The 57,671-nt window shown below is 37.3% G+C and carries 59 protein-coding genes, 1 tRNA gene and 2 pseudogenes (2 of these 62 only partly in view); 34 read left to right on the top strand and 28 right to left on the bottom strand.

The window, feature by feature from the left end:
• Positions 1-472, top strand: the final stretch of a protein-coding gene (locus tag AO058_RS05050) for a tetratricopeptide repeat-containing sensor histidine kinase (RefSeq protein WP_198036137.1). 1,412 nt of this gene lie to the left of the window's left edge; the window shows 472 of its 1,884 coding nt (coding positions 1,413-1,884); its start codon lies off the left edge, out of view; it ends in the stop codon at positions 470-472.
• A complete protein-coding gene (locus tag AO058_RS05045) occupies positions 465-1,142 on the top strand; it encodes a response regulator (protein WP_075325533.1) in 678 nt (225 codons plus the stop codon). The genes AO058_RS05050 and AO058_RS05045 overlap by 8 nt, the downstream gene beginning before the upstream one ends.
• A gap of 77 nt (positions 1,143-1,219) precedes the next feature.
• Here the strand turns inward: AO058_RS05045 and AO058_RS05040 are convergent.
• Both AO058_RS05040 and rseP read right to left on the bottom strand, forming a co-directional pair.
• Positions 1,220-1,293: transfer RNA gene (locus AO058_RS05040), tRNA-Asn, on the bottom strand.
• A gap of 109 nt (positions 1,294-1,402) precedes the next feature.
• Positions 1,403-2,719, bottom strand: coding sequence for an RIP metalloprotease RseP (gene rseP / locus AO058_RS05035; RefSeq protein WP_075325532.1), 1,317 nt, complete (start codon positions 2,717-2,719; stop codon positions 1,403-1,405).
• A 223-nt stretch (positions 2,720-2,942) separates the two neighbouring features.
• Here rseP and AO058_RS05030 point away from each other — a divergent pair, with 223 nt between their 5' ends.
• The 4 genes from AO058_RS05030 (at position 2,943) to AO058_RS18480 (ending at position 6,267) form a co-directional block, all read left to right on the top strand.
• Positions 2,943-3,614: an SCO family protein gene (locus tag AO058_RS05030; RefSeq protein ID WP_075325531.1), complete on the top strand. Its 672-nt coding sequence runs from the start codon at positions 2,943-2,945 to the stop codon at positions 3,612-3,614.
• Between the two features lie 133 nt (positions 3,615-3,747).
• Positions 3,748-3,978 (top strand): FeoA family protein, encoded by a 231-nt coding sequence (locus AO058_RS05025; RefSeq protein ID WP_075325530.1) that lies wholly within the window; start codon positions 3,748-3,750, stop codon positions 3,976-3,978.
• A 1-nt stretch (position 3,979) separates the two neighbouring features.
• Positions 3,980-6,082 carry a ferrous iron transport protein B gene (gene feoB, locus AO058_RS05020; protein WP_075325529.1) on the top strand — a complete coding sequence of 701 codons (2,103 nt, stop codon included), beginning with the start codon at positions 3,980-3,982 and terminating at the stop codon, positions 6,080-6,082.
• 35 nt (positions 6,083-6,117) lie between these two features.
• Positions 6,118-6,267, top strand: a complete 150-nt coding sequence (locus AO058_RS18480) for a hypothetical protein (RefSeq protein WP_177195687.1) — start codon at positions 6,118-6,120, stop codon at positions 6,265-6,267.
• Here AO058_RS18480 and AO058_RS05015 read toward each other — a convergent pair.
• From AO058_RS05015 to AO058_RS05005, 3 genes are all read right to left on the bottom strand, one after another.
• On the bottom strand, positions 6,264-6,725 hold the full coding sequence (locus AO058_RS05015; protein ID WP_143083639.1) for a hypothetical protein: 462 nt from the start codon (positions 6,723-6,725) through the stop codon (positions 6,264-6,266). The two genes, AO058_RS18480 and AO058_RS05015, sit on opposite strands and share 4 nt — an antisense overlap.
• A gap of 70 nt (positions 6,726-6,795) precedes the next feature.
• Entirely contained in the window at positions 6,796-7,617 is an 822-nt protein-coding gene (locus AO058_RS05010) for a ZIP family metal transporter (RefSeq protein WP_075325527.1), read from the bottom strand.
• Positions 7,618-8,274, bottom strand: coding sequence for a metal-dependent transcriptional regulator (locus AO058_RS05005; protein WP_075325526.1), 657 nt, complete (start codon positions 8,272-8,274; stop codon positions 7,618-7,620).
• Positions 8,275-8,430: 156 nt separating this feature from the next.
• Between AO058_RS05005 and AO058_RS05000 the strand changes: the two genes are divergently transcribed.
• Positions 8,431-10,701: a TonB-dependent receptor gene (locus AO058_RS05000; RefSeq protein ID WP_075325525.1), complete on the top strand. Its 2,271-nt coding sequence runs from the start codon at positions 8,431-8,433 to the stop codon at positions 10,699-10,701.
• Here the strand turns inward: AO058_RS05000 and AO058_RS04995 are convergent.
• Positions 10,698-11,432 carry a TerB family tellurite resistance protein gene (locus tag AO058_RS04995; RefSeq protein ID WP_075325524.1) on the bottom strand — a complete coding sequence of 245 codons (735 nt, stop codon included), beginning with the start codon at positions 11,430-11,432 and terminating at the stop codon, positions 10,698-10,700. The two genes, AO058_RS05000 and AO058_RS04995, sit on opposite strands and share 4 nt — an antisense overlap.
• Positions 11,433-11,650: 218 nt before the next feature.
• On the opposite strand from AO058_RS04995, the gene AO058_RS04990 reads away from it, so the two are divergent.
• From AO058_RS04990 to AO058_RS04980, 3 genes are all read left to right on the top strand, one after another.
• Positions 11,651-12,061, top strand: a complete 411-nt coding sequence (locus tag AO058_RS04990) for a BrxA/BrxB family bacilliredoxin (RefSeq protein WP_075325523.1) — start codon at positions 11,651-11,653, stop codon at positions 12,059-12,061.
• 220 nt (positions 12,062-12,281) lie between these two features.
• The gene (locus AO058_RS04985) at positions 12,282-13,013 is read left to right on the top strand and encodes a lysophospholipid acyltransferase family protein (protein WP_075325522.1); all 732 of its coding nucleotides are present in this window, start codon (positions 12,282-12,284) and stop codon (positions 13,011-13,013) included.
• A 173-nt stretch (positions 13,014-13,186) separates the two neighbouring features.
• Complete coding sequence (locus AO058_RS04980) at positions 13,187-13,840, top strand: HD domain-containing protein (protein WP_075325521.1); 654 nt, start codon at positions 13,187-13,189, stop codon at positions 13,838-13,840.
• 50 nt (positions 13,841-13,890) lie between these two features.
• On the opposite strand, the gene AO058_RS04975 is transcribed toward AO058_RS04980, so the two are convergent.
• The 3 genes from AO058_RS04975 to AO058_RS04965 all read right to left on the bottom strand — a co-directional run bounded on the left by AO058_RS04975 (position 13,891) and on the right by AO058_RS04965 (position 18,777).
• Positions 13,891-16,188, bottom strand: a complete 2,298-nt coding sequence (locus AO058_RS04975; protein ID WP_075325520.1) for a S9 family peptidase — start codon at positions 16,186-16,188, stop codon at positions 13,891-13,893.
• Positions 16,189-16,433: 245 nt separating this feature from the next.
• On the bottom strand, positions 16,434-16,751 hold the full coding sequence (locus AO058_RS04970) for a hypothetical protein (RefSeq protein ID WP_075325519.1): 318 nt from the start codon (positions 16,749-16,751) through the stop codon (positions 16,434-16,436).
• A 310-nt stretch (positions 16,752-17,061) separates the two neighbouring features.
• Positions 17,062-18,777 carry a helix-turn-helix domain-containing protein gene (locus tag AO058_RS04965; RefSeq protein WP_075325518.1) on the bottom strand — a complete coding sequence of 572 codons (1,716 nt, stop codon included), beginning with the start codon at positions 18,775-18,777 and terminating at the stop codon, positions 17,062-17,064.
• A 100-nt stretch (positions 18,778-18,877) separates the two neighbouring features.
• Between AO058_RS04965 and tnpA the strand changes: the two genes are divergently transcribed.
• Genes tnpA through tnpC form a run of 3 tightly spaced genes read left to right on the top strand, consistent with a single transcriptional unit; the run spans position 18,878 to position 21,228 of the window.
• Complete coding sequence (gene tnpA, locus AO058_RS04960) at positions 18,878-19,162, top strand: IS66 family insertion sequence element accessory protein TnpA (protein ID WP_075325517.1); 285 nt, start codon at positions 18,878-18,880, stop codon at positions 19,160-19,162.
• A 3-nt stretch (positions 19,163-19,165) separates the two neighbouring features.
• Positions 19,166-19,540, top strand: a complete 375-nt coding sequence (gene tnpB, locus AO058_RS04955) for an IS66 family insertion sequence element accessory protein TnpB (protein WP_075325516.1) — start codon at positions 19,166-19,168, stop codon at positions 19,538-19,540.
• 38 nt (positions 19,541-19,578) lie between these two features.
• A complete protein-coding gene (tnpC, locus tag AO058_RS04950; protein WP_075325515.1) occupies positions 19,579-21,228 on the top strand; it encodes an IS66 family transposase in 1,650 nt (549 codons plus the stop codon).
• Positions 21,229-21,346: 118 nt separating this feature from the next.
• Here the strand turns inward: tnpC and AO058_RS04945 are convergent, their stop codons facing one another.
• The 11 genes from AO058_RS04945 to AO058_RS04895 form a co-directional block, all read right to left on the bottom strand.
• Entirely contained in the window at positions 21,347-22,129 is a 783-nt protein-coding gene (locus AO058_RS04945; RefSeq protein ID WP_075325514.1) for an Fpg/Nei family DNA glycosylase, read from the bottom strand.
• 102 nt (positions 22,130-22,231) lie between these two features.
• Positions 22,232-23,308: a PA0069 family radical SAM protein gene (locus AO058_RS04940; protein ID WP_075325513.1), complete on the bottom strand. Its 1,077-nt coding sequence runs from the start codon at positions 23,306-23,308 to the stop codon at positions 22,232-22,234.
• A gap of 90 nt (positions 23,309-23,398) precedes the next feature.
• On the bottom strand, positions 23,399-24,181 hold the full coding sequence (locus AO058_RS04935; RefSeq protein WP_075325512.1) for an enoyl-CoA hydratase/isomerase family protein: 783 nt from the start codon (positions 24,179-24,181) through the stop codon (positions 23,399-23,401).
• A gap of 26 nt (positions 24,182-24,207) precedes the next feature.
• A complete protein-coding gene (locus AO058_RS04930; RefSeq protein ID WP_075325511.1) occupies positions 24,208-25,662 on the bottom strand; it encodes a sensor histidine kinase in 1,455 nt (484 codons plus the stop codon).
• Positions 25,663-25,701: 39 nt separating this feature from the next.
• Complete coding sequence (locus AO058_RS04925) at positions 25,702-26,250, bottom strand: CopD family protein (protein ID WP_075327884.1); 549 nt, start codon at positions 26,248-26,250, stop codon at positions 25,702-25,704.
• A gap of 6 nt (positions 26,251-26,256) precedes the next feature.
• Positions 26,257-26,544: a type II toxin-antitoxin system RelE/ParE family toxin gene (locus AO058_RS04920; RefSeq protein ID WP_075325510.1), complete on the bottom strand. Its 288-nt coding sequence runs from the start codon at positions 26,542-26,544 to the stop codon at positions 26,257-26,259.
• On the bottom strand, positions 26,534-26,803 hold the full coding sequence (locus tag AO058_RS04915; protein WP_075325509.1) for a hypothetical protein: 270 nt from the start codon (positions 26,801-26,803) through the stop codon (positions 26,534-26,536). The genes AO058_RS04920 and AO058_RS04915 overlap by 11 nt, the downstream gene beginning before the upstream one ends.
• A 58-nt stretch (positions 26,804-26,861) precedes the next feature.
• Positions 26,862-28,214 carry an MATE family efflux transporter gene (locus AO058_RS04910; RefSeq protein WP_075325508.1) on the bottom strand — a complete coding sequence of 451 codons (1,353 nt, stop codon included), beginning with the start codon at positions 28,212-28,214 and terminating at the stop codon, positions 26,862-26,864.
• The gene (gene hemH, locus AO058_RS04905; protein ID WP_075325507.1) at positions 28,214-29,248 is read right to left on the bottom strand and encodes a ferrochelatase; all 1,035 of its coding nucleotides are present in this window, start codon (positions 29,246-29,248) and stop codon (positions 28,214-28,216) included. Before hemH ends, AO058_RS04910 begins: the two co-directional genes overlap by 1 nt.
• Before the next feature lie 88 nt (positions 29,249-29,336).
• Positions 29,337-30,092 (bottom strand): ThuA domain-containing protein, encoded by a 756-nt coding sequence (locus AO058_RS04900; protein WP_075325506.1) that lies wholly within the window; start codon positions 30,090-30,092, stop codon positions 29,337-29,339.
• A 4-nt stretch (positions 30,093-30,096) separates the two neighbouring features.
• Positions 30,097-30,996, bottom strand: a complete 900-nt coding sequence (locus AO058_RS04895; RefSeq protein ID WP_075325505.1) for an AraC family transcriptional regulator — start codon at positions 30,994-30,996, stop codon at positions 30,097-30,099.
• Between the two features lie 200 nt (positions 30,997-31,196).
• Here AO058_RS04895 and hemA point away from each other — a divergent pair, with 200 nt between their 5' ends.
• From hemA to AO058_RS04825, 14 genes and pseudogenes are all read left to right on the top strand, one after another.
• Positions 31,197-32,453 carry a glutamyl-tRNA reductase gene (gene hemA / locus AO058_RS04890; protein WP_075325504.1) on the top strand — a complete coding sequence of 419 codons (1,257 nt, stop codon included), beginning with the start codon at positions 31,197-31,199 and terminating at the stop codon, positions 32,451-32,453.
• The gene (gene hemC, locus AO058_RS04885; protein WP_075325503.1) at positions 32,450-33,370 is read left to right on the top strand and encodes a hydroxymethylbilane synthase; all 921 of its coding nucleotides are present in this window, start codon (positions 32,450-32,452) and stop codon (positions 33,368-33,370) included. Before hemA ends, hemC begins: the two co-directional genes overlap by 4 nt.
• Positions 33,371-33,392: 22 nt before the next feature.
• Positions 33,393-34,040 (top strand): uroporphyrinogen-III synthase, encoded by a 648-nt coding sequence (locus tag AO058_RS04880; RefSeq protein ID WP_075325502.1) that lies wholly within the window; start codon positions 33,393-33,395, stop codon positions 34,038-34,040.
• Positions 34,037-35,065, top strand: a complete 1,029-nt coding sequence (hemE, locus tag AO058_RS04875) for a uroporphyrinogen decarboxylase (RefSeq protein ID WP_075325501.1) — start codon at positions 34,037-34,039, stop codon at positions 35,063-35,065. The genes AO058_RS04880 and hemE overlap by 4 nt, the downstream gene beginning before the upstream one ends.
• Positions 35,066-35,091: 26 nt before the next feature.
• On the top strand, positions 35,092-35,550 hold the full coding sequence (locus AO058_RS04870; RefSeq protein ID WP_143083640.1) for a DUF6973 domain-containing protein: 459 nt from the start codon (positions 35,092-35,094) through the stop codon (positions 35,548-35,550).
• Positions 35,551-35,552: 2 nt separating this feature from the next.
• Entirely contained in the window at positions 35,553-36,455 is a 903-nt protein-coding gene (gene hemF / locus AO058_RS04865; protein ID WP_075325499.1) for an oxygen-dependent coproporphyrinogen oxidase, read from the top strand.
• A 37-nt stretch (positions 36,456-36,492) separates the two neighbouring features.
• Positions 36,493-37,482 carry a porphobilinogen synthase gene (gene hemB / locus AO058_RS04860; protein ID WP_075325498.1) on the top strand — a complete coding sequence of 330 codons (990 nt, stop codon included), beginning with the start codon at positions 36,493-36,495 and terminating at the stop codon, positions 37,480-37,482.
• Positions 37,483-37,536: 54 nt separating this feature from the next.
• On the top strand, positions 37,537-37,890 hold the full coding sequence (locus tag AO058_RS04855; RefSeq protein ID WP_075325497.1) for a hypothetical protein: 354 nt from the start codon (positions 37,537-37,539) through the stop codon (positions 37,888-37,890).
• A gap of 73 nt (positions 37,891-37,963) precedes the next feature.
• A complete protein-coding gene (locus AO058_RS04850; RefSeq protein WP_075325496.1) occupies positions 37,964-38,437 on the top strand; it encodes a hypothetical protein in 474 nt (157 codons plus the stop codon).
• 129 nt (positions 38,438-38,566) lie between these two features.
• Positions 38,567-39,697 (top strand): CNNM domain-containing protein, encoded by a 1,131-nt coding sequence (locus AO058_RS04845; protein WP_075325495.1) that lies wholly within the window; start codon positions 38,567-38,569, stop codon positions 39,695-39,697.
• A complete protein-coding gene (locus tag AO058_RS04840; RefSeq protein WP_075325494.1) occupies positions 39,639-40,124 on the top strand; it encodes a methylated-DNA--[protein]-cysteine S-methyltransferase in 486 nt (161 codons plus the stop codon). Before AO058_RS04845 ends, AO058_RS04840 begins: the two co-directional genes overlap by 59 nt.
• Before the next feature lie 12 nt (positions 40,125-40,136).
• Complete coding sequence (locus AO058_RS04835; protein ID WP_075325493.1) at positions 40,137-41,291, top strand: serine hydrolase domain-containing protein; 1,155 nt, start codon at positions 40,137-40,139, stop codon at positions 41,289-41,291.
• Positions 41,275-41,988, top strand: a pseudogene (locus AO058_RS04830) (3'-5' exonuclease). Before AO058_RS04835 ends, AO058_RS04830 begins: the two are co-directional and overlap by 17 nt.
• Before the next feature lie 113 nt (positions 41,989-42,101).
• Positions 42,102-42,461 (top strand): DUF6616 family protein, encoded by a 360-nt coding sequence (locus tag AO058_RS04825; protein WP_075325492.1) that lies wholly within the window; start codon positions 42,102-42,104, stop codon positions 42,459-42,461.
• 58 nt (positions 42,462-42,519) lie between these two features.
• Here AO058_RS04825 and AO058_RS04820 read toward each other — a convergent pair whose 3' ends face one another.
• The 6 genes from AO058_RS04820 to trhO form a co-directional block, all read right to left on the bottom strand.
• Positions 42,520-43,173 (bottom strand): CoA transferase subunit B, encoded by a 654-nt coding sequence (locus tag AO058_RS04820; protein WP_075325491.1) that lies wholly within the window; start codon positions 43,171-43,173, stop codon positions 42,520-42,522.
• A gap of 193 nt (positions 43,174-43,366) precedes the next feature.
• A complete protein-coding gene (locus AO058_RS04815; RefSeq protein ID WP_075325490.1) occupies positions 43,367-44,068 on the bottom strand; it encodes a CoA transferase subunit A in 702 nt (233 codons plus the stop codon).
• Positions 44,069-44,175: 107 nt separating this feature from the next.
• Positions 44,176-46,488, bottom strand: a complete 2,313-nt coding sequence (locus tag AO058_RS04810; protein WP_075325489.1) for a penicillin-binding protein 1A — start codon at positions 46,486-46,488, stop codon at positions 44,176-44,178.
• An 11-nt stretch (positions 46,489-46,499) separates the two neighbouring features.
• A complete protein-coding gene (locus AO058_RS04805; RefSeq protein WP_075325488.1) occupies positions 46,500-46,991 on the bottom strand; it encodes a gliding motility lipoprotein GldH in 492 nt (163 codons plus the stop codon).
• Positions 46,984-48,144, bottom strand: coding sequence for a PSP1 domain-containing protein (locus AO058_RS04800; RefSeq protein WP_075325487.1), 1,161 nt, complete (start codon positions 48,142-48,144; stop codon positions 46,984-46,986). Before AO058_RS04800 ends, AO058_RS04805 begins: the two co-directional genes overlap by 8 nt.
• A gap of 207 nt (positions 48,145-48,351) precedes the next feature.
• The gene (gene trhO / locus AO058_RS04795; protein ID WP_075325486.1) at positions 48,352-49,383 is read right to left on the bottom strand and encodes an oxygen-dependent tRNA uridine(34) hydroxylase TrhO; all 1,032 of its coding nucleotides are present in this window, start codon (positions 49,381-49,383) and stop codon (positions 48,352-48,354) included.
• A gap of 433 nt (positions 49,384-49,816) precedes the next feature.
• Between trhO and recA the strand changes: the two genes are divergently transcribed.
• From recA to AO058_RS04775, 4 genes are all read left to right on the top strand, one after another.
• The gene (gene recA, locus AO058_RS04790) at positions 49,817-50,833 is read left to right on the top strand and encodes a recombinase RecA (protein WP_075325485.1); all 1,017 of its coding nucleotides are present in this window, start codon (positions 49,817-49,819) and stop codon (positions 50,831-50,833) included.
• Positions 50,834-50,993: 160 nt separating this feature from the next.
• Complete coding sequence (locus AO058_RS04785; protein WP_075325484.1) at positions 50,994-51,473, top strand: hypothetical protein; 480 nt, start codon at positions 50,994-50,996, stop codon at positions 51,471-51,473.
• Positions 51,474-51,485: 12 nt separating this feature from the next.
• Positions 51,486-52,028: an RNA polymerase sigma factor gene (locus AO058_RS04780; RefSeq protein ID WP_075325483.1), complete on the top strand. Its 543-nt coding sequence runs from the start codon at positions 51,486-51,488 to the stop codon at positions 52,026-52,028.
• A complete protein-coding gene (locus AO058_RS04775) occupies positions 52,025-53,485 on the top strand; it encodes a hypothetical protein (protein WP_075325482.1) in 1,461 nt (486 codons plus the stop codon). The genes AO058_RS04780 and AO058_RS04775 overlap by 4 nt, the downstream gene beginning before the upstream one ends.
• 33 nt (positions 53,486-53,518) lie before the next feature.
• Here AO058_RS04775 and AO058_RS04770 read toward each other — a convergent pair whose 3' ends face one another.
• Positions 53,519-54,199 carry a lysophospholipid acyltransferase family protein gene (locus AO058_RS04770; RefSeq protein ID WP_335740075.1) on the bottom strand — a complete coding sequence of 227 codons (681 nt, stop codon included), beginning with the start codon at positions 54,197-54,199 and terminating at the stop codon, positions 53,519-53,521.
• A gap of 152 nt (positions 54,200-54,351) precedes the next feature.
• Here AO058_RS04770 and trpS point away from each other — a divergent pair, with 152 nt between their 5' ends.
• Positions 54,352-55,320 (top strand): tryptophan--tRNA ligase, encoded by a 969-nt coding sequence (trpS, locus tag AO058_RS04765; RefSeq protein ID WP_075325480.1) that lies wholly within the window; start codon positions 54,352-54,354, stop codon positions 55,318-55,320.
• Here trpS and dprA read toward each other — a convergent pair.
• A pseudogene (gene dprA, locus AO058_RS04760) lies at positions 55,317-56,418 on the bottom strand (DNA-processing protein DprA). The gene trpS and the pseudogene dprA overlap by 4 nt on opposite strands.
• A gap of 98 nt (positions 56,419-56,516) precedes the next feature.
• Here dprA and AO058_RS04755 point away from each other — a divergent pair.
• Complete coding sequence (locus tag AO058_RS04755; protein ID WP_075325479.1) at positions 56,517-57,446, top strand: SPOR domain-containing protein; 930 nt, start codon at positions 56,517-56,519, stop codon at positions 57,444-57,446.
• Positions 57,447-57,503: 57 nt separating this feature from the next.
• Positions 57,504-57,671, top strand: partial view of an acyl-CoA thioesterase gene (locus AO058_RS04750; RefSeq protein WP_075325478.1) — the beginning only. Its footprint extends 345 nt past the window's final position; 168 of the gene's 513 nt are visible here — the first part of the coding sequence; the start codon lies at positions 57,504-57,506; its stop codon lies off the right edge, out of view.

Here is a 57,671-nt window from a genome sequence, read left to right as displayed (position 1 = left end):
AGATAAATTACAACTTACCGAAGAAGAGATTAGACAAATTTCGCATAACCTTATTAGAGAAGTTTCTGGCTCTCATCTTAATTTCGCAAAACTCTTAAAACAGCTTGTAGCCGACTACCAAAACCTGACTTCAGCAAAAATTGAATTTTCTTTTGATGAAAATATTGATGGGGAATTAATTGATGAAAATATTCAAATTAATTATTATCGTATTTTACAGGAAGCTTTACAAAATGTGGTTAAACACGCTGAAGCTACGCTAGTAAACATAAAAATAACCCGGGAACAGGACGTGCTTGTAATGGAAATTAAGGATAACGGAAAAGGTTTTGACAAACGAAAAAAAGTTAAAGGTATTGGTTTAAAAAATATGCGGGACCGAATGGAAAAAATTGATGGTATGTTTACATTTAAAACTTCAGCGATGGGTACAGATCTCTTATTTAGAGTTAAAATTTATAAAAATGGATAAATCGGTTTCCGTATTAATTATAGACGATCATCCAATTATTGCCAATGCCTACGAGTCTGCCTTAGAAAGTTTTGTAAACCAGAATGCCTCGTACAATTTTAAAATTACCAGCGTTTATAGCCTGGACGAAGCGCAGTTATTGCTTGATAACACCAATTTTATAGAAGATCTTGATCTGGTTTTTTTAGATATGCGTTTACCGGCGAGCACCGATGGAAAGCTTGTCTCTGGAGAAGATTTTGGAAAGGTGCTTAGATTAAAGAAACCCAACATTAGAATTATAGTTTCTACTACTTTTAATGATAATTACCGGTTACACAATATCCTCCAGTCATTAAATCCCGAAGGTTTTTTAGTGAAAAATGATATTAATCCTAAAGAATTATTAAGCGCTATAGAAAATGTTCTTGCAGGTTCTCCTTATTACAGCAAAACGGTTTTAAACCTCCTTAGAAAACAAGTGGGAAGCGATATTTATTTAGATGAAGTAGATCGTAAAATGCTTTATGAACTTTCTATTGGCGCGAAACTAAAAGATCTAACAGATCTTCTCCCATTATCTATTGCTGGGATTGAAAAACGCAGGAGAAATCTAAAAAAAATGTTTGGTATTTCAGGAGCCGAAGATCGGGAGCTTGTAAAAATCGCCAGAGAAAAGGGTTTTTTATAGTCTGGGCTAAACCTTAATCACATAACAGGCTAAAACAAAAAAACCAGCCTTTTTCAAGACTGGTTTCTTCTGTTTTGCTCCCCCTCTTGGGCTCGAACCAAGGACCCTCTGATTAACAGTCAGATGCTCTAACCAACTGAGCTAAGGAGGAGTGTTTCGCTCTTTTGCGGTTGCAAATATAAACCAAATTTTAAATCACCGCAAAACAAAAATTGAATTTTTTTCAGGTTTTTTTCGAGAAAAAATTCAATCTAATTCTATCACTCAAATAACCAACGGTATACATCATTCCCATTGGCATAAAGTACCAGTGCGATTAAGATAAAAAAGCCAACCATTTGGGCAACTTCCATAAATTTATCGTTAGGTTTCCTGCCGGTTACCATTTCATATAAGAGGAACATCACATGCCCGCCATCTAAAGCCGGTATTGGCAAGATGTTCATAAATGCAAGAATTATAGAAATTAAGGCTGTAGTATGCCAAAATCCCTTCCAGTTCCAGGTATCGGGAAATAAACCGCCAATGGCACCAAATCCACCTAATTGTGTGGCTCCTTTTTGAGTAAAGACATATTTAAACTGGGCCACATAGTCGTGTAAAGTCCAATAACCATAGTCAAAACCTTCTTTTATACTTTCAGCTAAACCATATTTTTGTTGTTTAATTTCAAAGTTACGTTTAACCGAAAAACCAAGAATGCCTTCCTCATCTGGCGCTATCATCACACTCTTAATTTCATCACCTCGCTTAAACACGAGTTCCATTTCCTTTTCCTTATTTTCCAGGCTTATTTGCTTTATTTCATGCCAGTAACCAATCTCCTGTTCATTTAATGCTATTAAGCTGTCTCCTTTTTGAAGTCCGGCAATTTCGGCAGCCTGCTGGGGCATCACACTATCCAATACCGCATTCTGAATAGGAATAAAAGGTATCATAATGCCTTTCTCCCACATTTGCTCCCCTATATCTTCAGGAACTTCAATAATTTCTTCTTCGCCATTTTGGTGTAAAACGGTAATACTATTTACATCGCGCATAAATAAATACCGATTTACATCGTCGCTATTTTGAAGGTCTTCCCCGTTTATTTGCAAAACGCGGTCGCCATCTTCAAACCCGTATTGTTTAAATTCTTCAGCAATTGCAAAACCTTCAGGCATTTCATCTGGACCCACATAATTCTTACCCCAAACAAACATGATCATCATATAAATAAGAAAACCAAGTACCAGGTTTACGGTAACTCCTCCCAGCATAATTATAAGACGCTGCCAGGCAGGTTTACTTCTAAATTCCCAGGGTTCTGGCGGTTTTGCCATTTGCTCCCTGTCCATGCTTTCGTCTATCATTCCTGAAATTTTCACATAACCTCCTAAAGGCAACCAGCCAATACCGTAAACGGTACCGCCAATTTTCTTCTTGAACAATGCGAATTTCACATCAAAAAAGAGAAAGAATTTTTCTACTCTGGTTTTAAATATTTTAGCGGGAATAAAATGCCCAAGTTCGTGTAAGACTATAAGTAAAGACAAGCTTAACAGTAACTGTATGGCTTTAACTATAAATGGATCCATGCGTAATGCTTCAAATTTTAAATCGCACAAAAGTAAACTTTTATAATCTCCTAAAAAAGTTTAAAGCCCTCCTGTTTTAGACATCTGAAATTTTAAGTTTTAAACTGCGACTAATTGATTGTTAGCACTTAATTTTGCAGTAAACAATTGTCTAATTTTCGAGACAAACCTCGGAGCATTAAAATCTCGATTATCGAGTAATTTTGCCTGAAAATCTAAAAGTATGCGTGATCTTTTTGCCTGGCTCAAGAAATTTGCCATCGTCCTGTTTATACTTTCGGTAATTATAATCTATAGTATTTACACGCTCTTAAATCCCAAAGAACGTTTGCCTGTTTTTCAGCCCGATATGGTAAATGCCGAATTGGTAGATTCTACCGTTCAATATGTTCGTAAATACCACACCGTAAAAGATTTTAAACTCATTAATCAAAACGGCGATACTATTACTGAAGATTTTTATGAAGATAAAATTTATGTAGCCGATTTCTTCTTTACAACCTGCCTAACCATTTGCCCAGTGATGACTGATCATATGCTGAAAATTCAGGAGAAAATTAAAGACGATCCTGAAGTTTTATTACTTTCCCATACTGTTTTCCCAAAAACAGATTCGGTACCGGTTTTAAAAGAATATGCTATAGAAAAAGGGGTGCTTGATGAAAAATGGAATCTTGTTACTGGGGATAAGAAACATATTTACGACCTCGCCCGCAAATCTTACCTCGCTTCAAAAAGCAATGGTGATGGCGGACCGTATGATATGATTCATACCGAAAATTTTGTGCTGGTAGATAAAGAAAAACGCATTCGAGGTTTTTATGACGGAACGGATGCCGAAGCTATAGAAGACCTTTTACACGATATAAAAGTGTTAAAAGCTGAATATAAATAACTCCGAAAGTTTAACTGCAGCCAGAAGCACTTTAAGCCATAATTAAAGGCTAAACCGACTTTTTTATCTGAAATTTTTTCCTGCTGAAATTTTACCTTACTTTTGTCTTGTTTAAAATCAATCTAAATAAAAAGTGAAACTAACCCTGGCCGATTTAAAACGTGGTGAACGCGGAATTATCAAAGATTTTTCTGAAGAAAATATTCCGCTTAAATTACTCGAAATGGGTTGTTTGCCGGGCAATGAAGTTCAAATGCTGCAAATGGCTCCTTTTAGGGATCCAATGTACCTTAACATAAACGGCAGCCACCTGGCCATTAGAAAAGAAATCGCTTTACTTATAGAAATTGACCTTATAAGCTAACATGGCTAAACAAATAAATGTCGCTCTCATAGGAAACCCCAATACCGGGAAAACCTCTGTTTTTAATCAGCTCACCGGGCTTAACCAAAAAGTGGGAAATTATCCCGGAATTACGGTTGAAAAAAAAGAGGGAATCTGCAAACTTCCCCGCGGACTTAAAGCTCATATTTTAGATCTTCCGGGAACTTACAGTCTTAACGCTTCGTCTTTAGATGAAAACGTGGTCATAGAATTATTGCTGAATAAAAGCGATAAAGATTATCCCGATGTTGCTGTTGTTGTTAGCGATGTAGAGAATTTAAAACGAAATCTGCTTCTTTTCACCCAAATTAAAGACCTTGGGATTCCAACAATCCTGGTAATTAATATGGCCGACAGGATGGAGCGTAAAGGAATTTCTCTGGATGTAGATTTACTTGAAGAGCGTTTAAAAACAAAAGTTACCCTGGTCAGCGCCCGAAAAAATACCGGGATTGATGAGCTTAAAGAAGCAATAATCAATTATCGCCATATTTCAGACGAGCCTTGCGTAAATGCCTCAATTATTGCCCCAGAATATTTTGACAGACTGCGCAAAGCATTCCCCAACCAATCACTTTATAAACTTTGGTTAGTAATTACTCAAGATGTAAACTTCGGTAATATTAATAGAAATGAGATAAGTAGTTCTGAACTTTTTGAGACCAAATCTCACACCGAATTAAAGAAACTTCAGCATAAAGAAACCATTTTAAGGTACCAGTTTATAAATGGTGTGCTAAAGGAAACTATGAAGGTAGACGCGAGTTCTGCCAAAGATTTACGTTCTCGGTTAGATCGTGTTCTTACGCACAAAGTTTGGGGTTACGCCATATTTTTTGGAATTCTTTTATTAATTTTCCAGGCAATTTATAGCTGGTCCAGCTACCCAATGGATCTCATTGATGAAACTTTCGCTTTTTTAAGCGAATGGATAAAAACCACCCTACCGGCTGGAGCTTTTACAAATCTTATTGCTGAAGGAATTATACCAGGCCTCGGCGGAATTGTAATTTTTATTCCCCAAATTGCTTTCCTGTTTTTCTTTATTTCAATTTTAGAAGAAACCGGTTATATGAGTCGGGTGGTATTTTTAATGGACCGAATAATGCGAAAATTCGGACTTAGCGGAAAAAGCGTTGTCCCCCTGGTTTCAGGAACCGCCTGCGCAATTCCGGCAGTGATGGCTACACGTAATATTGAAAGTTGGAAAGAGCGTTTAATCACCATTTTAGTGGTGCCTTTTACCACCTGTTCAGCACGATTACCGGTTTATTTAATAATAATCGCCCTGGTAATTCCAGATCGCGCCGTATGGGGTTTTAACCTGCAGGGATTAACCTTAATGCTGCTGTATCTTTTAGGATTTGGTGTGGCCATTGGTTCTGCCTGGATTTTGAATTTAATTCTGAATATAAAAAACCGAAGCCATTTTGTAATTGAAATGCCCAATTACAAGTTACCAATGGGAAAAAACATTGCCATAAATGTGGTTGAAAAAACCAAATCTTTCGTCTTTGGAGCAGGGAAAATAATCCTCGCAATTTCAATTATTTTATGGGTTTTAGCCAGTTATGGGCCGGGAGATAATTTTAATAACGCGAGTGAAATTGTGAGCGAGCAATATGACGAGCAAAGCAATATCACAGAAGATGAGCTTGACGAAGAAATTGCCTCATTCAAATTAAAAAATTCCTATATCGGGATTATGGGAAGAGGTATTGAACCGGTTGTAGCGCCTTTGGGTTATGACTGGAAAATTGGAATTGCGATAATAAGTTCTTTTGCCGCTCGTGAAGTGTTTGTAGGAACTTTGGCTACAATTTACAGTGTAGGTAGCGATGAAGAAGAAACCATTAAAAACCGGATGGCCGCAGAGATCAACCCAATTTTAGGTGGGCCGCTATTTACTTTTGCCAGCGGGGTTAGCTTGTTGCTTTTCTATGCTTTTGCAATGCAATGTATGAGTACTCTGGCCATTGTGAAAAAAGAAACTAATACCTGGAAATGGCCTGTTTTGCAGTTGGTGGTAATGACCTTATTCGCCTACTTTGTAGCTTTAGCGGCTTTTCAATTATTAAAATAAGTGTAAGTTAAATATTATAAAACGACTTAAATATTATGGAATTAATACAGGAAATTCTCGTTTTTATAACCTTCGCGATCGCATTAGGATATATCCTAACAAAATTTATATGGAAACCTGCATTCTTAAAGAAGAAATCTGAAAAGACCAAAGCTTGCGGAGTTTCGGGTTGTGGTTGTGATTAGCGCTTTACTGTTTCAGTTATTTTAAACTGAAGTTGATAATCTGAAGCTTTTATCTTTCTTGAAGTTTTTGGATATGGAGAAAGCGACAGGAATTCTATATCTAATTCTTCCTCAAAAAAAATAGCCAGGCTGGTTTTAAAGGAATTTACATTTGCTCCCAGGCTAATAGTTTCTTTTCCCAAAGATTTTTCACCTTTAAATATTTCTACCAGAATTTTTGCCTCCCCGGCTCTCACACAGGTTACATCGCTGGGACATCTTGAATCTACCAACACTTCTTTAAAATGGATTGTTCTTTCATTAAAATTAAAAGATTCTCCCAACTTAGTTTCAGCAAAATATGTTTCAATTTCGGCCTCATCTTGCGCTGATGCAGAAATAGCAAAAAGAAAAAGACTGAAAACCAACAAAGCTGGTTTTAAAAGATGAAAAACGCTGTTAGCGTAAGTCAATTTCATATTTTTGGGGTTTACTTGCATAGTTCTTTATTATAAAGACTACACTTCAACTTAAATGTTGCAAGAGATTTTAACCTAAACCAACATCCAGGGTCATCATCACCATAAAGCCTACAATAAAGCCCATAGTTGCAATATCGGTAAAATTCCCCTTTTGAGATTCCGGAACAACTTCTTCTACCACCACAAAGATCATCGCACCGGCGGCAAAAGAAAGTGCATAGGGTAAAATAGGCTCAAAAGTCATCACCGCCCAGGCACCAAGCACCGCGGCAAAAGGCTCTACAATAGCCGAAAGTTGACCAAAATTAAAACTTTTCCAACGGCTCATTCCCTGCCCACGAAGCGGCATGGCAACCGCAAAACCTTCAGGAAAGTTTTGTAAACCAATTCCTATGGCAAGAGCCACAGCACCACCAATACTGGCCCCTTCCAGACCCGCACCCGCAGCTCCAAAAAGCACCCCTACGGCCAATCCTTCAGGAATATTATGCAAAGTAATGGCAAGGGTAAGTAGAACAGATTTATGCCAGGGGGTTTTAATTCCTTCAGTCTCACTCATTTTAAAGTTTACGTGCAGGTGAGGCAGTACTTTATCAAGTCCGAATAGAAAAAGTGCTCCCAGTCCAAATCCCACAAGCGGCGGAACTGTTTTTTCAAAACCTTCTCCGGGGCTCATTTCTATCCCCGGCGCCAATAAACTCCAAAAACTGGCAGCCACCATAACACCACCGGTAAACCCAAGCATCCCGTCAAATAATTTTCTATTCATGTTTTTAAATAGAAAAACCAAAGAAGCTCCCGCAGCGGTAAGTAACCAGGTGAAAATTGTAGCCAGTAATGCTGCCATTACCGGGTCTAATTGTTCAAAATAAGCGATTAATTCTTCCATCTATTGGATTTTTATATATAGATTATTTGATATTAATTGTGAAATTCTCAATTCTCTTTCTTCTATTAGAATTAGCATAGACCCATCAAAAGCTTCCTTTTCAAGCACTTTTATATCTTTCCCCAAGGCAATATTATTCTTGTCTAAAAACCTTAAAAATTCAGATGAAGAATCTTTTACGCCTACACAAATTCCCTTTTCTGCTTTCCCCAATTCAGAAAGCAGCATTTTATTAGCTACACTAAAGTTTCCTTCAGCATCAGGAATTGGATCTCCGTGAGGATCGCGTTTAGGAAAACCGAGAAATTTATCTAATTCGTGGGTAAGTTTTTCAGATTTAATATGTTCCAGTTGTTCGGCTATATCGTGTACTTCATCCCAATTAAAATTGAGTTTTTCTACCAGAAAATATTCCCATAAGCGGTGTTTTCTAATTACCTGGATAGCGGTCTTGTCTCCTAATTCACTTAGTTTTACTCCCTGGTATTTCTTATAGATCACCAGTTCCTTTTCCGATAGTTTTTTAATCATATCAGTCACCGAGGAAGCCTTGGTATCCATTTCTTCCGCCAGTGCATTGGTGCTTACACCAGCCTGGTATTTTCTTTCTAAATGAAAGATTGCTTTAAGATAATTTTCTTCTGAAAAACTAAACATACTTCAAATTTGCTCGATAATCGCGATTTAAAACCAATAGCACCTCGTTAGCTTACTCCGAGGCAGTTTTCATTTCCCAAAAATACATTTTTAAAATTAAAAACCTATTTTTAGACTTATCTAAATATATTTTATAGTTTTGGCAAAAATAAGAAAATGAAAACATTAGCAATAATATTTTTGACACTAATCAGTTTTTCTGGCTTTGCCCAGCACGGAAAACTTTCGGGGGAAATTACTTCAGAAGGCAGTACTGTGGCTTTTGCAAATGTTTATATCAAAGCTTCCGCCCTTGGTACTACGGCCGATAAAGACGGTAAATTCCTATTGAAAAATATTCCGGCAGGGAATCATAGTATTGAGGTTAGCGCTATTGGTTTTAAAAAGTTTAGCCGTGATATTCTAATAAATGAAGGACAAAGCAAAACGCTTAATGTACAACTGGAGAAATCTTCTGAAGAACTTAATGAGGTCTTGATTGTAGATACACAAACCGGGCTTACACGCCGCACGCCTTATAATGTGTCCAGTATAGATATGCAGGGCATTGAAAGCAAAGGAAACCCTAACGGGATGATGGGAAGTTTACGAGAAGTTCCCGGTGTTTATGGAGCAGAATTCGGCCAGGGTATAGTGAAACCTTTTATCCGCGGACTTGGATTTTCCAGGGTGGTTACTATTTACCAGGGAAATAAGCTGGAAAATCATCAATGGGGCGCAGATCACGGCCTGGGAATTAACGATCTCGGCATTAAAAAAGTAGAAGTTATTAAAGGTCCTGCTTCAGTTTTATATGGTTCCGGTGCTTTGGGCGGCGTTCTACTCACTCGGGATGACGAATTTTACAAAGAATCCCCAAGGTTTTCCGGAAATATTGGTGCCACTTTTAATAATGTTTCCAACGGAATTCGCACCTATGCTTCTCTAGGGAAATCTTTTGAATATGGGATTTTTATAGCTACCGATCTTGCTTATGAGAATCACGCAGATTATAAAAACGGGAATGGAAGATTAATTGGAAACAGCCGATTCAATACAAAGACACTTAGACTACACACCGGAATAGAAAAAGAAAACTTTCAGAATAAATTATCATTTTCTTTTAATGATCAAAATTTAGGAATTATCCTGGATGAAGAAATGGAGGATTCAAAAAGCCTCGCCACCGGTCGAAATGACAGGGATATGCAATTGCCGTTTCAGGAGGTAAAAGACTATTTGCTTTCTTATAATCAAACTACGCAACACGAGAATTTTGAGACCTCTCTACACCTTTCACACCACTCAAATAATAGAAAGGAAGTGGAGCAGGATTTTGATCTTGTAGATCTTGGATTGCAGCAAAACCACAGCTTCTACAATGCAAGAATAACTTTTCCTAACGGAAAAATAAAGCATAGCCTGGGAACACAGGGAAGTTTTGTAAAAACCCAGAACATTAAAAATTCGCAGGAATTTCTAATTCCTGATGCCGAAATCTTTGAAAACGGAATCTACTACCTGGCGAGTTTAGATATTGACAGTTGGTTTCTCCAGGGCGCCTTTCGTTACGATTATAGAAATGTTACCGCAGATGCCAGTTCAGAAGAACTAATTGCAGACGACTATATCCTTCCCGGGAATCCTCAAAATCGAAAACTTACCAGGACATTTAACGGATTTACCGGTTCTATTGGCGCCACTAAAAAATTTAACGCCAAGAATCAACTAAAGTTTAATTTTTCCACCGGTTTTAGAGCTCCAGATCTGGCTGAATTATTCTCTAACGGTCCACATCCCGGCACCAGCCGATTTGAAAAGGGAAACGATCAATTTGGCAGGGAACAAAGCATACAGGCAGATTTAAGTTATACTTACCGCAACAACAGGTTTGAAAGTACTTTTTCAGCATTTGGTAGCCGGGTAAACAATTATATTTATTTCACCGCTACCGATGAAACATTGCCAGATGAAAACATGGAAATTTGGTCTTATCTCCAAACCGATGCTAACTTATACGGATTTGAATTTGAGATAAAACATACCTGGCTTGACCAGCAACGCCTGGAAACAAAATTTTCAGGAGCTATTGTAAGGGCAGAAGATCTTAAAAACGATAGAAATTTAAGTTTTATCCCACCGGATAATTTTAACCTGGAAGTTGGTTATTTCGGCTTAAATGATAGATCATTCTATGCTTTTTCAAAATTAAGAATGGTAAGCGACCAAAACAGGGCAGGTTTCAATGAAGAAACTACAGCCGGTTATTCATTGCTTAATTTAGGAATAAGTAAGAAATTTAATTTAGGAAACGATGAGCTGGAGACGGGAATTACAGTTTATAACGCCTTAAATAAAAACTATGTAGACCATATGTCAATTTTAAGAGCGTTTAACGTGAGTAGCCCAGGCAGGAATTTTATGCTGAATTTGAAATATAAATTTTAAATTCCGCGTTCTTTTTGAATTTGTTCGTAAGCTTCCTGCACTTTATTAAATTTTTCCTGCGCTCCTTTTCTATAAGCTTCGTCCATATGGCCTAATTTATCGGGATGATATTTTTTAACCATATTTCTGTATGCTTTTTTAACCTCAGCATCAGTAGCCGATTTTTCAATTTCAAGGATTTTATAAGCATTATCGGCAGATTTAAAGAACATAGCTTTTAAGCTTTCAAAATCCATTCGGCCAATTCTAAGATAGCCGGCAATTTCCTGGATTACGCGAGCTTCAGCTTCACTAACACGGCCATCGGCTTGCGCTATTCCGAAGAGAAAGTGAATTATTTGCAAACGTGCAGGATACTTTGTTCTGGCAGCCAAATATTGTGAAATTCTTGATGCTGAAATTTCACGATTTTTAATTAATTCATTAAAAGTTCTAAATGTTGCATTGGCACGTTCTTTCCCATAGGCCTGCACAAAATAGGAGCGTACATAATCCATTTCAGACTGTGAAACCTGTCCATCTGCCTTAATTACCAGGGAACATAGGGAGAGTAAATTTAGTTCAAAATCCCCGGGAGATACAGTTTGATCTTGCTGCCCGAACATTTGCTTAAAGGCTCCACCACTTCCCTTGGTCCAGTTATCTATTAACGTTCCTATTATAAAACCTAAAATGGCTCCCGGAAACCGGAAATACATATAGCCAATCACGGCTGCAATCCATTTAAACATGAAGAAAATTTTAAATAAGCGGCAAAGATACCATTTTACTCATTAAATGAGATTTATTTGCTTAAAGCCTTCACTCAAAATTCAAATCAATTCTAAGTACAAACGAGCTTAGATTCATCAATTTAGCCTATTAGCACATAATTAATTGAAATATGGGCAGCTGAAGTTAATTTGGTATCTTTGTAACTTACTAAAGTTTAATACAAAAAAACAAATATATGTATCCAGCAGATTTAGTAAAACCTATGCGTGAAGACCTTACCAGCATTGGTTTTGAAGAATTACACAGTGTAGAAGATGTAGAGAACGCAATGAAGAAAGATGGAACTACCCTGGTAGTTGTAAATTCAGTTTGTGGATGTGCTGCGGCCAATGCAAGACCAGGCGCCAGAATTTCTTTACAAAATGCAAAAAAACCTGATAATCTGGTAACAGTTTTTGCAGGTGTAGATAAAGAAGCTACCGAAAAGGCTCGTAGTTTAATGGTTCCTTTTCCTCCATCTTCACCTTCTATGGCACTTTTTAAAGATGGTGAATTAGTACACATGTTAGAGCGTCACCACATTGAAGGCCGCCCGGCTGAAATGATTGCTGAAAACCTTATTGGAGCTTATAACGAGTTTTGTTAAGCAGCGATCTAGTATAATAAATTATTGAAAAAAGGTCTGAAAGAGCTTTAAGAACGTCATTCTGAAATAAATTCAGGATCTAACTTATAATTAGGTTAGAAGCTGAAACAAGTTCAGCTTGACGAAAAGTGATCTTTCAGACCTTTTTTATTTCCCTTTCCCCCATTAGTATTTGTAGGTTTTCGGCTTAAATACTTAATTTAGCCGCATAATCTAAGTGATGAAAAAAATACTTTCATACCCCTTATCGGTTTTATTCTATTTTTTCTTTTTTTTAAACCTACTGGTTTTTCATCCCATCCAATGGTTGTGCTTAAAACTTGGTGGCTACCAGCCGCATAAAAAAAGTGTAGATATCTTTAATTTCTTTTTAATGCGTTGCTTAAATATTCTGGGCACACGTTTTACTATAGAAAACCCCCACGATATTCCAATAGAAAAACCCTGCATTTTCGTCGCTAACCACCAGGGAATGTATGATATTCCCCCAATAATCTGGTATTTAAGAAAACACCATCCAAAATTTGTAAGCAAAAAAGAATTGGGAAAAGGAATTCCAAGTATCTCTTTTAATTTACGGCACGGAGGTTCGGTATTGATAGACAGAAAAAATCCCAGGGAATCGCTTATTAAAATGGCGAAATTTGCCAAATACCTCAACAAGACAAACCGTTCTGCGGTAATTTTTCCAGAAGGAACCCGCAGCCGAAACGGGGCACCAAAAAAGTTTGCCAAAAGCGGAATGCAAATGCTTTTTAAACAAATGCCAGAAGCTTTAATAGTTCCCATAACCATCAATAATTCCTGGAAACTCTTTAAATACGGTAATTTCCCTATGGAACCGGGCGTCCATATTAAACTGAAAGTTCACGAACCTATTGCCGTAACATCAGACGATCCCGAAGGTTTGGTTGCCAAAGTAGAACGAACTATTATTGCTGATATTAAATAAATATAAAAAATAACCGCCTGTAGGTATATTAAAGCGTCATCCTGAATTTATTTCAGAGCCTGCTCCGAAATTTATTCGGAGATCTAAGATCTTAGATTGTAATAACACCTTAGAAGCTGAAACGAGTTCAGCTTGACGAAGCGACACTTCCAAAAATATTCTTTGATTTAAATATGAATAAACCCCAGATATTAAAAAACACTGAAGCCTTCGTAAAAGAAACCCTTAAAAATGCTGAAGGCGGTCACGACTGGTTTCATATTCAGCGGGTTTGGAATAATGCGAAACTGATTGCAAAAAATGAAAATGCGGATCTTTTTATCGTAGAATTAGGCGCTTTGCTTCACGATATAGCCGATTCAAAATTTCATAATGGCGATGAAAGTGTGGGTCCAAAAGTGGCTTCAGAATTTCTTCAGAAACAAGAGGTTTCAGGTGAAATTATTAATCACGTAGTGAAGATTATAGAAAATGTATCTTTTAAAGGCGGAAATATTCAGCAGGAATTTAATTCTATAGAGTTGGAAATAGTTCAGGATGCCGACAGATTAGATGCGCTGGGTGCAATAGGTATTGCCAGAACCTTTAATTACGGCGGCTTTAAAGGCCGTGCCCTTTATGATCCTGAAATTGAACCCGATTTAAATATGACCAAAGAAGAATACAAAGCTTCTACCGCACCAACAATTAATCATTTTTACGAAAAGTTGCTTTTACTAAAAGACCGAATGAATACTAAAACAGGAAAGGAGATTGCCAAAAGGCGCCATGAATTTATGGAACTTTATCTGGAGCAATTTTATGCAGAGTGGGAAGGCTCAAAATAATAAAGGCCAGTGCAAATTGGACCAGCCTTTTAATTTAACTGTACGAATAACTAGCCTTTAACCGGCTCTGCTTGTTCTACTTTAAGATGTTCTGCAAAAAAGCCCATCATAACTTTATACAGGTCCAATCGGTTTTCTTCTTTACCGAAGCCATGTCCTTCATCATATTTCACCATATAAGGGACCTCTACACCTTTTTCTCTAAGGGTTTCCACAATTTGATCAGCCTCGTTTATATTTACACGAGGATCGTTGGCTCCCTGCACCACTAACAAAGGATTCTTTATTTTATCTACATGCAATGCCGGAGAAATTTCGTCCATAATTTCTTTTTCTTCCGGAATACCTGGATTGTACCATATTTTATACAATAACTCGCGGTATTTTTCCCAGTAGGGTGGAATAGTTTCCATAAAGGTGTTTAAGTTGCTAACTCCAACATAATCTACACCACAGGCATATTTATCGGGTGTTTTCGTCATTCCGCGCAATACAGCATAACCACCGTGACTACCGCCATAAATCGCCACACGGTCTTTGTCTACCCAACCTTGTTCTACCACATAATCTATCCCGTCTTCTACATCGTCCATGGCTTTACGACCTATCTGCCCAAAGCCGGCTTTTAAAAACTTCTTCCCATAGCCCCCGGAAATTCTGAAATTAACGTGTAAAGTTGCATACCCACGACTTGCAAACAATTGTGCTTCAGGGTTAAAACCCCAGCTATCACGAATTCCTTGCGGCCCGCCGTGCGGATTTACAATCAAAGGTACACGTAATCCTTCTTTATATTCGTTGGGTAGTGTAATATATCCATGAAGCGTTAACCCATCCCGACTTGTAAAGCTAATAGGCTTCATGCTTGCCATATCTTCAGCTTTTAACTGTGGCAACAATTTATATAATAAGGTCACACTATCTTTCTCTACATCGTATAGATAGTATTCACCCACAATTTTATCGCTGGTAACCGCAACCATATATTGCGACTCATCATCGGTTTTTCCAACAGTGAAAAACTGCTTATCGTCAAATTCTTTTTGTAAACGTTTATAGATTTTCTTATAAGTCTCACTTACCGGAACAACCACTGTTTTTTCTCCTGTATAGCTAAAATAATCTATTTCATAATTGCGTTTTCTGGAAAGCGAGATACCCGAAACATCAAAAGTATCATTACTGAAAACAGTTTTTATCTTTTTGTCCTTCTTTAAATCGTAAAGTTGAATCTCTATTTTATCATCTTCAAGATTAGAAACCACATAAGCATCGTTTGGATTTTCAGTATTCGGGTTGAAAGAAGAAATGCCAAAGGTATCACCAAACTCGGTAAGTTTCACCCGTTTAAATTCGCCGTCAATCTTATAAAGCAGCTCTGTATTTACACCATCCACAATTCTTGTAATAGCTCGCAAGTTGCCTTTACGATCAAAATTGTATCCAGCAACCGGTGGGTCCCCATCTTGTACAGTGTACAATTTGGTAACCTCGCCCGTATTTATATTAAGACGATACGGCTCTTCCTGTTGCAAATTGTCCTTATTCATCTGCACAATCACGTGGTTTTCGTCTTCTTTTAAAGACTCTATTATATTAACCCTTACTCCCTCAAAAGGTGTAAGCTCCTTACCATTTTCGCCAGTAACATCTACCCCGAATACGTGATAGTTTTCATTACCTCCTTTATCCTGAAGGTATAAAATACGTTCATTGTTTGCCCAGGAAAAGCCACGAATTAAGTCTTCCTCTTGTTTTTTCAGAAGGGTTTCTTTTTGGGTTGCAGTTTCCTTTAAATACAGGTCGCGCTCACCGGTTTTTCTTCGCTTCATATATGCTATGTATTTTCCGTCTGGAGATAGCTGAAACGAAAAGGCTTCGGGGGTTGTAAAATAGTCTTCTACTGAGTATTTGTAATCTCCAGTTTCTTTCGCAGCGAGTTTATCTAATTCAGCATCGGTAGATGGCAATGCAATGTTTCCTGGTTTTTTCTTCACAGTTTTTTTCAATATTAGCGGGTATTCTTTGCCCATTTGGTTGTAAGTTCCTTCAATACCATCATCGGTTAATGTGCCTGTATAGGTCATTTGCATTTTAGCCGATTTAATGGTTACGGTATCGTCTTGCAAAACTACCGAATCCAGTTCGATTCCTGAAGCTCCCTGGGCAGGAACATCCAGAGTAGCTTCATATCCATCTTCAGCCGATGAAATATTAAAAATTAACTCCAGTTGCGTACCCTGTACATCTAGATTACCACTATAGGAGCCGTCTAGTTTTTGAGCTTGTACCGATGCCACTAAGAACAGCACTGCTAATATAAATGAGTGTTTTACGAGTGTTTTCATGTTATTTGGTTTAGAATATTAGTTGTACGATTAGATAAATTGTAACACCTATTAAGATGCCGATAGCAAATTTTATAAGTTTAATGCGTTTTGCAGTGTTATTTTTCACGATTAATGATTTTGTAAATGAATATATTGGGTGACAAATATGTAGGCTATAAGGCAAAGGCTATAAGCCATAAAATTGATTGCTTGTTTGAAGTATTCATTGCAGTAGTTTTTAGTTTATCTTGAGTGTTTGTAGATTACAGGATATTTCCATCTTTAATTTTTACAGTTTTAGTTCTGCCTTTTGACTTAAAATTAAAAGTGATAAAATCCACCGATTTAAAATTTTGAACGTCTTTTTTCAGAATACGGTTTAATCGGTTTGCTTCCTTTTCTGCAGAAGAAGAATAAGAGGGATTTATTAATGTGATGCCTAATTTTGAATTACTGAAAACGTCTAGTTTATTGAATTGAATTCCAATGGCGCGATCTTCTACTATTACACTTTCACAATTACAGTTTTGCTGAAGACTCTTTTCAATAGAATTCACTAAACTCCCATTGGATTTGACCATTTTCCCAATTCCAAAACCAAAGGAAATACCTATAATAAACCCCAGGATTATTTTTAATACTAATCCTTTCTTTCGTTTTTTCTCATTCTGTATTTTCGTAATAACGCTTTTATATGGTTAACTTCTGAAACCAAATTTGCATCACAAAAACTCATTAAAAAAGAAAAGGCAACCCAGTTTTAGAAAATTAGGGCACAAGAAGAATTACGTTAAACACTGCAAAGAAAAGGATTAAAAAGAAAATAGATTACTTTAAAAAGTTGAAATTATACTAAACCTATATTTATAAATTTAGGGTGCCAACGGCATTTTAAGTGATATTCTTAATTTCCTTAATGTAAAAAGAAGGGTTAAGACCCGTGTCTTTTTTGAAATATTTAGTGAAAGAATCTGCCGATTTATACCCCACTTCTTCGGAGATGGATTGAATAGAATACGATCTAAAAATCGCATCGTTCTTTAACCTTGTAATGGCATAATTTATACGAAGGTCGTTAATGTAAGTATTAAAATTCTTTCCATAATAGTTGTTAATCACTTTAGAAAGATAAGAGGTATTTGTTCCAATTTTTCTGGCTACATTATAGGAATTGCATTCTTGTTTTAAAAAATATTCTTGTTTTTCCAGTTTTTTGAGACCCTCAAGTATTTGTTGTTTTGTTTCTTCCGGCACTTCGATGATATTTTTTTCTTCCAGCTCTTCGCCTTTTGTATCAATAATATCTCCAGGAGATTGGGCTGCCTCAATTTTTGCCAGTAATGTTTCAAATTTCACTTCGTCTGACTTCTTATTTCGGTAAAATTTCAGCAATAGAAAGAGGAGCCCTAAAATAATCATAGAACCTCCCAATAATAAAGAATTTAGGTTTGCTTGATTTTCTTCTTTTTCAGAAACCAAAGCGTCAAAATCTTTTTTAAATGCGGCCCTTTCTTTTTTTATAAAGCTTTCTCTCGCGTTTTCCTTAAGTTGGCTAAATTCAGCTTGCGTGCTGAGATATTTTTCAAAATAATAACTTGCCCTCTCAAAATTGCCTGTATTTTTATAAGCTTCAGCCAACTTATCGTAATAATCTCCCATAAATCCTTCTTCTACCGCAGTTACCTGATAATCGTCCAGAGCTTTCTGTAATATTCCAATAGCCTCAGGATAGTTTTTTTCGCCAACTTCTATTTTACCCAAAGCATAGGCTTTGTTTAGTTGTATTAAATCATATTCGCTGGGACAAACAGCGTATGCTTTTTCATAGTTTTGTCGGGCGTCTTTAAACCTTTTTTCTTTGTATGCTATTTCAGCATCTATAGTATATTTATAAGCTGCATAGCAAGTATCCAGTTCTTTTTCTTTAAACTTTTTAATGTTGGTACTATATAACTTTGCTGAATCCAGTTGATTTAATTTTAAATGCGAAATAGCCAAACTGCTGTATATTGAAATAATACTGCTATTCTTTTTTATTTGATTAAAATTAGAATCAAGAGGTTTGTTTTGATAATATGCCAATGATTTTTTATAAGTGTTTATTGCTTTTCCCGTATTGCCACTAAAATCCTGAACAGCAGCTATTTTATTAAGTGCTGTTTCTCTATACATTTCATTATTATGGGCCTTGGCAAGTTGTAATAATTTACTATAATAGAAAAGTTGCTTATCAACTGTAGTTACCGCTTTTTGCAAGTCTCCAAGTAATGAAAGCGACCTCATCTCAAGCTTTGGAAGGTTGTTATTTTTGGCAAATTCTAAGGTTTTTTCAGCTTGCTCATTGGCTTCCTTATACAACCGGAACCTAACATAAATTAGAGCAATAGATTCCATCCCTAACCATTCTTCGGTTTTGTTCTTCTCCCTTTTTCCTTTTAAAATATATGCTTCGGCAGCCTTGATTGCTTTAGGCCTATCAGAAAATTTATATTTATGAATGGAGTCTCTAATAGCATCAAAAGGTAATTGAGATAGCTTCTCTTCGGTTTTTGAAAATGAAGAAAACACAAATGTGACCGTAAAAAAAAGCAAAAGGTAATATCTCATAAATAGTGAGTAGCCAGAAAGCTATTTTTGTAAGTATCCGGTTGGCTAAGTACATCTGGTGTAAACTTAAGATAAATTCTAGCTTGCCTCCAAAAAAGAGATGGATAAGCAAGCCTATATGTTTGAGTTAATTCAGGAATGGGAAGTTAGTGGTTTAAGTAAAAAAGATTTTTGTCACAATCATGGAATCATTCGGAGTAATTTTTATTACTGGATCAAAAAATGGAAGAACAGCAAATCGGAAGCTCCGGATGGATTTGTAGAGATCATCCCGGGTAAAACGGATTCCTTCCACGCCCAATATCGACTAAAATATCCGAATGGAGTGCAGTTAGAAGTTTCAGGGATCGGCTTGAACCAATTAGCGGCTCTGGTAAACCTGTAATCCATGTTCAGTTTAAGTTCCTCCAATCGATATTACCTCTATAACCAGGCCTGCGATATGAGAAAGGGTTTCCATGGCCTATCGGGATTGGTTACCGCTAAAATGGGAAAGGATCCCATCAGTGGCGATGTTTTTATATTCATCAACCGCAGGGCTACCCATATCAAACTCCTGCACTGGGAATCCGGGGGTTTTGTAATTTATTATAAACGTCTTGAGAAAGGAACATTCTCGCTTCCTAAAGTGCTTGAGTCAGGTAGTGTTAGTTGGAGTCAGCTGGTGCTGATGATCGAGGGAATTAAGGCAGAAAAGTTGCGTCACCTTAGTCGGTATAATCCTCCCGAAACCCTTGATTTTACTGATAAAAACACAAAATAATTGTTGTAAAAAAGCAGGGAAATCCGTACTTTTATGCTATGGAAAAATCCCTGAAAACCCTTTCAAAACAACAGCTGTTGGCCCTTTTAGAAGAGCAATCAGCGCAGGCGACATTCCATAAAAAAGAGCTTCAAAAATCTCAGCAGGAATTAGAGCTTCAAAAAGAGAATTTAAAACAAAAAGATAAAGAATTAAAGCAAAAAGATAAGGAACTTGCCCGGGCTGATGAGCATCTTCGCAGCTATTTGAGTAAGTCCGGAGTTCTAGAGGAAAAAGTGGCCTACCTGGAGAGCCAGCTGGAGATGTTCCGAAGGATGCAGTTCGGTCAGAAACGCGAGCGTTTTGGAGATAAGGATCAGCTAGCTTTGCCTTTTGAGGTTACTGCCCAGGATCTTGAAAAACGAGAAGAAGCCTTTACAGAAAAGATTACCTACCAGCGTAAGAAAAAAAATGCCAATCATAAAGGGCGTCAGCCGCTTCCAGATCATCTTCCGGTAGAGGAAGTGAAGATCTATCCCCAGGGAGATATCTCCCAGATGAAATGTATCGGCCAGGAAGAGACCGATGAATTGGAATATGAGCCTGCACGTTTTTTTATTCACAGATATATCCGGTATAAATACGCTCACAAATCTGGAGAAGGTGTGATCATAGGAAAACTTCCCGAGCGGGTGATCGATAAAGGTATTCCCGGGTCAGGACTGATAACTTCTCTATTAGTTGATAAATACTGTGACCATTTGCCGCTTCACCGGCAGCTCGAACGTTTTAAAAGAGAAAAAGTCCCCATTGCTGCTTCTACTATGAATGGCTGGTGTGCCAGGGGGCTCGATCGTATTGTTCCGCTCTTTGAAGAACTCATAGCCGATGTAAAATCTCAAGGATACTTACAGGTAGATGAAACAACAATAAAAGTGCTGGATGAGACAAAAAAAGGAAAAACTCATCTGGGATATTATTGGGTATATCACAGTCCCATCGATGGTAATGTAGTCTTTGACTATCAGCCTGGCCGTGGGCAAGAGGCACCTGAAGCTATGCTCGATAATTTTAAAGGCTATCTTCAGACAGATGGGTATGTGGTCTATGATCATTATGCCAAAAAAGAAGGGGTAACCCATTTGGGGTGCTGGGCACACGCCCGCCGTTATTATGAAAAATCGCTGGACAATGATCCCAAAAGGGCAACACACGCCTTAAAGGAGATCCAGAAATTATATGCTATTGAAAGAAAAATCAAAGAGGCAAATCTTAGTCCGGATCAAATTAAAGAGGTAAGGCTTAAGGAAGCGTTACCGGTAATTAATGAGTTTGGGAAATGGATGACCAAGCAGCTTGCTCGCACGCTGCCTAAAAGCCTGATAGGAAAAGCTCTTGCCTATAGCGTCTTCAGGTGGGATGCACTATGTGCTTATCTCTATGACGGGAATTTACTTATTGATAATAATCTCATAGAAAATAAAATTCGTCCAGTTGCCCTGGGAAGGAAAAATTACTTATTTGCCGGATCTCATAAGGCTGCTCAGAGAGCTGCAGCAATTTATTCCTTCTTTGCTATTTGTAAAAAACACGAGGTGAATCCCTATGAGTGGTTAAAATATACCTTAGAGAATATCATGACTATAAAGTACAAGGATATTAAGAACCTCTATCCACAAAATTATAAAAAATTACAGCTGAGTAAATAAACAAATACAGCTTAAAAGATTATTTTAGAATTACAAGGGGCACTTAGCCGACTGGATACTTTTGTAACACTATGCTAAACATACCAAATAAATCTTTTAGGGAAGTTAAATACCAGACTTATTTCTCCCTTTGACAAGTGGGACAAAAATAAGTGGTTCTCCCAGAAACTTTAATTTGTTCTATTTTACCGTTATTCCTGGGACAATCGGCACCTTTTTTACGAACGGTAGTGATATAGCTTTCGGGTAGTTTTTGCCCTTCTTCCCTGACTTTTTTAACTACCTCCAGTACTTCTTCAATTTTATTGTAAATCTTTAATTTATCTTTTTCAGAGAGCTCGTTAACTTTCGTGACCGGATGAATTTTAACCTGAAATAATATTTCATCGGCATATAAATTCCCAATTCCGGCGATGAGTTTTTGATTCATTAGCAGAGCTTTTATCGTACCGGTTTTACCCTTTAAAATTTCGAAGAACTGTTCTTTTGTAAGGGCAAGTGCATCAACTCCCAGATCGTTCTCTTTCTGAAATTCAGCTAAATTTTCAGCTAAATAAAGTTTTCCAAATTTACGCGGACAGGTAAAAGAAACCCGGGAATGATCTTCAAAAGTAAGCGTGAGTTGTGCATATTTAGGTATTTCTTCGTGTTGATAATACTCCAGTTTGCCGGTCATCCCAAAATGTACCACCAAAACTCCTTTATTTTTTAAATTCAGGAAAAGATATTTTCCTAAACGTTCACTCCCAATAAATTGATTGTCTTTTAGGGTTTCCTCAAATTCATTTTTATCCGACTGGTATATTTTCTTATCGCCGGTCTCTACTTTTACGATCTTCTTATGCAGAATAGTAGCATCGGCATATTTTTTCTGATAGGCAACTTCGGGTAGTTCTGGCATATTCTCTGTTCTCTGTTCTCTGTTCTCTGTTCTCTGTTCTCTAAAATATTAATGATTTCAGCTTTAGGCTTATAAATTCATCTTAAATTTCACGAGAGTCATTCAAAAAAGCTTCATTTGTCCGTCTTTGTATTGCTCGTGTAAATCGCAATTTAAAACCGGCCTTTCTCTTCCCTTTAAATATTTTGCTTTAGCAATTTTGAATTGCTGTGCTACCTGGCTTGCAAATTCACCTTCGCCTTTCATTCTCGTTCCAAACCTGCTATCGTTTAAACTTCCACCGTGAACACTTTCTATTTGATGCAAAACTTTATCGGCCCTGTCTGGCATCGCCTTCCTAATCCAATCGGTAAAAATGCCTCCAATAGCTCCGTTTAATCTAACAATTGTATAGCCAACACCCAACGCACCCCTCTCAGCTACTTCTTTCACCAGCGGCATAATTTCGTGGGAATTTATTGAGGGAATTATTGGCGCCATCATCACGCTCACCGGAATACCCGCTACAGAAAGCTTTTCTATAGTTTCCAGTCGTTTTTTTATACTAGCCGTTCTGGGTTCCAAAATTCTTCGGGTTTCTTCCTCGAGGGAAGTGACCGATAAGCTAACCTGAACCAAATTATCTGCCGCCAGGTCTTTTAATATATCTATATCCCGCTGTATCAGGGCGTTTTTGGTGATAATACCAACCGGATGTTTATACTTTAAAAAAGTTTGAAGCAGCTGCCTCGTAATTTTTAGTTTTTTTTCGATTGGCTGATAACAATCTGTATTACCAGATAGCACAATAGGGGTAGCTTCCCAATTTTTGCTACTAATCTTCTTTTGCAGCAGTTCTACCGCATTTCTTTTTACCAGGATCTTTTGTTCAAAATCAAGTCCCGCACTATAGCCCCAATATTCATGAGAATTACGGGCGTAACAATAAATACAACCGTGTTCACAGCCCTGATAAGGATTTAACGAAAATCCCATCCCAACATCTGGGCTGGTCACTTTATTTACAATAGTTTTTGGAAAAGTATCTATTAAGACCGTTTTAGAATTTTGCACCTCATCGCCTTCAGTAGCGCAATGGTTGAGAAAATCATCACGAAACTCATGATCGTGTGCGTCAAATCGGTTATGCACATTTAGCTGCGCACCTCTTCCGTAGATAAAATCTTTATTATTGGACATATTACAAATTTATGGAATATATCCTATTTATAAAATAAAAAATAAGCTTTAACATCCAAAAATTAAATTCTGAATGCTAAAGCTTTTATTTTAGTTACCCGGGAAATCGGCTTTACGTTTGTTTAAAAATGCCGAAGTGCCTTCTTCAAAATCTTCGGTACCAAAAGAGTTTCCAAATTCACTAATTTCCACTTCATAACCATTTACGCCATCTTCGTAATTTGAATTTATAGCTCGAATTGCGGCGCTTATAGCCACTAAGGAATTCTTCATAATTTTTCCTGCAATCTTTTCGGTAAATTCTATCAGTTCTTCGGGCTCACAAACGTGATTCACAAGATTATACTGAAGCGCCTGGTTGGCATCTATCATTCCCGCGGTCATAATCATTTCCATCGCGCGACCTTTTCCTACTAATTGCGGAAGTCTCTGCGTGCCGCCGTAACCGGGAATCACCCCAAGTGAAGTCTCAGGAAGTCCCATTTTGGCATTATCACTGGCTATTCTAAAATGTGCTGCCATTGCTAATTCGAGTCCGCCACCAAGGGCAAAACCGTTTACCGCGGCAATAACCGGTTTTGGAAAATTTGCTACAAAATCGAATAATTTCGCCTGACCTTCAGCTGCAAGTTCGCGACCTTCTTCAGGAGAGAAATCGGCAAATTCACTAATATCGGCACCGGCAACAAAAGCTTTTTCTCCCGTTCCGGTTAGAATAATCACTTTTGCTTCTTCATCTTCTTTTGCTTCAGTAAAAGCCTGGTGCAATTCTTCAATGGTATCGCGGTTTAAAGCGTTTAATTTTTTAGGACGGTTAATTGTAATTTGTAAAATACCGTCGTTATTTTCGGTTAAAATATTTTCGAATTCCATATTTAAAATTTTTGGTTCGTTCTTTATTATTTAGGAAAACGCAACTTAAACGTAGTGCCCCTTCCTGGCTTAGAAGTAAAGTTAATACTTCCATTATAAGTTTCCACAATATTCTTTACCATAGCAAGGCCAAGCCCCATTCCGCTGGATTTAGTAGTAAATTTAGGTTCAAAAACTTTCTCTATATTTTCTTCGGAAATACCCGCACCGTTATCTGAAATGATCACGCAAACATTCTTTTCTTCCTCGTGAATACTTACCATTATACGTGGATTTTCCTGCTTATCCATTGCCTGGATGGCATTTTTTACCAAATTGGTAATTACCCTAATGAGTTGCGTTCTATCAAATTTTGCGAGAATTTCTTCTTTTTCGCTGGAAAACTGAATATAATCTTCATTAAAAATATCCAGTGCAAGTTTTACAATTTTTGGAACATTCAGCATTTCGTTTTGCTGAGCGGGCATTTTAGCAAAATTCGAAAAAGCTTCAGCAATAGAACTCATCGTATCTATTTGATTAATAAGCGTGGTAGAATATTCGGCTACTTTTGCTTCAATTTCGGGATCGTTTTTATCAAAATTCCGTTCAAAACTTTGTACGCTTAAGCGCATTGGAGTTAACGGATTTTTAATTTCATGAGCTACCTGTTTGGCCATCTCCCGCCACGCCTGTTCCCTTTCGCCGGCGGCCAGTTTAACCGCGCTTTCTTCCAACTCGTCTATCATACTATTATACGCTGTCACGAGCGTATAAATCTCTTCGGAAGCGTTATTTATATCTATTTTCTGGTTGCGTTTATCCAGGCGGGTTTCGGTAATTTTATCTGAAATAATTTTAAGGGATTTCGTGATATATTTTGAAAGAAAATAAGACATAATAATCGCCAAGGCAAGCATAAACAGATACACTTCCAGCATCCTTATAAGGAAATTATTCAAATCTCGGTTTAAAACCGTATCATCCTGAACATAGGGAAGATAGAGTATCGCCAGGGGTTTAAATTTCTTATCTAAAATATAAGTATATGAAGATTGAAATTTTTGACCGTTAATTTCGGTTTTCTCAATATACCGTTTGCTTTCTGAGCGTTCCAGTTTTCTAAGAATGTCTTTGTCCAGCTGATTATCTGTAGTATCCCTGAAAAAAGACTGATCTGATTTTATTAAAAGCCGACCCTGAAAATCATAAATATTAATTTGCATCTCGTGCACCTGGGCCATTTCGTGAATCTTATTCCGCTCCCCAAAGATCATATCAATATTCTCGGTATTGATTAGGTAGGTTGTACTGGCGAGAATAAATTTTATATTTTCCCTAATAGCCTGCTCCTTTCTTTCCAGGCGTTCGCGGTGGTAGTTTTCGGCTTCCAGCTTATATTGATAAACTGTGATCCCAACAATTAAAATTGAAGCTCCCAACACCAATAAAATCATGGAGATAAATATGCGGGTACTTAAAGAAAGTTTTGAAAGCTTCATAAACAATTATTAGCGCAAATTAATCAATTATCACACCAATTAGGCATCGGGGTTTTTAGTTCTAATTCGCTTATACATTTTAATTCCCAGCATAAGCATGCCCGCCAATAAAAATATTCCTAAAACTCCGTAGATCCAGTTTAGAGCATCTTTTATAATCACTAAAAAAATAACCGCAAAAAGAATTAAAGTAGAACCCTCGTTCCATAATCTCATTTGATTGGAAGTCCACTTTACAACATCTTGTTGAAGTTCCTTAAAAATAAGATGACATTTAATATGGTAGGCATAAAGTAACACAACGAAACCCAATTTTACCAACATCCAATCTTGCGAAAGCCATCCCGGTGCTAAATAAAGTAAAAGAAAAGCAAATAAACTCGCTAAAATAGCCGAAGGCCAGGTAATTATAAACCACAACCTTTTAGTCATTAGTTTAAACTGGTTGGCAAGAATACTTTTATCAGGTTCAGGTTTTTGAGTAGCTTCTATATGGTAAATAAATAAACGCGGAATATAAAAAAGCCCGGCAAACCATGTGATTACAAAAATAAGGTGCAAAGCTTTTATGTACTGGTAATATTCTATCACAGATTAAGGTTTTTTAGTTGGGTTTTGATGGGTGTTGAAGACAGACTGAATTAAAATTTGATCTTTAAAAATCCTGTAAATAATGAGAAATGGAAATTTTTTTAAAGGTACCTGCCTATAACCTTTCTTAATTTCACTAAATAAATAAGGATCAAAACGTAAAAGATTATATATTAAGTTAATATCCTTTAAAAGCTCTTTTCCCGCTTTCAGATTCCTGGATGAATACCATTTTAAAGCATCACTTATTTCTAAACTAGCCCTGGGTAAAATCCTTATCTTATAATCCATATTTTTCTTTCAACTCATGCTCAACTTTCTCCCATTTTTCAGATTGTATCTCTTCATTTTGATAGGCTATGAAATCTTTTTCCAATTGCTCATAAATTCGATCTGGAACAACGGAATTTGTAGTAGTTAATTCATATTCTTCCCCCGGTTCAAGAGCATTTACTCTCTGCAATAATTCTTCAACTTGCTTCAACAAAGCAATATCGTTACAGGCAATAATCTTCTGAATCAATTCTATTTTTAAAGCATTTGTATCCATGGTATTTCCAGCTTTCTAACAAAGATAGGGATTTATGAATTTTTCTTCGGCAGAAATATCAGGAGGTTTTAGGCTTTAATTTTAATCTCATTTCCCGGTTTAAAAAATAGGCAGTAACCAGCGTTGAAAGTAAATCGGCTATAGGAAAGGAGATCCACACCCCTATTTCACCAAAATAATTAGGTAAAATTAAAATTAACGGAATAAAAAAGAAACCCTGCCTGGACAAAGTAAGCAACAATGCCGGTACGGCTTTACCCACGGCTTGAAAATAAGCAGCACCAATAAGCTGAATTGCAACAATAGGAGTCGCTGCAAAAACCCAACGCATCGCAGCGGGAGTTTCAGCAATTATCGTTGGATTTTTAGTGAAAATGCGAACAATTTCTTCAGAAAAAAACATTATCCCCCCAAATACCAGCAAACCCAAACCACAAGCATATAAGATAGCAGTATTTATACTTTTGCGAACCCTTTGATATTTTTCAGCACCATAATTAAATCCGGCAATTGGCAAAAATCCCTGCGTAACCCCCAATACCGGAAAGAGCGCAAACATGAGCATTCGGGCTATAATTGCATAAATCGCCACAGCATCTTCCCCGCCCAGGTCGAACAAAATATTATTCATAAGCAGGTAGATTACACTTACTACCGCCTGCCGGGATAAGGTAACAAAGCCAAGGGAACCAATTTCTCTAAGAATGCGTTTATTAAGACCAAAATCTGGTAAACTAATTTTAAGTTCAGAATTTTTGGAAAGGAAAAACCAAAAAACATAGCCAAAACAAAAAAGATAAGAAGCCGTGGTAGCCCAGGCCGCACCCCACATACCTAGCTCCATTTGATTTATAAAAATATAATCTAGAACTAAGTTTGCCACAGAGGGAATTATCATGGCAATCATGGCGAATTTTGGTTTCCCTTCGGCCCGAATTACCGTATTGCCCATCATACAAAGCGCCAGGAAAGGCACTCCATAAAGTACAATGGTATAGTAAACTTTTGCCGGTTCAAAAATATCGCCTTTTCCGCCAAAAGCAGGAATAAGCGAATCCACAAAAAGAAGACCTATAATTACTAACCCAATAGTAAGAATTAGCGTAAGACTTATCTGGTTTCCAAAAGTTTTAAGTGCCTTTTTACGATCATCGGCACCCAGCGCTCTTGATATTATGGAAGAACCACCAATGCCTATGGCCATTCCCAGCGCGGCGATAAAAAACGAAACCGGAAGCACTACATTTATCGCTGCAATAGCGGTAGAACCAATCCAGTTTCCTACAAAAATGGTATCGATTAAAATATTGAGCGACATAACCAGAATTCCTACCGAAGCCGGTGCCGCTTGCTGTACAAGTAATTTACCTATTGGTTTTTCTCCGAGGTTTCGAGAATTCACCGAGGCCATTACGCTTCAACAGGCTTTTGATGCGCCCACTCATCTACCCAACGAGAAAGTACATTTACCCAATCGCCCCTATCGTTAAGACAGGGAACTACTGTAAATTCTTCCCCGCCAACTTCGTGAAAAATTTCTTCGCCCTCCATCGCTATTTCTTCTAAAGTTTCCAAACAATCTGAAACAAAAGCCGGTGTTACAATGGCCAGTTTTTTCATTCCCTGTTTTCCGAATCGTTCTATAGTTCTATCGGTATAAGGTTGTAACCAAGGGTCGAAACCTAAACGCGACTGAAAGGAAACGCTATATGAATTCTCTTTTAATTCTAAATATTCAGCTACAAGCCTTGTAGTTTCAAAACACTGGTGACGATAGCAAAATTGATGCGCTGCTGAAGGCGTTTGGCAACAACTTCCATCAATTTTACAGTGGGATTTAGTAACATCACTTTTCCTAATATGTCGCTCTGGCACCCCGTGATAAGAAAACAATAAATGCTGAAAATCTTTCCCTTTTAATTTCTCTGAAATACTTTCAGCTAAAACCCGAATATAGTCTGAGTGATTATAAAAAGGCGGCATTGTGGTGAATTGCATTTCCGGAAAATGTTCTTTCCTAAGCTCTTCGGCTAAAACTAAAATAGTTTCGGTAGTAGCCATGGCGAATTGAGGATATAATGGAAAAAGCAAAACTTCGTCTACTCCTTTATCATACAATTCCTGAAGCCCCGATTTTATACTTGGTTCTCCATAACGCATTGCCAAAGCAATTGGCACAGAGGTGTTTTTATCCATTTTGTACTGAAGGCGTTCTGATAAAACAATTAGGGGTGAACCCTCGTCCCACCAAATTTTTTGGTAAGCTTCCGCCGATTTTTTGGGTCTTGTATTTAGTACAATTCCCCTTACCAAAAGTACCCTGGCCCAATAGGGAACGTCAATTACACGTTCGTCCATTAAAAATTCGTCCAGGTATTCCTTTACATCTTTCGGGTCGGTGCTTTTTGGAGAGCCCAAATTTACCAATAGTACGCCTTTACTCATATTTTTCTTTTTCAACTTCAAAAATAGGTTTATTAAAAGTGTAATTAAGTATTACATTATTACACTTTTTTATGCCTTAATAGAGGATTTAGTTTTTTGTTTTGTCTAACGCAAATAAAATACTCTGTAGAATATGTTCCTGAAATAACGGCTCAATATAAGACTGAATGGTATGTCCCAACCCAGTATAAATTGAAACTCCGCCGTGGCCCGTTTCCCTAAACCAGGCAATGGGATGTTCTTCACCGTTAGTACCACCCTGGTACGAATTCTCATCAAGATACAAAAGTACCTGCATTTTAGGGTTTAGGTTTCTGTAATTATACCATTCGTCAGTTCTGGTCCATACTTTTGGCAGGTGAGAAACCGCGGGATGTTTAGGCATATTTAATTTTATATCAGCTTGTTGAACTTCTGGATGCCCATCAAAAAAGCCACCAACCAGTTCTACAAACCAGGGCCAATCCCCTTCGGTATCTGCAGCAGCATGAATTCCGAAGAAATTACCGCCATTTTCTATATAATTTTTGAAGCCTTCCTGTTCCTTTTCATCAAAAACATTTCCGGTAGTATTCAAAAAAATCACTAAATCATATTTTTTAAGATCTTCGCTATGAAAATTATCGGCATCTTTAGTAGAGGTCACTTCAAAATCATGGTCTTCGCCGAGGTCTTCAATAAAAGTTCTCCCGGTGGGAATGGAATTATGCCAGAAACCTTCGGTTTTATAAAATAAAAGCACTTCTTTTTTATCTTTTTCATCTTCATCTTTTGTTCCTTGGGCATTTCCTGAAAGGAAACCGAAAAAGATGAGCATATAAACGGCGACAAATTTTTTAAACATAGAGCTAAGAATTTGAAGTTAAAGACATAATATACTTCTTGGGCGTAGTGCCAAATTTTTTCTTAAAAGCAGCAATAAAATGACTTGCGGTACTGTAGCCCACTTTTAAACCAACTTCGTTCACGTTAAAATCGCCACTATCTAAAAGTTTCCGGGCATATTCCATTTTATAATCGAAAAGAAAACTGTACACCGAATCGCCATAAATTTGCTTAAAACCTTCTTTAAGTTTTTTAAGACTCAGGCCAATTTCATCTGATAATTCCTGAAGCGAAGGCGGCTCGGCCATCCTGGAAATTACAATATCTTTAGCTTTTCTAATTTTTATAATATTTTCTTCGTCACTAAGAAAAGGACATTGTTCTACATTAGGGTCTTCTGTTCTGTTAAAATATAGACTCAACAATTCATAAGCTTTTCCTTTAAAATAGAGATTTTTAATACTTGGTGTAAGATTAAAATTCATTACCTGGTTGAGTACAATGGCCATAGATGGAGAAATGGGTGCATCTTTATAATACTTTTTATCTTTATTATCGGCACTTAAAAAAGTGATATAACCGGCTTCCTGTGAAAAGAGAGAATGGAACTTTTTAATAGAAATTACCAGCGAAATTAACCAGGAATTTGGTTCCAAAACCAAATTTAGGGGCAGATCTTGCTGCGGATTGTACAAAAGCAAAGAGCTTTCTCCATTAAGCGGAAGTTCATATTTATTATTGTTGAACAAAAACTTGCTGGCGCCTTTTAAATTAAAATGAAACTGGATAAAGCTACTATCTATATTCCTAATAATTTTCTGATTCTCAGTGGTTTCATTTTGAAACTTTAAAAGATAAAAACCATCTTCAATTTTCAGCTCTTCAATAAATCCTACAGCGTTATTTTTATCTTCTAAGATCATTTTTTTGAATTTAAGTCTATTTAGAATAATTCTAAACTGTTTGCTCTAAACCGACTATCACTACTGCAAAAGTAAGTATTTACTATATTTTAAAGTTATAAAAAACCTAAAATAACTGAAAGCGATACAAAAAGTACTTTGAGCGTTACTTTTTGGTTTAGGATTAGTTTAATTTTGTCCCGAATACCCTAAATAGGTTCATGGAAGATTATCATATTGCAAGCGGAAAACATTTTTATACCATAGGTCTTAGCTACAAGAAGGCCGATGCAGAGATAAGAGGACATTTTAGTTTAAATGAAGAAGCTAAACAAGGCTTGCTTAAACAAGCTAAAGAGGAAGGTATTGATGCCATTCTTGTAACCTCTACCTGTAACCGCACCGAAATCTACGGTTTTGCACAACACCCTTTTCAACTTATTAAATTACTTTGCGAGCATACCCACGGCACGGTAGAAGAATTTGAAAAAGTGGCTTATGTACATAAAAATAAACAGGCAATCTCTCATATGTTTAGGGTGGGTACCGGTTTAGATAGTCAGATTCTTGGCGATTTTGAAATTATTAGTCAGTTAAAAGTTGCTTTTGCTCGTTCCAAGAAACACGGCCTGGTAAATGCTTTTTTAGAACGACTGGTAAATGCCGTAATTCAAGCCAGTAAACGTATTAAAAATGAAACCGAAATTTCTACAGGGGCCACATCAGTGTCTTTTGCTTCGGTTCAATACATATTAGATAACGTTCCAAACGTTTCAGATAAGAATATTTTGCTTTTTGGGACAGGTAAAATTGGAAGAAATACCTGTGAAAATCTTATAAAGCACACACAGAACGAACATATTACCCTTATTAATCGCACCAAGGACAAAGCGGAAAAAATTGCGGGTAAATTCAACCTTATTGTAAAAGATTACGCCGATTTACAGGCAGAAATTAGAAATACCGATATTTTAATTGTCGCCACAGGGGCACAAAACCCTACTATTTCTAAAGAATTAATATATTCCAACAAAAATTTGTTGGTTTTAGACCTTTCTATACCTAAGAATGTTTCAGAAGATGTAGCGCATTTGCTTAACGTAAAATTGGTGCACCTGGATCAGCTTTCAAAAATTACCGATCAGAATTTAGAACGTAGAAAACAGTTTATTCCGGAAGCCGAAGCCATTATTAAAGAGGTAGAAACCGATTTTAATAAATGGCTGGAAACCCGAAAATTTGCACCTACCATAAAAGCTTTAAAGAAAAAGCTTAGAAGTATGAAAGATGCCGAACTTGATTTTCAGCGTAGAAAAATTTCAGATTTCAACGATGAGCAGGCAGAGATTGTGAGCGACAGGATTATTCAAAAAATTATGAAACACTTTGCCAATCATTTAAAAGGAGATTCCACAACTACCGATGAAAGCCTGGAATTGATCCAGAAAGTATTTCAGCTTGAAGAACAGGTAAAATGAGCAAAGTAATTCGTATTGGCACCAGGGACAGCGAACTCGCGCTTTGGCAGGCAAAAACTGTGCAAAACGCACTGGAAAAAGCCGGTCATAAAACCGAGCTAGTTCCCGTTAAATCTACCGGAGACCTAAATTTAGATCAGCCGCTTTACGAAATGGGCATCACCGGGATTTTTACCAAAACCCTGGATGTAGCCATGATTAAAGGTAAAATTGATATTGCGGTACATTCTATGAAAGATGTACCCACAGCACTACCTAAGGGTATTGTTGAAGCTGCGGTTTTAAAACGTGCCAACACCAAAGATATTCTTATTCATAAAGGCCTGGATTTCCTGGAAAGCGATGGTACAATCGCTACTGGAAGTTTACGCCGTAAAGCCCAGTGGCTCAACCAATATCCTACTCATAAAGTGGTAGATTTACGTGGAAACGTAAACACCAGAATGAAAAAATTAGACGATAATAACTGGAACGGAGCTATTTTCGCTGCCGCCGGATTGGAACGTATCGCATTAAAGCCAGAAAATTTTTTAGATCTCAACTGGATGATTCCCGCACCCGCACAGGGCGCAATGCTCGTAGTAGCGATGGAGGAAGATGAATTTACCCGTAAAGCACTTGCATTATTAAACCATAAAGAATCTGAAATTACCGTACATATTGAACGTGAATTTTTAAAGGTTCTGGAAGGTGGTTGTACCGCACCAATTGGAGCTTTAGCTACGGTAGACAAAGATCTTGTTTATTTTAAAGGTGCACTTTTTAGTTTAGACGGAAAAGAAAAGATAGGCGTTGAAAAAACAGTTGCTATAAATGAAATTGAGAATTTTGGAAGGCGATGTGCAGAAGAAATTCTTAGCAATGGTGGTGCAAAATTGATGCAGGAAATTAAGACTGAAATTAATACCGAAGGCTAATTTTCAGCTAAAAAACTTATGAATGAAGAGCATTCTCTCTACCAAAAAACTGAGCACTTCCCAGAAACAATTATTTCTAAATTCTGGCTTAAGTTTGGTGGAATATAATGCGATTAATACTGAAACTACCAATTTTAAACTTCCTTCAGAAAATATAAAAAATGCCATTTTTACCAGTAAAAATTCGGTAAATGCGGTTTCAGGAAAGGTTCAGGTTAAAAATTGCTTCTGCGTAGGAGAAAAAACCGCAGATTTAGCCAATGAAAGCGGATTTCATATTCAGGAAATTGCAGATTACGGGAAAGATTTAGCTGAAATAATTATTCAAAAATATTCTGAAGAAAACTTTAATTTTTTCTGTGGAAATAAAAGAAGAGATGATATTCCGGAAATCCTTAAAAAGAATCGAATAGATTTTAAGGAAATTGAAGTCTATAAAACTACATTAAGCCCCAGGGCATTTTCCCAGGAATTTGATGGGATTTTATTTTTTAGCCCCAGTGCAGTGCAGAGTTTTACAGCCAAAAATCAGTTGAACGACACTACCGCTTTTTGCATAGGAAACACCACCGCTGCAGAAGCCAGGAAACATACAAACAATATAATAACCGCTACCAGACCTTCTATTGAAAATGTGATTGTACAGGTGGTGAAATATTTTAAAAAATGATAAAAAACGATCTATTTCTAAAAGCTTTAAAAGGAGAAACGGTAGAACGTCCACCGGTTTGGATGATGCGCCAGGCAGGCCGTTACCTTCCCGATTTTATGAAGCTTAAAGAAAAATACGACTTTTTCACACGCTGTAGAACCCCGGAATTAGCAACAGAAATCACTGTGATGCCTATACATCAAATAGGGACTGATGCCGCAATCCTATTTAGCGACATTTTGGTGATTCCGCAGGCGATGAATATCGAGGTAGAAATGAAACCCGGTATTGGTCCCTGGCTACCAAACCCAATTCGCACTTCTAAAGATGTAGAGAGCGTAATAGTTCCCGATATCGATGAAACGCTGGGTTACGTGATGGATGCCATTAAAATGACCAAACAGGAATTAAATAATGAAGTTCCGCTAATTGGTTTTGCCGGTTCCCCTTGGACAATTCTATGCTATGCCGTGCAAGGGCAAGGTTCAAAAAACTTTGATAAAGCGAAGAAATTCTGTTTTACTAATCCAGTGGCTGCGCACCAATTATTACAAAAAATCACCGATACAACTATCGCTTACCTTAAAGCAAAAGTTGCAGCCGGAGTTGATGCGGTTCAAATTTTTGATTCCTGGGGCGGAATGTTAAGCCCTGTAGATTACCAGGAATTTTCCTGGAAATATATTCAGCAGATCATAGATGCTTTAAAAGATGAAATCCCGGTAATTGCCTTTGGAAAAGGATGCTGGTTTGCCCTTCACGAGATGGCAAATTCAGGAGCTTCAGCTTTGGGTGTAGACTGGACGCTTAGCGCCAGGAATGCCCGTTATTTAAGTGGCGGTAAAATCACATTGCAGGGTAACTTTGATCCTTCAAGATTATATTCACCACCTGCAGAGATCAAAAGAATGGTGACCCAAATGATCAATGAATTTGGTAAGGATAGCTATATCGTAAACCTGGGACACGGTATTTTACCCGATATTCCGGTTGAAAACGCAAAAGCTTTTGTAGATGCGGTAAAAGAATATAAAGCTAATTAGTGGCAGTCTGGGCGCGGATTAAAAATATGAATTTTAAAGAGCTATTCGCAGTCTCTAAAGTTTTTATAAGTAAACCGCGCTATATTTTACCAACCTACCGGGCAACTATTGAAACCATAAAAATATGTGACGATCTTTATAAAAAGCAACATCATAAAAATGGAAAAGAAAATGCCTTTAGACACGCCCTGTGGAATTATTTAATTTGCCAGAAATGTTTTAAAATTTCAGGATCGGTTGAAGCTGCCAGAATTTGGAGCGATCATTTTACAGGTTTACACGAAAAACTTTCTCCAAATCAAAAACTGGCTAAAGCAATGGATTTACACAACAACCGGTTTGGACAGGCTTTATTTAGAGGAAATGAACTTCCAACTGAGGAGATTACTCTTCTGTTTCAGGAAAAAATGAAAGTGGCAATTAAGGTTTCCAAAGTAGAAGAAATAGGAAAAACGAAAGATAAACTGGTTTATATTGAAGATTGAAAATGAGAGCGGAATTTTATAAATATATTGAAGATTTACAGGATCGCATTTGTGAACAACTGGAAGAAATAGATGGTTCCGCCAAATTTCAACAAGACCTTTGGGAACGAGAAGAAGGTGGTGGCGGCAGAACCCGGGTTATAGAAAACGGTGCTGTTTTTGAAAAAGGCGGCGTAAATATTTCAGCAGTACACGGGCCTTTAGCGCCGGCAATGCAAAAATATTTTAAAGTTGGCGATGTAGACTTTTTTGCCTGCGGACTCAGTTTGGTGATTCATCCAAAAAACCCAATGGTACCCACAGTGCACGCTAATTGGCGCTATTTTGAAATGTATGATAAAGAAGGAAATGTTTTAGACCAGTGGTTTGGCGGCGGGCAGGACCTTACGCCTTATTATCTTTTTGAAGAAGATGCCGAACATTTTCATAAGGTTTCAAAAGAAGCCTGTGATAAACACTCCCCGGAATTTTACCCGGAATACAAGAAAAAATGTGATGAGTACTTCTGGAATTCCCACCGAAACGAAGCCCGAGGAATTGGAGGATTGTTCTTTGATTATTTAAAAGCTTCCGAAGAAAAAAGTATTGAAGACTGGTATAGTTTTGTAACCGAAGTTGGGGATAGTTTCCTGGAAGCTTATGTCCCAATTGTTGAAAAACGTAAAAAGTTATCATATTCTGAAGCAAATCGGAATTGGCAGGAAATAAGGCGTGGCCGGTATGTGGAATTCAATTTAGTACACGATAAAGGCACGCTTTTCGGTTTAAAAACCAATGGAAGGATAGAAAGTATTTTAATGAGTTTGCCTCCCCATGTACAGTGGGTTTACGACCATCATCCTGAACCCGGCAGCGAAGAAGAGAAAATATTAAAAGTTTTGGAAAAACCGAAATCCTGGGTTTAACTGAAAACTGATTTACTGAGAACCGAAAACTGACATTATGTATCCACTAAGAAGAAATAGAAGGTTAAGAACCAGCGAAGCGATGAGAAGCTTAGTTAGGGAAACCGCAATAACTCCAAACGATTTTATCGCGCCACTTTTTGTGGTTGAAGGAAAAAACAAGAAGGAAGAAATCACTTCTATGCCTAATTATTTTAGGTTTAGTCTTGACTTGCTGGAAAAGGAAGTTAAAGAGCTCAGGAGTTTAGGAATAAAATCGGTTTTGCTTTTTGTAAAAGTTCCTGATAATTTAAAAGACAATGCCGGAACGGAAGCTTTAAATGCTGACGGACTAATGCAACGTGCTATTAAAACAGTAAAAAATGTAGTTCCCGAAATGCTGGTTATGACCGATGTTGCGCTAGATCCATATTCTGCTTATGGACACGATGGCGTGATTGTCGATGGAAAAGTAATCAATGACGATACTACCGCTATTTTAGCTGAAATGGGACTTTCTCACGCTAAAGCAGGCGCCGATATTCTTGCTCCAAGTGATATGATGGACGGCCGAATTTTTGAAATGCGCAGTCTATTGGAAGATGAAGGTTTTCACGAAACCGGAATTATGAGTTATAGCGCGAAATACGCTTCAGCGTTTTATGGGCCTTTCCGGGATGCTTTGGATTCTGCACCTGTTGATGCCGAAAATATTCCGAAGGATAAAAAAACCTACCAGATGGATCCTGCAAATCGCGAAGAAGCGGTTAAAGAAACCCTTATGGATATTGAGGAAGGCGCAGATATTGTGATGGTAAAACCGGGCTTGTGCTATTTAGATATTGTTCGTGATATTAGAAATGCTGTGGATGTTCCCGTGGCGGTGTACCAGGTTAGCGGCGAATATGCGATGATTAAAGCTGCAGCCGAAAAAGGCTGGTTAGACCACGATGCTGTAGTTCTAGAACAATTAACTGCCATAAAACGAGCCGGTGCTTCTGTGATTGCCAGCTATTTTGCTAAAGATGCGGTAAAATTGATTTCCTAATTTTATAACTAAAATTTAGCGATAACCAATTAGGTTTTTATATACATTTACAGGGTGAAAAACCAGAAAAATTTAAAAACTTTATATGCGCTGTTTGCCATATTTTTTATGTCCTTTTCAGGACAGGGCTTCGCTTTTTCTGGTTTTCCTGCTCATAATCTTGATTCCCGAAATTATGATTACCTGCAGGCTGACCAAAATCAGCAGGCAGTAATATTTTCTGAAATAATTTTTTCTGAACATATTACTTCAGAAGAAAATTTTCCCGGCTTTGCGGGTTACTTAGTTTCTGCATATTCTTCAAAGGAAGAATTCCTAATCCCGATTGGAAAAACTTCAATTTTTAGCTTTTTAGATCGGCGGCAATTAATACTTCAACATATTTATCCCTTCCATTTTTTCTGGTGAAATAGAGTTTTTATTGAAAAAACTATAAGCTTTAAAAAGCACAACAATAATTTCACCTTAAAAATTTAAAAAAATGGATACCGCATCTACGCTAATAGGCCTTGGGCTTTTAGCTGTGTTTGTGCTGCCAATATTATTCTTAATCTGGCAACAAAACACCAAAGAAAAAAACAGGCTTAAAAACCTTAAAGAATTAAGTATAAAAAACAATTTAAACACCGATACGATAGAAATTTCGGCTACTTTACTTTTGGGATTAGACAGCAAGGCTAAAAAATTACTGGTTATAGAGCCTACCAACAATATGCAACACCAGGTATTGAACCTTAGTTATATAAAAAATGCTAAGGTAAGTTCACACCCATTTCCAGATAAACCCGAGCTAATAAAAAGGATTAGCCTGGACCTTTCTGAAAACAGAAATAATAAAAAACTTACCGAAATTATTTTTTATGATGAAGATGATAACTCTAGTAATAATGCTTCAGAAAGGCTGGTTATAGCGCAAAAATGGAACCGAATAATTAGCGAAAAACTTTCTGCTTAAATCCCATTACATTCTATTTTAACTGCCCCATCCCTAACCGGTGGGGTTATTTTTTAGGTTTTACCATTTCTTTGCGACGGATTGTTAGAATTATCTTTAAATTAGTATTTCAAACAACTAAAAACCAATATGGGATTACTCATTTTATACGCTACTCTTTCCATTTTCTTTTCTTTTATGTGTTCTATTTTGGAAGCAGCTTTATTGAGTGTAACTCCTTCCTACATCAAAATAAAAAACAAGGAGGGGAAAGCATACGCCACAACACTTGCAAACTTTAAACAGGATATAGACAAACCGCTAATAGCCATTTTAACCGTAAATACCATTGCGCATACAGTTGGAGCTATTTTAGTAGGTGTTCAGGCCGAAAAAATTTACGGAGATGGAGGGAATGCTGTGGGAATTGTTTCGGCGATTATGACGCTGGCTATTTTAGTTCTTTCCGAAATTATTCCAAAGACCATAGGTGCCACCTACTGGCAGGCCCTGGGAAATTTTACTGCAAAAACCCTTAAAATAATGATTTTCCCGCTGAAGTATACCGGTATACTTTGGCTTATGATGCTTACTACTAAATTAATAGGAAAATCGGCCCACGTTTCTTCTATGAACAGAGAAGAATTCGCAGCAATTACAGATGCTGCCGAAGAAGAAGGCGTTTTTGATGAAAGTGAAACCACGGTTATAAAAAACCTTCTCGTGTTTAGATCGGTTAAAGCAAAAGATGTAATGACGCCTTATTCCGTTGCCATTATTGAAGATGAAGATACCAGTATTGAAGAATTTCACCGAACCCATAAAAACCTTAAATTCTCCCGAATTCCCGTTTATAAGAATAAAACTAATAATGTTACCGGTTTTATTTTGAAAGATGATGTGTTGGAGGAAATGATAGACGACAAAGGCCCTGAACCGCTAAGCAAGCTAAAAAGGGAAATTTTTATGAGTTCTGAAGACACTCCAATTCCAGAGCTTTTTGAGAATTTTGTTAAGAAAAGAGGGCATATTTCCATGATTGTAGACGAATACGGAAATACCGTAGGTTTAGTAACTATGGAAGACATAATAGAAACCTTGCTGGGCCTTGAAATTATGGACGAGAGCGACAGTATTGAAGATATGCAGATGCTGGCCCGCCAGAACTGGGAAAAACGCGCAAAACGCCTTGGGTTAATTCAAAGAAAAGATAATGAAGAAAATGAGGAGTCACCAAAACCAGATATTTCTGAAAACACCCCTCGGGACAGCCAAAATTAGGGGCGACGAAGCCGGGATTTCGGCAATTCAGATTTTGGATGAAGAAATACCGTCTTCAAAAGAAATCCCCGATTTTCTTCAGTCGGCTGCAGAACAATTAAATAAATATTTTAAAGGAAATTTAGAGGAATTCAATTTAAGACTTAACCCTAAGGGTACCGATTTTCAGCAAAAAGTATGGAAAGCTTTAAGTGAAATTCCGTTTGGAAAAACCTGCAGTTACCTGGAACTTTCCCGAAAATTAGGTGATGAAAAAGCCATACGGGCAGTTGCGTCGGCAAACGGGAAAAATCCGCTTTGGGTGGTAATTCCATGTCATCGTGTAATTGGCAGTAATGGATCTTTAACCGGTTACGCCGGCGGCTTACATAGAAAACAATGGCTTTTAAACCACGAAAATAATACTTCGCAAATCTCAATGTTCTAAACTTTCAGCTGTATGATTAGATTTTTAAAAATTTCCGGAACCGTAATTTTTGTACTTCTAATCGCTGTTATTATTCTTATTATTTTCGATTTCGGATATATTTTTCGCGGAATGCAGGCCACTTATTTCCAGGGAGAAAAAACAGCATTTATAGATGATTATCCGCATTTTGAGAACCGACTTATTGAAGCGGGAACTGAAGTGGATACCTGGCCCAAACATTCAAATTATAACACTGCCGCGCCTACTGATGATCTTACCGAATTAAACGAAGAACTGGAAACTGCGGCTTTTTTAATCATACAAAATGATAGTATTTGGTTTGAAGAATATTACCAGGAATATGGCCCCAATTCTAAGACCAATTCGTTTTCTATGGCTAAAAGTATTGTTTCGGCAATGCTGGGAAAAGCAATTAAGGATGGCCATATTACCAGTTTAGAACAACCCGTTTCCAATTTTTTTCCGCAGTTTAAAGAAGAATTAAAAGTTGGGGATTTGGCTTCCATGGCTTCCGGGTTAAACTGGAACGAGAATTACTATAATCCTTTTGGGATGACTGCCAGAGCTTATTTTGATGAAAACATTCGGGAATTGGTTTTGCGTCTTCAAGTTACCGAAACCCCGGGAGAAAGCTTTAAATACCTTAGCGGAAACACTATTCTCCTTGGGATGGTTATAGAAAAAGCCACGGGAGAAAATCTTTCAGAATATTTAAGTAAAAGTTTCTGGAAACCACTGGGAATGCAAGAAGATGCGCTTTGGCAATTAGACAGCGAAGAAAGCGGAATGGAAAAAGCTTATTGCTGTATTGCCTCCAATGCCCGCGATTTTGCAAGATTTGGCAAACTCTACAAGAACAAAGGAAAATGGAACGGAAAACAAATCCTGGATTCAGAATTTGTAGTACGATCTACCGAACCGCGTTTTGAAGAAAGCCCGCAATATGGCTATGGGTTTTGGCTGAGTGATTATAAAGAAAAAGATATTTTTTATATGCGCGGCATTCGCGGGCAATATGTGATTGTAATCCCCGACGACGATTTGATTATTGTAAGATTGGGGGAAAACCTTATTAAAAAAGACGAAAACGAAGAACACGCGCCCGATTTCTATAAGTATATTGATGAGACTTATAAAATGCTAAACGATGCTGCAAACAATTAAGCTGGAGAATATTCTACTTCTCGATATTGAAACCGTGCCCGAATTTGAAAATCACGGTCAACTTTCTGAAGACAAAAAATTGCTTTGGGAAGAGAAAACCCAATACCAGCGTAAAGATGAATTTACTGCAGAACAGTTTTATGATCGGGCCGGGATTTGGGCAGAATTCGGTAAGATTGTGTGTATCTCTGTTGGTTTTTTCAGCTTTAAAAATGGGGAAAGAACTTTTAGACTCACCACTTTTAGAGATGAAGAAAAAAACCTGTTACAGGAATTTGCTAATTTATTACAAGAACATTTTTCAAAACCGCATCACTTGCTCTGCGCGCACAACGGTAAAGAATTCGATTTCCCCTTCATAGCCCGCCGAATGTTAATTCACGATCTGGCGCTTCCTTTAAAACTCAATTTATTTGGTAAAAAACCCTAGGAAGTTCCACACCTGGATACGCTGGAACTATGGAAGTTTGGAGATTATAAACATTTTACTTCGCTAAAATTACTCACCAGTGTTTTAAAAATCCCATCGCCAAAAGATGATATTTCGGGTAATGATGTTAGAAATGTGTTCTACAATGATAAAGACCTAGATAGAATTATAAACTACTGCGAAAAAGATGTACTTGCCATTGCACAGGTTATTTTAAAACTTAGGCAGGAAAAATTGCTGGAAGCTTCTGAAGTTGTAAGCGTTTAAGAATATATTTTTAAATATGAGTTTTATCAGCAATAAAGCATTTTAACCTTCCCTAAAGATTTAACTATCATTTTATTACTAACTTTAGGTTATAACCAATAAAACCAACAATTATGTATTTGTATATTGAAATGTGGAATGTAACCGGGAAGTGGATAGACCTGTCTAAAGATAAAAGGCGGGAGCTCATGGAAAATATGCAGGATAGAATTACCGGTTTAAAAGAAAATGGAGTAGAAAATCTTGGTTGGGCTCTAAACGACGAGCACACGCATTACCGAAGTCAATATCGCTACGTTACGGTTTGGAAAATGCCTTCTTTAGATAATGTGGAGACTTTAGAGGAAAACTTAAAGAAAGTAGGCTGGTACGACTATTTTTCTCAAGCCAATACCCGTGGAAAAATTATTTCGCAGGGAGAAGCTATAGACTTTCTCGTTAATCTTGAAGCAGAATCTACTTCACTCACCTAATGTGAATTAAAACAGAAATATTTTCCGGCAGTAATTTGGAGTTACTGCCGGATTTTTTTTATAACTGCATTTCAGGAATATCACCTTCTAAAAGTAACTTTCCTTCTGTAGCCTTTTGAATCTCCTCTACACTTACTCCGGGGGCTCTTTCCAGCAATTTAAAACCATCTTTAGTAACTTCAATAACCGCAAGGTTAGTTACAATTTTAGTTACACAGGCTACGCCGGTTAAAGGCAGCGAACATTTTTTAAGCAATTTAGAATCTCCCGCTTTGTTGGTATGCATCATCGCTACGATAATATTTTCAGCACTGGCTACAAGATCCATGGCGCCGCCCATACCTTTTACCATTTTCCCCGGTATTTTCCAGTTGGCGATATCACCGTTTTCGGCAACTTCCATAGCTCCTAAAATAGTAAGATCTACGTGCTGCCCGCGAATCATCCCGAAGCTCATTGCGGAATCAAAGAAACTCGCACCGGGAAGTGCAGTTATGGTTTGTTTTCCAGCATTAATAAGATCGGCGTCTTCTTCTCCTTCCAATGGAAATGGTCCCATTCCTAAAATTCCGTTTTCACTCTGAAATTCTACTTCTATATCATCGCGTACAAAATTGGCTACGAGGGTAGGAATTCCAATTCCCAAATTCACATAATACCCGTCTTTCACCTCTTTGGCAATACGTTTTGCTATTCCTTCTTTGTCTAACATAATTCTAATTTTGTCATTTCCGCGAAGGCGGAAATCTATATTTTTTCAAAAAAACAGATTCGAAAAGACTCTAAAATCACTACTGAAAAATGAATGATTCTCAAATTACCACGTTTTCAAATCTTCAAATCATCGTTTATCAAATATTCGTTAATCAGTTATTTGTTCAATGGTCACTTTTAACCATTAACCTTTAACTTACTTTTCGAACTGTTCTTTTCTCAATTCGCTTTTCGTAATTTTTTCCTTCAAAAATGCGTTGTACAAAAATCCCTGGAATATGAATCTGGTTTGGGTCTAATTCTCCCGGTTCAACCAGTTCTTCCACCTCAACAACGGTTACTTTCGCCGCACCACACATTAGCGGATTAAAATTACGGGCTGTTCCTTTAAAAATAAGGTTTCCGGCTTTATCGCCTTTCCAGGCTTTCACAAAAGCAAAGTCTGCTTTAAAAGCTTTTTCTAATACATACATTTTCCCATCAAACTCACGGGTTTCCTTAAACTGGGAAACTTCGGTACCATAACCGGCAGGCGTGTACATTGCAGGATACCCTTGTTGGGCTGCCTGGCAACGTGCTGCTAATGTTCCCTGCGGAATAAGCTCTACCTCCAGCTCTTCGCTAAGCATTTGGCGCTCAAACTCGTCGTTTTCTCCCACATAGGAAGAAACCATTTTATCTATTTGTTTCTTTTGAAGTAAAAGTCCGAGGCCAAAGTCGTCTACCCCGGCGTTATTGGAAATGCAGGTAAGATTTTTTACGTTAAGACGTACTAATTCTGAAATGGCATTTTCTGGAATCCCACTAAGGCCAAAACCACCAAGCATAAAGGTCATACCATCTTCTACGCCCTGCAAAGCATCTTCTACATTTGCTACAGTTTTTCTAATCATCGGTATTTAATTTTACCGAAAAATACGAAAATAAAAATGCTGTTACAATGCTTTTAGGCTTGTAGATTATATTTTCCTGAAAAATAAAGCTGAATTTTTGCTAAATCCTAAAAGTCAAGTTCATCTGGAACACTATTATTCTCAGAATCACTTTCCTGATTATACTCGTCACAATTTATTTCAATAGAGAGATTATCTGGTCTGGGAAAAGCATCCTTTGAAATATCCAGTGCTTCATCGGCATAAAGATCTTTCATATACATTCCCCAAATAGGTAAAGCCATAGTAGCGCCCTGCCCGTATGTTAAATTTGGAAAATGCACCGCTCTATCTTCGGCACCAACCCAAACGCCGGTTACAAGATTAGGAACCATTCCCATAAACCAGCCATCACTTTGGTTTTGGGTAGTTCCGGTTTTACCGGCAATAGGATTTTTAAAATCGTAAGGATAGCCGGTTACCCCGCGTTTGTAATGATCAAAATCTTTAGCGTAAGTTCCGCGTAAGCGAACCCCAGATCCGTATTGAGTTACCCCCTCCAGAATATTTACCGTCACGTAAGCCGCTTCTTTATTTAAAACATCACGGGTTTCTGGTACGTGCTGGTAAAGAACCGTTCCATTTTTATCTTCAATACGGTTTACAATTACCGGTTTAACATATACCCCTTCATTTACAAAAGTGCTATATGCTGAAACCATCTCGAAAAGGCTCATATCTTCCGTTCCCAAAGCAATCGCAGGGCCTTCGGAAAAGTTTTCAGTATCAACTCCTAATTTTTTTACTAAGTCTATGACCGGTCCCGGACCTGTTTTGTCTATTAATCTTGCAGTTACTGTATTCACAGATTGGGCAAGCGCATTTTTTAAGCTTATCATCCCTTCATATTCTCCATTAGCATTTGAAGGTGTCCAATCTTTAATATTTCCATATTTCCCCGCCTCAATAGTAAACCTGTTTTTAGGCATAACATCACAAGGAGAAAGCTTTAACTGATCTATAGCTGTAGCATAAACAAAAGGCTTAAAGGTAGAGCCAACTTGGCGTTTTCCCTGTTTTACGTGATCGTATTTAAAATGTTTAAAGTTGGTACCACCAACCCAGGCTCTAACTTCGCCGGTTTGAGGCGTCATAGACATAAGACCTGCCTGTAAGAATCCTTTATAATAAAAGATAGAATCCTTAGGCGTCATAATAGTGTCTTTTATTCCATCCCAGGAGAACACCCGCATTTTAGTTTCTTTATCAAAAGAAGCTAAAATATCTTCTTCAGATTTTCCCTGGTCTTTCATTTCTTTCCATCGTACAGACCGGCGCATTGCACTTTTCACAATACCATCAACCTGTCCCTGATCTATATCCCGAAACGGAGCAGTCTTGTTATTTTTATTCTGCCTGTCAAATTCTTTCTGAAGGTGGGAAATATGCTTTTCTACCGCAGTCTCAGCATATTGCTGCATTTTAGAATCTATGCTGGTATAAATTTTTAATCCGTCCCGGTAGAGACTATATTCACTTTCATCTGGCTTTGGATTTTTTTGAATCCAATCTTTCATAAATCCTTGTAGGTAAACGCGGAAATATGTTGCCATCCCTTCGTCGTGACCTTCGGGAGAGAAATCAAGGTTTAAAGGTAGCTTCTGAAGTGAATCTTTTTCTTGTTCAGAGAGATATCCGTTTTTATTCATTTGAACAAAAACCTGGTTACGGCGTTGTTTTACCAATTCGGGTCTACGAACCGGGTTATACAAAGCGGCATTTTTTAACATCGCCACCAAAACTGCCGATTCTTCTATATTAAGGTTTTTGGCTTCTTTCCCAAAGTAAATTTTTGAAGCCGAACGAATTCCTACTGCCTGGTACACAAAATCGTATTTATTAAAATACATGGTAATAATTTCTTCTTTTGTGTATTGCCTTTCCAGCTGGGTAGCAATATTCCATTCTTTAACTTTTTGTAAAATCCGGGCAAAAGGATTGTTTGAAACCTGCTCGGTAAACAAAAGTTTAGAAAGTTGTTGGGTTATGGTACTGGCACCACCACGGGTTCCCAGGTAAAAAGCAGCTCTAAGGGTTCCTTTTGGGTCTATCCCGGCGTGTTTGTAAAACCGCTCGTCTTCAGTAGCTACAAGGGCTTCAATAAGATGATCGGGAAGATCGTCATACTTTATAGGAGTTCGGTTTTCACTGTAATATTTCCCTAAAGTTTCCCCATCTGATGAGAAAATTTCGGTTGCGAGATTGGTTTCAGGATTTTCCAGCTCTTCAAAATCTGGCATCTTACCAAATGCGCCCCAACCGGCCAGTAAGAAAATTAAAACTACAGCTAATAAACCAATGCCAAAAATCGTCCAAAAACCAATTATATAAGATCTTTTGCTGGTTTTAGACTTTTGCTGCTTCTTTTTTGTTGCGGCCATTTATTCAAAAATTATTGTAGGTTTTCTTCTATTCTAAAACCTATGTGGGTAATTCCTTCTAAATTTTTTATTCCTTCCACCTGGTCGTTTTTACGCATTGCCTGTTTAATGGCAATTTTATATTCGCCGGGTTCAGTAAAACTCACATTTTCTTTATACCACAGCTTACTTTCTTTTACATCACCAAAACCCGTACCAAGCCAACTTCCATTTGGCGCCGCCATTTCATATTCAAGGGTATCGGTTACCACTTTCCCCTGTGGAAATCGCATTTCGGTTATTAAAAACAGGTTTCTGTAATTATAATCTTTATTATTTCTAACGTTTATAAATAGGTTATAATTTTGCAAAGAATCAAGCTCGCCTAAATTAAAGACTAAAGTAGAATCTCTTTCCCATCCTCCCTGTATGGGCTTATACTCATCATAAACCCGTTTTTCATCACAGGAAACTATTAAGGTAAAAAGACCAATAAAAATTGAAAAAACTGCAGCTTTACGCATTATTCGAAGGTTTTCCTTTACGTTTTCTCCGTTTCTTTGACTTGTGTTTTTTCTGTTGACCTTTAGGTTTATCAAAACGGGTTAAGCTATCCTGCCCCACCACATTATTGAAATCTCGTTTTTCTTCTAACTGAAGCTGAACTTCAAACTCTTCCAGGCTGCCAACGTCTTCTTTCTTTCTATTAGCTGCAATTATTTTATTAGCCTGCTCTGCGGTTAATTGATGCCAGTTCATCCATTCGCCTTCATAGGCATACCACAACACTCCTTTAAAAATGTCTATTTTTTGACAAACAGCCGTCCCTTTTTTGGTAAAAAGCTTGGTATCGGTTCGTGGAAAGGTTTTTAAAGCTTCCAGGTAAGAATCAAGCTCATAGTTAAGACAGCATTTTAGCTTTCCGCATTGTCCCGCTAATTTTTGGGGATTTAAAGATAATTGCTGATATCTCGCTGCTGAAGTACTTACCGATCTAAAATCTGTAAGCCAGGTAGAACAACAAAGTTCACGCCCACAAGAGCCAATTCCGCCAAGGCGTGCAGCTTCCTGGCGCAACCCAATTTGCCGCATTTCTATACGGGTATTGAATTCTCTCGCAAACTCTTTAATTAACTGACGGAAATCTACGCGATCATCTGCTGTATAATAAAAAGTTGCTTTTGAAGCATCTCCCTGAAACTCAATATCGCTAATCTTCATACTAAGATTAAGGCGAATTGCGATTTCTCGGGCTCTTTTCTTTATCGCTTCTTCTCTACCACGCACTTCCTCCCAAACGTCAATATCTTTTTGGGTGGCTTTTCGGTAAATCTTTAAAACTTCTTCGCTATCGGTTTTTACTTTTTTCTTTTTCATTTGTACCCTAACCAATTCTCCGGTAAGGCTTACCATACCCACATCGTGGCCGGGAGAAGCTTCTACAGCTACTACATCGCCCATACTTAGGCTTAGGTTTTCGGTATTTTTAAAAAAATGTTTCCTTCCGTTTTTAAAACGAACTTCTACATAATTAAAAGGTTCTACACCATTAGGCATAGACATATTTGAAAGCCAATCGAATACAGAAAGTTTATTACAGGAATCTGTACCACAGGTTCCGTTGTTTTTACATCCTTTTGGCTGACCGTCTTTGGTTGAGCAACTGCTACAAGCCATAAATATTTATATGTTGTAAGTCTTGCAAATTGCTTTGCAGACTTTTTGGGTTTATATTGAGTTTCTAATCAAGAGCCTTGGGGCAATCCCACAAGTTATGAAACGAAAATTTATTAATTCACTAGAGACAAATCTCAGTACAATTAAATCTCGATTATCGAGTAAATATACCAATATTAATTGGCACTCTCTTTTTAGAACGCTTTGTTAACTTTTATATTTTAAAACCTCTGAACGTCCTTTTTTAAATATTTTATTACTGTTGCCTTTTCCTTTTCGCAAAGCTTTTTGTTCCTCATAAGGTAAAGCGGCAATTTCCATACAATCTTTAGAACAGCAATTATTCATTTTCTCTGCACATTCTTCACACTGAATAAAAAGTAAATGACAGGCTTCATTTACACAGTTCACGTGCTTATCGCAAGGTTTTCCACACTGGTGGCAGTGCGCAATTACTTCTTCTGAAATCTGCTCGGCGCGGCGATGATCAAAAACGAAGTTTTTTCCTATAAATTTATTTTCCAGTTTTTGGTTTTCAACCTGGCGGGCATATTCAATAATACCACCTTCCAACTGATACACATTTTTAAAACCTTTGTGTTTATAATATGCGCTAGCCTTTTCACAACGAATTCCGCCGGTGCAGTACATTACCAGGTTTTTATCTTCTTTATGTTCTTTTAGATCATTTTCAATAATGGGCAAAGAATCTCTAAAAGTATCTACATCTGGAGTAATTGCTCCTTGAAAATGACCAATTTCACTTTCATAATGATTTCGCATATCTACCAAAACAGTGTTGGGATCGCTAATAAGTTCGTTGAATTTTAAAGCATCAACATGAACTCCTTTATTGGTTACATCAAAAGTCGCGTCGTTCAATCCGTCTGCAACTATCTTTTTACGCACTTTTACTTTCAGTTTTAAAAAGGCTTTTGCATCGTGTTCTATGGCGATATTCAGCCTAACACCTTCCAAAAAGTAGATATTATCTATAAACTCTTTAAATTCTTCAAAACGTGTTGCAGGAACTGAGAGTTGGGCGTTAATCCCTTCGTGGGCTACATAAATACGGCCAAGCACATCCATTTGGTCCCAGGCAATAAAAAGGTGATTTCTAAATAAATGTGGATTGCCAATTTTGGCGTAGGCATAAAAAGAGAGCGTTAAACGGTCTTCTCCCGCTTCGTCTATAAGTGCTTCCCTCTCTTTAGCGCTTAATTTATTGTACAGTTGCATGCTATACTAATTAGTTAAGGTTAAAGATATTTTTTGCAAAGATACTTAAAATTGAAGGAAGAAAAAATGCCCTGAAAAGTCATTTCCCAGGGCATTTTTTGTGTGGCTAATTCGGTTTGTAATCTTTTTTACTTTGTTTCATAAATTAGATTTTTAGATTCTAGCCACCATCAACCCGGCAACTTACGTTCAACAAAATAATTGCTGAAGTACTACAACCACTAGGCATAATCAGACTTTTTTTCAAAAATCTCATAGGCAGGGTTAATTTTAAATTTTCACTCGAAAATCGAGATTTAAAACATTTTCTACAAATTCAAATATGCTTTAAACCTCAGGTTAGACAGTAAATATACAAAAGCTGCCCATATAAAATTGTGATGAAGGAAAACTTATAGTAATTTAGCAACTCTCTAAATAGATTATTCAAATTATGAGCAACGATAAAGAAAAAGAAGCAAAATTAAAGGCCTTAAAGCTTACCCTGGACAAAATGGATAAAACCTATGGAAAGGGTACCGTTATGAAGATGAGTGACCAGGCCATATCTGATGTAGATGCGATCTCTACGGGTTCTTTAGGCTTAGACCTGGCTATGGGTGTAGGCGGATATCCAAGAGGAAGGGTTATTGAAATTTATGGACCGGAATCTTCGGGTAAAACCACTTTAACTTTACACGCCATTGCCGAGGCACAACAAAAAGGAGGTATTGCGGCTTTTATTGATGCAGAACATGCTTTTGACCGTTTTTATGCTGAAAAACTTGGCGTAGATATAGAAAACCTAATTATTTCTCAACCCGATAACGGGGAGCAGGCTCTAGAGATTACCGATAATTTAATTCGGTCTGGAGCTATAGATATTATTGTGATAGATTCGGTTGCAGCACTTACTCCTAAAAGTGAAATTGAAGGGGAAATGGGAGATTCTAAAATGGGATTGCACGCCCGTTTAATGTCTCAGGCCCTTAGAAAACTTACCTCTTCTATTAGTAAAACCAATTGTACCGTAATCTTTATTAACCAGCTTAGGGAAAAGATTGGGGTAATGTTTGGAAATCCTGAAACCACTACCGGTGGTAATGCCCTTAAATTTTATGCTTCGGTTCGATTAGATATTAGACGTTCTACGCAAATAAAAGACAGCAATAGCAATGTAATGGGTAATAAAACCCGGGTAAAAGTTGTAAAAAACAAAGTGGCTCCACCTTTTAAAATGGCTGAATTCGACATTATGTATGGCGAAGGAATCTCTAAAATTGGTGAAATTATAGATATTGGGGTAGATTATGAGATCGTGAAGAAAAGCGGTTCATGGTTTAGCTACGAAGACACAAAATTAGGTCAGGGTCGTGATGCGGTAAAAATCTTATTGAAAGACAATCCAGATTTAATGGAAGAGCTTGAAGAAAAAATTAAAAATGCTATAAAAGTAGCCAAAGAAGCTTAGTATCAGCTATTAAGCTCACTTAGCTTTTTGTATTTTTAAAAGCAAATAATAATTGAATCTTAAAAATCCCTTAAAAAGAGGGATTTTTTTGGTTCTGGACGCAACCTTTTCATTAGTTCTGCATCTATGAAATAGATAACCCTAAAATAAATAATTTAAAATGAAAAGAATTGCCTTATTAATGATTTTAGCCCTAAGTCTTTACAGCTGTAGTAGTGATGATGACGGTCCTAATGTAAATTATGCCTTTGCAGAAATTACCGAAGCAGATTTACCTGATTTTTTTGAAACTGGTGAAGTTTATGAGTTAGACATAACCTACGAATTGCCAAATGCATGTCACACTTTTGCTACATTTGATTTTAATGAATATGCAGATGAAGAAAATGACTCTACTTATGTTATAGAAATTGCTGCAATAACTTCTTATGATGCTAACTTAACAGAATGTGATGAAGAAGGAGAGTTAAGCCAGACAAAATCAATTCGGGAAATATCAATAAGCAGCGAAAACTACAATAATTACCAGTTTAAGTTCCTTACCGGAGTTGATGAAAATGAAGATGGGGAATTTTTAATTATTGATGTACCGGTAGGAGAGCCTGAGCCGGAAACTCCAGAAGAGAATACTAACGAATAACAATCTAAGTGAGTGAGTTTAGAAAAACTCATACTTCAGTGTAAAAAACAGGATATTAGGGCACAGGAAAAGCTTTACCGTATGTACTCCGGTAAACTTTTTGGCCTGTGCCTTAAATATTCTAATAACTACCAGCAGGCCCAAGACAACCTGCAGGATGGTTTCATTACTATATTCAATAAAATAGATCAATATGAAGATAAAGGATCTTTTGAAGGCTGGATGAAACGAATTGTGATAAATACCACCCTACAAAAGCACCGAAAAGAAAAATATTTTGAAATCATTAATGAAAACCTCCTGGAAGATCCGGTTGTGGAAATTGATGACGATGAAATTACTACTGATTTTCTATTAGAAAGCATTCAGGAATTACCTGAACGTTACCGACAAATTTTTAACCTCTATGCGTTAGACGGTTTTTCTCACAAAGAAATTGCCGAAATGCTAAACATAAGTGTTGGAAGTTCAAAATCTAATTTGGCCCGCGCCAGGAATATTTTGAAAGAAAAAATAGAAAACCACCTCAACGATAATAAGGTGCAATCACTATGAAAGAAAGAAAGAACATAGACCGGCTCTACCAGGAAAAGTTCAGGGATTTTGCCCCCGAACCACGACCTGAGTTATGGGATAATATTGCCGGCAAACTGCAGGAGAAAGATAAGAAAAAGCCTTTTATAATTCCGTTATGGTTTAAAGTTGGCGGTGTGGCCGCGGTTTTAGCATTAATGCTTGGCGGCTATTTTTTTAGTCAGAATAATTTTACCAATACCGAAGTAGTTTTTGAAGTAGAAGAAACTGCAAAACCCCAAATAAATTTACCCGAAATCAATAAAAATGAACAGTTTGTAAATGCTTCAGAAATTCTTAAAAATGTTAATGAAGCTACTTTTTCCACTTCTGAAGGTGCCAACACCTCATCAGCTAATAACAATTCGGCTTTAGCTTCAGAAAATACTAATTCAGAAGCAACAAAAACCTCTAATGATTCAGCTGAAGAAGAAAATTCAGGAAATACTGCAGAGAAATTAAATGAGCAAAATTCAGCAATAGCGGGAGAAGATCATCAAGGTTCCGAAGAAGAAAATTATAAAAATCAGGATTTCATCAATCCAAATTCAAAAAACGAACAGCCTGAAGCAATTGCCGAAAACAGTGATGAAAATACTGAAAAAGAAGAAGTAATTTCCCTTAAAGATAGCCTGGAAGTTGCAGAGCAATTAGCCCAAATTGAAGAAGAAAAAAACCTTGATAAAGAAGAAGAATTAATTGCAGAGGCTTCTAAAAAGAAACTACGCTTAAGCACTTTTGCGGCTCCTGTTTTTTACGATAATATCGGCAGTGGGAATGCAATAGATCCGCAATTTGCCGGCAATAACACCAGCTCGCAGGTAAGTATGGCTTACGGGATGAATTTAGCTTATGCTATTTCAGAAAAAATTAAAATAAGAAGCGGAATTTCTAAAGTTGCGATGAGTTATAATGTAGAAGATATCGTGTTTTCTGCCTCCATAAATCCAAATACCATTAGTTCTATAAATTATGAGTCTGGGGGAAATAATGTGCAGTTAGAGAATGCGGCACCAAGCGGTTTACCAGGCCATAGTGATAGGGACAATTCTAACTTTACATCTGTCAATAATATGGCATTACCCGGTGAGATAAATCAGCAATTTGGTTTTATTGAAGTTCCGTTAGAAATTGAATACAGCTTACTGGACAGTAAATTTGGGCTTAACTTAATAGCGGGAGGAAGCAGCTTGTTTTTAGACGAAAACAGCATACAGGTAAATACCAATAATCAAAATACCAGGATTGGTGAAGCCAACAATATTAATAAAGTAAGTTTTACCACTAATGTTGGTGTAGGATTAGATTACAAATTAACCGATAGTTTTAAGTTGAATGTAGAACCTATTTTTAAATATCAACTTAATACTTTTGATGATGCTCCCGGCGTACGCCCATTTTACTTTGGCGTATATTCTGGAATAAGTTTTAGTTTTTAACACCTATGTAGTGAGTGGAATCCTTCAGAAGTTTTATTCTGAAGGATTTTCATTCTTTAAATCTTTAGAAAGCTCTTCAAATATTACCTGCCGGGTTTTATTTCTTAATTCCCTTCTATCTCCAGGCTCCATTCCTTCGGTATTAATAAATTGGTGGATTTTCACTCTAAGCTTCCCCGGCGATCCCGATATAAATTTATACGAAAAACGCTTTTTATTATCGTAAAAAGTAATGGGCACAATAGGAATATGATGCGCAATTGCCAGTCTAAATGCTCCATCTTTAAAAGTATCTAAAACCAGCGATCTATCTGCTGGCACGCCTCCTTCAGGGAAAATGCAAATGCTTTCACCCATATCTAATCTTCTGCGAGCCTCAGTAACTACGTTCTGTTTGCTTTTAGCGCAATTTCTATCTACGGTAATATTTGTTTTTCGGTAGAAAAAGCCAAAAACAGGAATCTTTGCCAGCTCTCGTTTCCCCACAAAAATGAATGGTTGCTTAATAATAACCAGCATCATCATAATATCTATCATAGAAGTGTGGTTGGCAACCAACATATAATTCTTCCTGGGGTCAAGCTGTTGCATTCTGGTAATTTCAGGATAAAAACCCATTCCGTATAAGATACATTTTGCCCAAATACGAGCGCAAACATAATATTTAGGATAAAGCCTTTCAGAAGAAGAGAAAATTACAAGCACGGGAAACATTACTAAAATTGGTAATACAAGAAGAATATAAAACCAAATTCTCCATAAAATAGTAAGTATTGTGCGTAGCATGTTCATAGAAACCAAAAGTACTAAATTGAACCGAGGGAATTCGGCAAAAAAAGTACCTTTGCAGAAAACAGAAAAAGCAGATGTCCAGAATTCTTACAGGAGTACAAAGTACAGGAACTCCACACTTGGGAAATTTATTGGGAGCAATTTTACCGGCTATAGAAATGGCCAATAAACCCGATAACGATTCTTTTATTTTTATTGCAGATATGCATTCGTTAACCCAAATAAAAGATGCCGAAACCTTAAGAAACAACACTTACTCTGTGGCCGCAACCTGGCTGGCTTGCGGTATAGATATTGAAAAAACGGTTTTTTACCGCCAAAGTGATATTCCGCAAACGGCAGAGCTTTCCTGGTATTTAAGCTGTTTTTTTCCTTTTCAACGCCTAACCTTAGCGCATTCTTTTAAAGATAAATCTGATAGATTAGAAGATGTAAACGCGGGGCTTTTCACGTACCCAATGCTAATGGCCGCAGATATTTTACTTTACGATGCCGAAATTGTGCCGGTAGGAAAAGACCAGCTTCAGCATTTGGAAATTACGCGAGATGTGGCTTCCCGTTTTCATTCAAAAATGGGCGAAACTTTTGTAATTCCTGAAGCGAAAGTCCAGGAAAATACGATGTATGTTCCGGGCACGGATGGTGCTAAAATGAGTAAATCTAAAGGTAATACCATAAATTTATTTGTAACCGATAAAAAGCTTCGGAAACAAATAATGGCCATCGCTACCGATAGTACTCCTTTAGAAGAACCTAAAAATCCTGATACCTGCAATGTTTTTGCATTATACAAATTAGTAGCTTCTGAAGAACAAATCGCTGAAATGCGAAAGAACTACGAGGCCGGCGGATTTGGTTACGGACACGCCAAACAGGCTTTATACGAAGTACTTTTAGAACAGTTTGAAGAACCCAGAAAAAAATATGATTATTATATGAATAATCTGGCTGAATTAGATAAAGCTTTGGAAGTTGGTGCTGGAAAAGCGAGAAATGTAGCCAATGAAGTTATAAAAAGAGTACGAACAAAAGTGGGTTACTAAATTAATTCAAATAGTTTACCGGGTAAGGGGCGTACCACGCCTTTTAATTCCATATTAATTAAAATACCCGCAGTTTTATATGAGGGAAAGTTACAGTTTAGTGCAATGCTATCTAACTGAGCTTTCCCTTCTTTTTGTAAAAATGCAAATACGCTATTTTCTTCATCATCCATGTCTACAAAAAGCTGTTTTTGAACGGCTTTTGTCTCTTTCTCTGGTTGCCAGTTTAAGAGATAAACCAAATCTGCCGCAGAATTTAATAACTGCGCTCTTTGGGATTTTATTAAATTATTGCAGCCTTTACTCAATTTATCTGAAGGTCTTCCCGGCACCGCGAAAACTTCCCGGTTATAAGAATTCGCAATATCTGCAGTAACCAGTGAGCCACCTTTTTCGGCACTTTCTATAACCACGGTTGCTTCGCTTAAACCTGCGATTATTCTGTTTCGCTTTAAGAAATTATTCCTGTCGAAGTTATCACTACTCCAAAAATCGGTAAAAAAACCGCCGTTTTCTTCTACCGAAGCTACATATTTATGATGCACTCTAGGGTAAATCTGATCAAACTCAAGCGCCAAACAACCAATTGTTTGTAAATTATTAGCAATGGCTGCCTTTTGGGCGGCAATATCCACTCCATAAGCAAAACCCGAAACGATTACCGGGTTTAACGGACTCAATTCTTCGATGAATTTTTCACAAAATGCGATCCCGCTTTGTGTAATCTTACGGGTTCCCACCACACTAATTATTCTTTGATTCTTTAAGTTGATATTTCCACGTTGGAACAACAATAACGGGCCGTCTATACAATGTTTTAATTTTTCAGGATAGTTTTCATCCTTAAAATAAAGCGTTTCAATATTGTTCTTTTCAATAAAATTTAGCTCCTGCTCTGCTGCCTTTAGGTGAGAAGCATCAAAAAAATCTTTTAAGCGAGAAACTCCAATTCCGTCAATTTTAAGTAAAGTTTGTTTCTTTTGCTCTAACACATTTTTTTGCCGATCCAAAATGCCTGATTAATTTTTTCGAAAGGGTATCTCCCAGATTTTTAATGTGTTGTAACGCCAAGACATACTGTAATTCTTCAGTAGACATAATTCTATTTTCATTAAAATTACAGAAAAAAAGGTTTGTTAATAAAATTTCTTTGGGTAACTTTAGGAGGTTCAAAATAACACCTTATTTTTGCGGCAATGAAGATAGCTAACTACATCCAGGATTTACTTTATCGTTACGAATGCGTAATATTACCCGGTTTCGGGGCTTTCCTTTCCCAAAAAGAGCCGGCTTATATAGACAAAAAAAGTGAGGTATTACATCCACCCAAGAAGGTAGTTTCCTTTAATTCGCAATTAAAAAAGAACGATGGGCTTTTAGCAAATTATATTGCTGCCACACAAAATGTATCTTATTCCACTGCGGTTAATAAGATTACTGAATTTGTGGGTAAACTGGAAGAATCTTTTAAGGAAGACGGAAAGGTTGAACTGGAAAATATTGGCCGTTTTTATTATGCCGAAGAAAAACTTCAATTTGAACCTGTTGAAAAGGTAAATTACCTAACCGATTCTTTTGGCCTGGAAAACGTAAAAGCATCTGCGATTAGTCGGGAAGTTTATAAAAAGCAAGTTGAAGAACTTGAAGAAAAAGCTCCAATACATTTCACTCCGGAAAGAAGAAAATCACCTGCTTATCTTAAGTATGCTGCTATTGGTCTTATTGCCCTGGGAATTTCAGGCTTTGCGGGTTTAAATATATATAGCAGCCAGGTTTCTAAACACAATATTGCCGAGCAACAACAAGCGCAAGAACAACTCCAGGAGCAAATTCAGCAGGCAACTTTTATAATTGATAATCCATTACCGGCAGTTACTTTTAACGTAGCCAAACAAACCGGAAATTACCATATTGTAGCAGGAGCATTTCGTGTAGAAGAAAACGCAAAAACAAAGGTTGCAGAACTTAGAAAAGAAGGCTTTAAAGCGCATCTTCTTGGCGAAAACAAATATGGCCTTCACCAGGTTGTTTATGCCAGTCACGAAAAAAGACGTGATGCCATAAATATGCTACGCAAGGTAAAATCTTCTAACGAAGGTGCGTGGTTATTGGTGCAGGAACTTTAATAGTTCTTTAAGCGGTAAATTGCGCAAAGCACCTTATTTTTGCCCAAAATTGGCAAAATGCAGGCAAAACACCCAAAGGAATCCAGAACTACTTTAACAGATTTAGTCTTACCCAGTGAAACCAATCCGCTCAATAATTTATTTGGCGGAGAACTCCTTGCGCGAATGGACCGCGCAGCCAGTATTGCTGCCAGAAGACACAGTCGCAGGATTGTGGTTACTGCT

It is taken from the genome of Salegentibacter sp. T436 (assembly GCF_001932675.1).
Lineage (GTDB): Bacteria > Bacteroidota > Bacteroidia > Flavobacteriales > Flavobacteriaceae > Salegentibacter > Salegentibacter agarivorans.
Note: the sequence above shows the minus strand (reverse complement) of the source record. Positions and strands in the feature narration are given on the sequence as shown.

Excerpts from the sequence above, each read along its gene's own strand:
- AO058_RS05045 (WP_075325533.1), top strand. The coding sequence starts at position 465 with ATGGATAAATCGGTTTCCGTATTAATTATAGACGATCATCCAATTATT.
- rseP (WP_075325532.1), bottom strand. The coding sequence starts at position 2,719 with ATGGATCCATTTATAGTTAAAGCCATACAGTTACTGTTAAGCTTGTCT.
- AO058_RS05030 (WP_075325531.1), top strand. The coding sequence starts at position 2,943 with ATGCGTGATCTTTTTGCCTGGCTCAAGAAATTTGCCATCGTCCTGTTT.
- feoB (WP_075325529.1), top strand. The coding sequence starts at position 3,980 with ATGGCTAAACAAATAAATGTCGCTCTCATAGGAAACCCCAATACCGGG.
- AO058_RS18480 (WP_177195687.1), top strand. The coding sequence starts at position 6,118 with ATGGAATTAATACAGGAAATTCTCGTTTTTATAACCTTCGCGATCGCA.
- AO058_RS05015 (WP_143083639.1), bottom strand. The coding sequence starts at position 6,725 with ATGAAATTGACTTACGCTAACAGCGTTTTTCATCTTTTAAAACCAGCT.
- AO058_RS05010 (WP_075325527.1), bottom strand. The coding sequence starts at position 7,617 with ATGGAAGAATTAATCGCTTATTTTGAACAATTAGACCCGGTAATGGCA.
- AO058_RS05005 (WP_075325526.1), bottom strand. The coding sequence starts at position 8,274 with ATGTTTAGTTTTTCAGAAGAAAATTATCTTAAAGCAATCTTTCATTTA.
- AO058_RS05000 (WP_075325525.1), top strand. The coding sequence starts at position 8,431 with ATGAAAACATTAGCAATAATATTTTTGACACTAATCAGTTTTTCTGGC.
- AO058_RS04995 (WP_075325524.1), bottom strand. The coding sequence starts at position 11,432 with ATGTTTAAATGGATTGCAGCCGTGATTGGCTATATGTATTTCCGGTTT.
- AO058_RS04990 (WP_075325523.1), top strand. The coding sequence starts at position 11,651 with ATGTATCCAGCAGATTTAGTAAAACCTATGCGTGAAGACCTTACCAGC.
- AO058_RS04985 (WP_075325522.1), top strand. The coding sequence starts at position 12,282 with ATGAAAAAAATACTTTCATACCCCTTATCGGTTTTATTCTATTTTTTC.
- AO058_RS04980 (WP_075325521.1), top strand. The coding sequence starts at position 13,187 with ATGAATAAACCCCAGATATTAAAAAACACTGAAGCCTTCGTAAAAGAA.
- AO058_RS04975 (WP_075325520.1), bottom strand. The coding sequence starts at position 16,188 with ATGAAAACACTCGTAAAACACTCATTTATATTAGCAGTGCTGTTCTTA.
- AO058_RS04970 (WP_075325519.1), bottom strand. The coding sequence starts at position 16,751 with ATGGTCAAATCCAATGGGAGTTTAGTGAATTCTATTGAAAAGAGTCTT.
- AO058_RS04965 (WP_075325518.1), bottom strand. The coding sequence starts at position 18,777 with ATGAGATATTACCTTTTGCTTTTTTTTACGGTCACATTTGTGTTTTCT.
- tnpA (WP_075325517.1), top strand. The coding sequence starts at position 18,878 with ATGGATAAGCAAGCCTATATGTTTGAGTTAATTCAGGAATGGGAAGTT.
- tnpB (WP_075325516.1), top strand. The coding sequence starts at position 19,166 with ATGTTCAGTTTAAGTTCCTCCAATCGATATTACCTCTATAACCAGGCC.
- tnpC (WP_075325515.1), top strand. The coding sequence starts at position 19,579 with ATGGAAAAATCCCTGAAAACCCTTTCAAAACAACAGCTGTTGGCCCTT.
- AO058_RS04945 (WP_075325514.1), bottom strand. The coding sequence starts at position 22,129 with ATGCCAGAACTACCCGAAGTTGCCTATCAGAAAAAATATGCCGATGCT.
- AO058_RS04940 (WP_075325513.1), bottom strand. The coding sequence starts at position 23,308 with ATGTCCAATAATAAAGATTTTATCTACGGAAGAGGTGCGCAGCTAAAT.
- AO058_RS04935 (WP_075325512.1), bottom strand. The coding sequence starts at position 24,181 with ATGGAATTCGAAAATATTTTAACCGAAAATAACGACGGTATTTTACAA.
- AO058_RS04930 (WP_075325511.1), bottom strand. The coding sequence starts at position 25,662 with ATGAAGCTTTCAAAACTTTCTTTAAGTACCCGCATATTTATCTCCATG.
- AO058_RS04920 (WP_075325510.1), bottom strand. The coding sequence starts at position 26,544 with ATGGATTATAAGATAAGGATTTTACCCAGGGCTAGTTTAGAAATAAGT.
- AO058_RS04915 (WP_075325509.1), bottom strand. The coding sequence starts at position 26,803 with ATGGATACAAATGCTTTAAAAATAGAATTGATTCAGAAGATTATTGCC.
- AO058_RS04910 (WP_075325508.1), bottom strand. The coding sequence starts at position 28,214 with ATGGCCTCGGTGAATTCTCGAAACCTCGGAGAAAAACCAATAGGTAAA.
- hemH (WP_075325507.1), bottom strand. The coding sequence starts at position 29,248 with ATGAGTAAAGGCGTACTATTGGTAAATTTGGGCTCTCCAAAAAGCACC.
- AO058_RS04900 (WP_075325506.1), bottom strand. The coding sequence starts at position 30,092 with ATGTTTAAAAAATTTGTCGCCGTTTATATGCTCATCTTTTTCGGTTTC.
- AO058_RS04895 (WP_075325505.1), bottom strand. The coding sequence starts at position 30,996 with ATGATCTTAGAAGATAAAAATAACGCTGTAGGATTTATTGAAGAGCTG.
- hemA (WP_075325504.1), top strand. The coding sequence starts at position 31,197 with ATGGAAGATTATCATATTGCAAGCGGAAAACATTTTTATACCATAGGT.
- hemC (WP_075325503.1), top strand. The coding sequence starts at position 32,450 with ATGAGCAAAGTAATTCGTATTGGCACCAGGGACAGCGAACTCGCGCTT.
- AO058_RS04880 (WP_075325502.1), top strand. The coding sequence starts at position 33,393 with ATGAAGAGCATTCTCTCTACCAAAAAACTGAGCACTTCCCAGAAACAA.
- hemE (WP_075325501.1), top strand. The coding sequence starts at position 34,037 with ATGATAAAAAACGATCTATTTCTAAAAGCTTTAAAAGGAGAAACGGTA.
- AO058_RS04870 (WP_143083640.1), top strand. The coding sequence starts at position 35,092 with ATGAATTTTAAAGAGCTATTCGCAGTCTCTAAAGTTTTTATAAGTAAA.
- hemF (WP_075325499.1), top strand. The coding sequence starts at position 35,553 with ATGAGAGCGGAATTTTATAAATATATTGAAGATTTACAGGATCGCATT.
- hemB (WP_075325498.1), top strand. The coding sequence starts at position 36,493 with ATGTATCCACTAAGAAGAAATAGAAGGTTAAGAACCAGCGAAGCGATG.
- AO058_RS04850 (WP_075325496.1), top strand. The coding sequence starts at position 37,964 with ATGGATACCGCATCTACGCTAATAGGCCTTGGGCTTTTAGCTGTGTTT.
- AO058_RS04845 (WP_075325495.1), top strand. The coding sequence starts at position 38,567 with ATGGGATTACTCATTTTATACGCTACTCTTTCCATTTTCTTTTCTTTT.
- AO058_RS04840 (WP_075325494.1), top strand. The coding sequence starts at position 39,639 with ATGAGGAGTCACCAAAACCAGATATTTCTGAAAACACCCCTCGGGACA.
- AO058_RS04835 (WP_075325493.1), top strand. The coding sequence starts at position 40,137 with ATGATTAGATTTTTAAAAATTTCCGGAACCGTAATTTTTGTACTTCTA.
- AO058_RS04825 (WP_075325492.1), top strand. The coding sequence starts at position 42,102 with ATGTATTTGTATATTGAAATGTGGAATGTAACCGGGAAGTGGATAGAC.
- AO058_RS04820 (WP_075325491.1), bottom strand. The coding sequence starts at position 43,173 with ATGTTAGACAAAGAAGGAATAGCAAAACGTATTGCCAAAGAGGTGAAA.
- AO058_RS04815 (WP_075325490.1), bottom strand. The coding sequence starts at position 44,068 with ATGATTAGAAAAACTGTAGCAAATGTAGAAGATGCTTTGCAGGGCGTA.
- AO058_RS04810 (WP_075325489.1), bottom strand. The coding sequence starts at position 46,488 with ATGGCCGCAACAAAAAAGAAGCAGCAAAAGTCTAAAACCAGCAAAAGA.
- AO058_RS04805 (WP_075325488.1), bottom strand. The coding sequence starts at position 46,991 with ATGCGTAAAGCTGCAGTTTTTTCAATTTTTATTGGTCTTTTTACCTTA.
- AO058_RS04800 (WP_075325487.1), bottom strand. The coding sequence starts at position 48,144 with ATGGCTTGTAGCAGTTGCTCAACCAAAGACGGTCAGCCAAAAGGATGT.
- trhO (WP_075325486.1), bottom strand. The coding sequence starts at position 49,383 with ATGCAACTGTACAATAAATTAAGCGCTAAAGAGAGGGAAGCACTTATA.
- recA (WP_075325485.1), top strand. The coding sequence starts at position 49,817 with ATGAGCAACGATAAAGAAAAAGAAGCAAAATTAAAGGCCTTAAAGCTT.
- AO058_RS04785 (WP_075325484.1), top strand. The coding sequence starts at position 50,994 with ATGAAAAGAATTGCCTTATTAATGATTTTAGCCCTAAGTCTTTACAGC.
- AO058_RS04775 (WP_075325482.1), top strand. The coding sequence starts at position 52,025 with ATGAAAGAAAGAAAGAACATAGACCGGCTCTACCAGGAAAAGTTCAGG.
- AO058_RS04770 (WP_335740075.1), bottom strand. The coding sequence starts at position 54,199 with ATGTTTCCCGTGCTTGTAATTTTCTCTTCTTCTGAAAGGCTTTATCCT.
- trpS (WP_075325480.1), top strand. The coding sequence starts at position 54,352 with ATGTCCAGAATTCTTACAGGAGTACAAAGTACAGGAACTCCACACTTG.
- AO058_RS04755 (WP_075325479.1), top strand. The coding sequence starts at position 56,517 with ATGAAGATAGCTAACTACATCCAGGATTTACTTTATCGTTACGAATGC.